Origin of the sequence: Sphingomonas sp. S1-29, from assembly GCF_026167545.1 — a bacterium.
In the GTDB taxonomy this organism is placed as follows: domain Bacteria; phylum Pseudomonadota; class Alphaproteobacteria; order Sphingomonadales; family Sphingomonadaceae; genus Sphingomonas.
The window spans coordinates 1,781,426-1,839,096 of record NZ_CP110678.1 but is presented as its reverse complement, the minus strand read 5'-3'; the positions used below and the strand labels follow the sequence as shown (position 1 = coordinate 1,839,096).

48 protein-coding genes (1 of these 48 cut by a window edge) are annotated in these 57,671 nt (G+C 67.4%); 26 read left to right on the top strand and 22 right to left on the bottom strand.

The genetic code is table 11. The features are described 5' to 3' along the window. Positions 1 to 81 precede the first annotated feature (81 nt). Positions 82 to 1,710 carry an alkaline phosphatase D family protein gene (locus tag OKW76_RS08625; protein WP_265548516.1) on the top strand — a complete coding sequence of 543 codons (1,629 nt, stop codon included), beginning with the start codon at positions 82 to 84 and terminating at the stop codon, positions 1,708 to 1,710. A 138-nt stretch (positions 1,711 to 1,848) separates the two neighbouring features. On the opposite strand, the gene pepN is transcribed toward OKW76_RS08625, so the two are convergent. Then, entirely contained in the window at positions 1,849 to 4,443 is a 2,595-nt protein-coding gene (pepN, locus tag OKW76_RS08620; protein WP_265548515.1) for an aminopeptidase N, read from the bottom strand. Positions 4,444 to 4,574: 131 nt separating this feature from the next. Between pepN and OKW76_RS08615 the strand changes: the two genes are divergently transcribed. The 3 genes from OKW76_RS08615 to OKW76_RS08605 all read left to right on the top strand — a co-directional run bounded on the left by OKW76_RS08615 (position 4,575) and on the right by OKW76_RS08605 (position 8,858). Then, complete coding sequence (locus OKW76_RS08615; protein WP_322740077.1) at positions 4,575 to 6,284, top strand: M28 family metallopeptidase; 1,710 nt, start codon at positions 4,575 to 4,577, stop codon at positions 6,282 to 6,284. Next, positions 6,281 to 7,876 (top strand): M20/M25/M40 family metallo-hydrolase, encoded by a 1,596-nt coding sequence (locus OKW76_RS08610; RefSeq protein ID WP_265548514.1) that lies wholly within the window; start codon positions 6,281 to 6,283, stop codon positions 7,874 to 7,876. Before OKW76_RS08615 ends, OKW76_RS08610 begins: the two co-directional genes overlap by 4 nt. Before the next feature lie 145 nt (positions 7,877 to 8,021). Then, positions 8,022 to 8,858: an NAD(P)-dependent oxidoreductase gene (locus OKW76_RS08605; RefSeq protein WP_265548513.1), complete on the top strand. Its 837-nt coding sequence runs from the start codon at positions 8,022 to 8,024 to the stop codon at positions 8,856 to 8,858. On the opposite strand, the gene OKW76_RS08600 is transcribed toward OKW76_RS08605, so the two are convergent. From OKW76_RS08600 to OKW76_RS08580, 5 genes are all read right to left on the bottom strand, one after another. Continuing rightward, positions 8,768 to 9,682, bottom strand: a complete 915-nt coding sequence (locus OKW76_RS08600) for a DMT family transporter (RefSeq protein WP_265548512.1) — start codon at positions 9,680 to 9,682, stop codon at positions 8,768 to 8,770. The genes OKW76_RS08605 and OKW76_RS08600 overlap by 91 nt on opposite strands. Then, on the bottom strand, positions 9,679 to 10,680 hold the full coding sequence (locus OKW76_RS08595; protein ID WP_265548511.1) for a threonine aldolase family protein: 1,002 nt from the start codon (positions 10,678 to 10,680) through the stop codon (positions 9,679 to 9,681). Before OKW76_RS08595 ends, OKW76_RS08600 begins: the two co-directional genes overlap by 4 nt. A 641-nt stretch (positions 10,681 to 11,321) precedes the next feature. Further along, positions 11,322 to 13,391 (bottom strand): transglycosylase domain-containing protein, encoded by a 2,070-nt coding sequence (locus OKW76_RS08590; RefSeq protein ID WP_265548510.1) that lies wholly within the window; start codon positions 13,389 to 13,391, stop codon positions 11,322 to 11,324. A 252-nt stretch (positions 13,392 to 13,643) separates the two neighbouring features. Then, positions 13,644 to 15,713 carry a S9 family peptidase gene (locus OKW76_RS08585; protein ID WP_265548509.1) on the bottom strand — a complete coding sequence of 690 codons (2,070 nt, stop codon included), beginning with the start codon at positions 15,711 to 15,713 and terminating at the stop codon, positions 13,644 to 13,646. 70 nt (positions 15,714 to 15,783) lie between these two features. Then, the gene (locus OKW76_RS08580) at positions 15,784 to 16,350 is read right to left on the bottom strand and encodes an HNH endonuclease (RefSeq protein WP_256505263.1); all 567 of its coding nucleotides are present in this window, start codon (positions 16,348 to 16,350) and stop codon (positions 15,784 to 15,786) included. Positions 16,351 to 16,475: 125 nt separating this feature from the next. Here OKW76_RS08580 and gluQRS point away from each other — a divergent pair, with 125 nt between their 5' ends. The 5 genes from gluQRS to egtD all read left to right on the top strand — a co-directional run bounded on the left by gluQRS (position 16,476) and on the right by egtD (position 20,435). Continuing rightward, positions 16,476 to 17,327: a tRNA glutamyl-Q(34) synthetase GluQRS gene (gluQRS, locus tag OKW76_RS08575; RefSeq protein ID WP_265548507.1), complete on the top strand. Its 852-nt coding sequence runs from the start codon at positions 16,476 to 16,478 to the stop codon at positions 17,325 to 17,327. Between the two features lie 9 nt (positions 17,328 to 17,336). Further along, positions 17,337 to 17,564, top strand: a complete 228-nt coding sequence (locus tag OKW76_RS08570; protein WP_256505261.1) for a twin transmembrane helix small protein — start codon at positions 17,337 to 17,339, stop codon at positions 17,562 to 17,564. Positions 17,565 to 17,568: 4 nt separating this feature from the next. Further along, positions 17,569 to 18,135 carry a cob(I)yrinic acid a,c-diamide adenosyltransferase gene (locus OKW76_RS08565; protein WP_265552856.1) on the top strand — a complete coding sequence of 189 codons (567 nt, stop codon included), beginning with the start codon at positions 17,569 to 17,571 and terminating at the stop codon, positions 18,133 to 18,135. Between the two features lie 61 nt (positions 18,136 to 18,196). Next, positions 18,197 to 19,456: an ergothioneine biosynthesis protein EgtB gene (gene egtB / locus OKW76_RS08560; protein WP_265548506.1), complete on the top strand. Its 1,260-nt coding sequence runs from the start codon at positions 18,197 to 18,199 to the stop codon at positions 19,454 to 19,456. 1 nt (position 19,457) lies between these two features. After that, complete coding sequence (gene egtD / locus OKW76_RS08555) at positions 19,458 to 20,435, top strand: L-histidine N(alpha)-methyltransferase (RefSeq protein ID WP_265548505.1); 978 nt, start codon at positions 19,458 to 19,460, stop codon at positions 20,433 to 20,435. 97 nt (positions 20,436 to 20,532) lie between these two features. On the opposite strand, the gene OKW76_RS08550 is transcribed toward egtD, so the two are convergent. After that, positions 20,533 to 21,624 (bottom strand): DUF1176 domain-containing protein, encoded by a 1,092-nt coding sequence (locus OKW76_RS08550; RefSeq protein WP_265548504.1) that lies wholly within the window; start codon positions 21,622 to 21,624, stop codon positions 20,533 to 20,535. 61 nt (positions 21,625 to 21,685) lie between these two features. On the opposite strand from OKW76_RS08550, the gene OKW76_RS08545 reads away from it, so the two are divergent. Continuing rightward, positions 21,686 to 22,555: a 3-hydroxybutyryl-CoA dehydrogenase gene (locus OKW76_RS08545; RefSeq protein WP_265548503.1), complete on the top strand. Its 870-nt coding sequence runs from the start codon at positions 21,686 to 21,688 to the stop codon at positions 22,553 to 22,555. Between the two features lie 495 nt (positions 22,556 to 23,050). On the opposite strand, the gene OKW76_RS08540 is transcribed toward OKW76_RS08545, so the two are convergent. The 5 genes from OKW76_RS08540 to lgt all read right to left on the bottom strand — a co-directional run bounded on the left by OKW76_RS08540 (position 23,051) and on the right by lgt (position 26,802). Continuing rightward, a complete protein-coding gene (locus OKW76_RS08540; protein ID WP_265548502.1) occupies positions 23,051 to 23,455 on the bottom strand; it encodes a DUF4126 domain-containing protein in 405 nt (134 codons plus the stop codon). A gap of 33 nt (positions 23,456 to 23,488) precedes the next feature. Then, positions 23,489 to 24,253 (bottom strand): peptidoglycan editing factor PgeF, encoded by a 765-nt coding sequence (pgeF, locus tag OKW76_RS08535; protein WP_265548501.1) that lies wholly within the window; start codon positions 24,251 to 24,253, stop codon positions 23,489 to 23,491. Continuing rightward, positions 24,250 to 24,771 (bottom strand): GNAT family N-acetyltransferase, encoded by a 522-nt coding sequence (locus OKW76_RS08530; protein WP_265548500.1) that lies wholly within the window; start codon positions 24,769 to 24,771, stop codon positions 24,250 to 24,252. The genes pgeF and OKW76_RS08530 overlap by 4 nt, the downstream gene beginning before the upstream one ends. Further along, positions 24,768 to 25,817, bottom strand: coding sequence for a class I SAM-dependent methyltransferase (locus tag OKW76_RS08525; RefSeq protein WP_416221798.1), 1,050 nt, complete (start codon positions 25,815 to 25,817; stop codon positions 24,768 to 24,770). Before OKW76_RS08525 ends, OKW76_RS08530 begins: the two co-directional genes overlap by 4 nt. A gap of 124 nt (positions 25,818 to 25,941) precedes the next feature. Next, entirely contained in the window at positions 25,942 to 26,802 is an 861-nt protein-coding gene (gene lgt / locus OKW76_RS08520; protein ID WP_265552853.1) for a prolipoprotein diacylglyceryl transferase, read from the bottom strand. A gap of 357 nt (positions 26,803 to 27,159) precedes the next feature. Between lgt and OKW76_RS08515 the strand changes: the two genes are divergently transcribed. From OKW76_RS08515 to phbB, 3 genes are read left to right on the top strand one after another with little or no spacing between them, the layout of a single operon-like run. Then, complete coding sequence (locus OKW76_RS08515) at positions 27,160 to 29,397, top strand: xanthine dehydrogenase family protein molybdopterin-binding subunit (protein ID WP_265548499.1); 2,238 nt, start codon at positions 27,160 to 27,162, stop codon at positions 29,395 to 29,397. Beyond that, complete coding sequence (gene hemH, locus OKW76_RS08510; protein ID WP_416221797.1) at positions 29,394 to 30,422, top strand: ferrochelatase; 1,029 nt, start codon at positions 29,394 to 29,396, stop codon at positions 30,420 to 30,422. The genes OKW76_RS08515 and hemH overlap by 4 nt, the downstream gene beginning before the upstream one ends. 42 nt (positions 30,423 to 30,464) lie before the next feature. Next, a complete protein-coding gene (gene phbB, locus OKW76_RS08505) occupies positions 30,465 to 31,187 on the top strand; it encodes an acetoacetyl-CoA reductase (protein WP_256505252.1) in 723 nt (240 codons plus the stop codon). Positions 31,188 to 31,716: 529 nt separating this feature from the next. Here phbB and OKW76_RS08500 read toward each other — a convergent pair. After that, positions 31,717 to 32,112 carry a glycine zipper 2TM domain-containing protein gene (locus tag OKW76_RS08500; protein WP_265548498.1) on the bottom strand — a complete coding sequence of 132 codons (396 nt, stop codon included), beginning with the start codon at positions 32,110 to 32,112 and terminating at the stop codon, positions 31,717 to 31,719. Positions 32,113 to 32,288: 176 nt separating this feature from the next. On the opposite strand from OKW76_RS08500, the gene OKW76_RS08495 reads away from it, so the two are divergent. After that, a complete protein-coding gene (locus OKW76_RS08495) occupies positions 32,289 to 33,263 on the top strand; it encodes an esterase-like activity of phytase family protein (RefSeq protein ID WP_265548497.1) in 975 nt (324 codons plus the stop codon). Between the two features lie 108 nt (positions 33,264 to 33,371). Here OKW76_RS08495 and rpmB read toward each other — a convergent pair whose 3' ends face one another. Next, on the bottom strand, positions 33,372 to 33,668 hold the full coding sequence (rpmB, locus tag OKW76_RS08490; protein ID WP_033920295.1) for a 50S ribosomal protein L28: 297 nt from the start codon (positions 33,666 to 33,668) through the stop codon (positions 33,372 to 33,374). A 152-nt stretch (positions 33,669 to 33,820) separates the two neighbouring features. On the opposite strand from rpmB, the gene OKW76_RS08485 reads away from it, so the two are divergent. Together OKW76_RS08485 and OKW76_RS08480 are read left to right on the top strand one after the other, a co-directional pair. Beyond that, the gene (locus OKW76_RS08485) at positions 33,821 to 34,057 is read left to right on the top strand and encodes a hypothetical protein (protein ID WP_265548496.1); all 237 of its coding nucleotides are present in this window, start codon (positions 33,821 to 33,823) and stop codon (positions 34,055 to 34,057) included. Between the two features lie 23 nt (positions 34,058 to 34,080). Further along, on the top strand, positions 34,081 to 34,509 hold the full coding sequence (locus OKW76_RS08480; protein ID WP_265548495.1) for a nucleoside deaminase: 429 nt from the start codon (positions 34,081 to 34,083) through the stop codon (positions 34,507 to 34,509). A 154-nt stretch (positions 34,510 to 34,663) separates the two neighbouring features. Here OKW76_RS08480 and OKW76_RS08475 read toward each other — a convergent pair whose 3' ends face one another. Beyond that, the gene (locus OKW76_RS08475) at positions 34,664 to 35,341 is read right to left on the bottom strand and encodes an OmpA family protein (RefSeq protein WP_265548494.1); all 678 of its coding nucleotides are present in this window, start codon (positions 35,339 to 35,341) and stop codon (positions 34,664 to 34,666) included. Positions 35,342 to 35,492: 151 nt separating this feature from the next. On the opposite strand from OKW76_RS08475, the gene OKW76_RS08470 reads away from it, so the two are divergent. Continuing rightward, entirely contained in the window at positions 35,493 to 36,791 is a 1,299-nt protein-coding gene (locus tag OKW76_RS08470) for a hemolysin family protein (RefSeq protein WP_265548493.1), read from the top strand. Between the two features lie 275 nt (positions 36,792 to 37,066). Here the strand turns inward: OKW76_RS08470 and OKW76_RS08465 are convergent, their stop codons facing one another. Both OKW76_RS08465 and purD read right to left on the bottom strand, forming a co-directional pair. After that, the gene (locus OKW76_RS08465; protein WP_265548492.1) at positions 37,067 to 37,747 is read right to left on the bottom strand and encodes a helix-hairpin-helix domain-containing protein; all 681 of its coding nucleotides are present in this window, start codon (positions 37,745 to 37,747) and stop codon (positions 37,067 to 37,069) included. Positions 37,748 to 37,809: 62 nt separating this feature from the next. Continuing rightward, a complete protein-coding gene (purD, locus tag OKW76_RS08460; RefSeq protein WP_265548491.1) occupies positions 37,810 to 39,075 on the bottom strand; it encodes a phosphoribosylamine--glycine ligase in 1,266 nt (421 codons plus the stop codon). Here purD and xseA point away from each other — a divergent pair. From xseA to OKW76_RS08445, 3 genes are read left to right on the top strand one after another with little or no spacing between them, the layout of a single operon-like run. After that, on the top strand, positions 39,074 to 40,462 hold the full coding sequence (gene xseA, locus OKW76_RS08455; protein ID WP_265548490.1) for an exodeoxyribonuclease VII large subunit: 1,389 nt from the start codon (positions 39,074 to 39,076) through the stop codon (positions 40,460 to 40,462). The genes purD and xseA overlap by 2 nt on opposite strands. 34 nt (positions 40,463 to 40,496) lie before the next feature. Continuing rightward, positions 40,497 to 40,691, top strand: a complete 195-nt coding sequence (locus tag OKW76_RS08450; protein ID WP_416221796.1) for a DUF2093 domain-containing protein — start codon at positions 40,497 to 40,499, stop codon at positions 40,689 to 40,691. Beyond that, positions 40,688 to 41,515: a M23 family metallopeptidase gene (locus tag OKW76_RS08445; RefSeq protein ID WP_265548488.1), complete on the top strand. Its 828-nt coding sequence runs from the start codon at positions 40,688 to 40,690 to the stop codon at positions 41,513 to 41,515. Before OKW76_RS08450 ends, OKW76_RS08445 begins: the two co-directional genes overlap by 4 nt. A 12-nt stretch (positions 41,516 to 41,527) precedes the next feature. On the opposite strand, the gene OKW76_RS08440 is transcribed toward OKW76_RS08445, so the two are convergent. After that, positions 41,528 to 42,058, bottom strand: coding sequence for a hypothetical protein (locus tag OKW76_RS08440; RefSeq protein WP_265548487.1), 531 nt, complete (start codon positions 42,056 to 42,058; stop codon positions 41,528 to 41,530). A 234-nt stretch (positions 42,059 to 42,292) separates the two neighbouring features. Between OKW76_RS08440 and OKW76_RS08435 the strand changes: the two genes are divergently transcribed. Then, positions 42,293 to 45,412 carry a TonB-dependent receptor domain-containing protein gene (locus OKW76_RS08435; protein WP_265548486.1) on the top strand — a complete coding sequence of 1,040 codons (3,120 nt, stop codon included), beginning with the start codon at positions 42,293 to 42,295 and terminating at the stop codon, positions 45,410 to 45,412. Between the two features lie 95 nt (positions 45,413 to 45,507). Here OKW76_RS08435 and OKW76_RS08430 read toward each other — a convergent pair whose 3' ends face one another. Further along, positions 45,508 to 46,467 (bottom strand): hypothetical protein, encoded by a 960-nt coding sequence (locus tag OKW76_RS08430; protein ID WP_265548485.1) that lies wholly within the window; start codon positions 46,465 to 46,467, stop codon positions 45,508 to 45,510. 177 nt (positions 46,468 to 46,644) lie between these two features. On the opposite strand from OKW76_RS08430, the gene OKW76_RS08425 reads away from it, so the two are divergent. From OKW76_RS08425 to OKW76_RS08410, 4 genes are all read left to right on the top strand, one after another. Beyond that, positions 46,645 to 46,896 (top strand): hypothetical protein, encoded by a 252-nt coding sequence (locus tag OKW76_RS08425; protein ID WP_265548484.1) that lies wholly within the window; start codon positions 46,645 to 46,647, stop codon positions 46,894 to 46,896. A 187-nt stretch (positions 46,897 to 47,083) separates the two neighbouring features. Beyond that, complete coding sequence (locus OKW76_RS08420) at positions 47,084 to 48,301, top strand: aspartyl/asparaginyl beta-hydroxylase domain-containing protein (protein WP_265548483.1); 1,218 nt, start codon at positions 47,084 to 47,086, stop codon at positions 48,299 to 48,301. 488 nt (positions 48,302 to 48,789) lie between these two features. Then, positions 48,790 to 51,903 carry a TonB-dependent receptor gene (locus OKW76_RS08415; RefSeq protein WP_265548482.1) on the top strand — a complete coding sequence of 1,038 codons (3,114 nt, stop codon included), beginning with the start codon at positions 48,790 to 48,792 and terminating at the stop codon, positions 51,901 to 51,903. Positions 51,904 to 51,972: 69 nt separating this feature from the next. Then, positions 51,973 to 53,406, top strand: coding sequence for a tetratricopeptide repeat-containing sulfotransferase family protein (locus OKW76_RS08410; RefSeq protein WP_265548481.1), 1,434 nt, complete (start codon positions 51,973 to 51,975; stop codon positions 53,404 to 53,406). On the opposite strand, the gene clpB is transcribed toward OKW76_RS08410, so the two are convergent. From clpB to panC, 3 genes are all read right to left on the bottom strand, one after another. Then, positions 53,403 to 55,982, bottom strand: a complete 2,580-nt coding sequence (gene clpB / locus OKW76_RS08405) for an ATP-dependent chaperone ClpB (RefSeq protein WP_265548480.1) — start codon at positions 55,980 to 55,982, stop codon at positions 53,403 to 53,405. The two genes, OKW76_RS08410 and clpB, sit on opposite strands and share 4 nt — an antisense overlap. A gap of 64 nt (positions 55,983 to 56,046) precedes the next feature. Next, a complete protein-coding gene (locus OKW76_RS08400; RefSeq protein ID WP_265548479.1) occupies positions 56,047 to 56,340 on the bottom strand; it encodes a hypothetical protein in 294 nt (97 codons plus the stop codon). A gap of 81 nt (positions 56,341 to 56,421) precedes the next feature. Continuing rightward, positions 56,422 to 57,270: a pantoate--beta-alanine ligase gene (gene panC, locus OKW76_RS08395; RefSeq protein WP_265548478.1), complete on the bottom strand. Its 849-nt coding sequence runs from the start codon at positions 57,268 to 57,270 to the stop codon at positions 56,422 to 56,424. An 88-nt stretch (positions 57,271 to 57,358) separates the two neighbouring features. Between panC and OKW76_RS08390 the strand changes: the two genes are divergently transcribed. Next, positions 57,359 to 57,671, top strand: the 5' portion of a protein-coding gene (locus OKW76_RS08390) for a division plane positioning ATPase MipZ (protein ID WP_265548477.1). The gene runs 512 nt beyond the window's last position; 313 of the gene's 825 nt are visible here — the first part of the coding sequence; the start codon lies at positions 57,359 to 57,361; the stop codon falls past the right edge of the window.

Sequence of the window (57,671 nt, the reverse complement as noted above, 5' to 3'; positions counted from 1 at the left end):
CCGCGCATATCGACGGCGCGCAGCGGTGTCACGATCCCGCAATCAGCCGGAGGCACAGAGGGTCGCAACAGGGAGCCCATCATGACCATTCGCATCGACCGTCGATCCTTCATGCTCACCGGTACGCTCGGCCTTGGCGCCTTCGCGCTGCCGGGGTTCGCGCAGGTCGCCAATGTGCTCGGTGGGCGCGGCTTCACCCATGCGGTGGCGTCGGGCGAGCCCGCGGCCGACGCGATGCTGTTCTGGACGCGCTACGTCCCCGCCGATGGCGGCGCGGCGAAGCTTCGCGTCGAGGTCGCCGAGAGCGCCGATTTCGCGCGCGTCGTCGGCGGCGGCGAGCTGGTGACCGGGCCGTGGCGCGATCATACCGCCAAGATCACCGTTACCGGCCTCAAGCCCTTCACCCGCTATCATTATCGCTTCGTCGCGCCCGACGGCAGCTTCTCTCCGATCGGGCGCGCCAAGACGCTGCCGCTGGGTGATACGCGCGCGTTCAAGGCGGCGATCTTCTCGTGCTCGAACCTGGGCTTCGGCTATTTCAACGCCTATGCGCACGCCGCGCCGCGCGACGATATCGACCTGACGATCCATCTCGGCGACTATGTCTACGAATACGCCCCCGACAATTATCCCGCGGCGGCGCAGGTGGTGGGTAACCGGATTCCGCAGCCGATGAAGGAAATGGTCGCGCTCGCCGATTATCGCCTGCGCTATGCCAGCTATCGTGCCGATCCCGATCTGCAGGCGCTGCACCAGAATCATGCGATGGTGGTGCAGTGGGACGATCATGAATCGGCCAATGATTCGTGGGAAGGCGGCGCGCAGAACCACCAGGCCGACGAAGGCGACTGGGCGACGCGGCGCGCGGCGGCGGTGCAGGCGTTTCGCGAATGGCTGCCGGTCAGCGACGAACCCTGGGGCAGCTATGCGGTCGGCAATCTGGCGACGCTGTTCCGCACCGAGACGCGGCTGTTCGGGCGCAGCAAGCCGCCCGAGCTCGCGCCGCTGTTCATGGCCGGGGGCGATCCGATCGCCGCGCTCACCGCGTTCCGCGATGGTGCGTGGCAGGATCCGTCGGTGACGATGATGGGATCGACGCAGGAGGCCTGGCTCGACGCGGCGATGGCGCGATCGGTGCGCGATCAGGTGCGCTGGCAGGTCGTCGGCTTCGGCACGATCATGGGCCAGACGCGCGCGCCCGAGGAAGCGCTCGGCTGGATCAAGGCCGATGCGCCCGCACGGGTAAAGGCCTATGTCCAGGGCGGCGTGGCGGCGAGCAAGCTGGGGCTGCCGAGCAATCTCGACAATTGGGGCGGCTATCCCGCCGCGCGCGCACGCTTCCTGAAATCAGCGCAGCGCCATGGCGGCAGCACGATCGTGATCGCGGGCGACAGCCACAATGCCTGGGCGTACGACCTGGCGCAGGACGGCAAGCCCGCCGCGGTCGAGTTTGCGGGGCAGGGGGTGACCTCGCCCGGCTATGAAAGCGCGATCGGCATCGATCCCAAGCGAGTCGCCGCGGCGCTGGTGGCGACCAACCCCGAGCTGAAATGGTGCGACACCTCGCGGCGCGGCTATATGGCGCTGAGCCTGACCCCCGACACCGCGACCAATGAATGGATCTTCGTCGACGGCGTGCGCCAGCGGTCGCCTGCGGCGAGCGTCGGGCATAAAGCGACGGTGCGGCGTGGTCGGAATGTGATGGGGTGAGGCGCATAAAGCCCTCTCCCCTCTGGGGAGAGGGTTGGGAGAGGGGCAGTGCGATGCGCTTCGTTACTGCCCCTCTCCCGCGCTTCCCCGGCTTGCGCCGGGTCGCTTGCCCTCTCCCCGGAGGGGAGAGGGCGAGGTTCAGTCCAAACTCTTCGCCACCTGCTCGAACATGTCCTTGCTCAGCCCAGGCGTCGCCAGGATCCGCTCGAGCTCCCCGCGCATCAGCGCAGCTCGCCCCTCGTCGAAGCGCTTCCAGCGGCCGAGCGGCGGGACCAGTTTCGCCGCGGTCTGCGGGTTCAATTTGTCGAGCGCGATCAGCTGGTCGGCGACGAAGCGATAGCCGCGGCCATCGGCGGCGTGGAAGGCGCGCTGGTTGACGCTGAACGCCCCCACCAGCGCGCGCGCGCGGTTGGGGTTGGCCAGCGTGAAGTCGCGGTGGCGCGCCAGTTCCTCGACCACCGCCAGCGTGTCGTCGCGCGACGACAGCGCCTGGGTCGAGAACCATTTGTCGAGCACCAGCGGATTGTCCGAATAGCGGTTGTAGAAAATGTCGAGTGCGGCGATCCGGCTGTCTGAGTGCGAGCTGACCAGCGTGGTCAGCGCGCCCTGCCGGTCGGTCATGTTGTCGGCATTTTCGAACTGGACGAACGCCAGCTCGGCGGCGTCGGCGGCGCCGCTCGCGGCGATATAGCCGAGCGACACGGTGCGCAGACGGCGCGCGCCCTTGGCGGCGGGGGAATATTCGAAGCGATTGGCGCGCGAGCGTTCATACGCCTCGCGCCAGTCGCGCTCGAGCGCGCGGCCAAGGTCGCGGCGAAGCGCATCGCGCGCCGCCGACACCGCGTCGGGATCGACGATCGCGAGCTGGTCACCGATGAAGCTGTCCGAGGGCAGCAGCACCGCCTCGGCGATGAACGCCGAATCGAGGCTTGCGTCGGTCAGCGTGTTGCGGACCGCGTCGATCACCGCGCGATGGTCGGCATGGCCGTGGGTCACCGCGGTCACCAGCGTGTCGAGCATCAATTGCTGCATCGCTTCGTAGCGCGCGAACGGATCGTCGTCGTGCGCGCTGAGGAAGGCTAGGTCGGCGGCGGTGCGGTTGGTCTCGACGATCACCGGCGCCGAAAAGCCGCGGTTGATCGACAGCACCGGGGTTTCGGTCACCGTCTCGAACGCGATCTCGGCGGCGGCGTCGCGCAGCAGGAACAGCCGTTCCTCGCCCAGCGGCTTGCCGGTGTCGGCGCCGAACAGCTTGATCCGCAGCGGCAGCACCATCGGCTGCTTGACCGGCTGGCCCGGCGTGGCGGGGACGTGCTGGCGCAAGCTGAGCATCGCACGGCCATCGCCGGCATGGTGGGTAAGCGTGGCGGTGACGCGCGGGGTGCCGGCCTGCGAATACCACAAGCGGAACTGCGTCAGGTCGATCTCGCCTGCGTCTTCCATCGCCAGCGCGAAATCCTCGACGGTGGCGGCGGTGCCGTCGTGCCGGTCGAAATACAGGTCCGAACCCGCGCGGAAGCGGTTCCGGCCGAGCATCGTCGCCATCATGCGGATGACTTCGGCGCCCTTGTTGTAGATCGTCGCGGTGTAGAAGTTCGAGATTTCCTGATATTCGTCGGGACGCACCGGATGCGCGAGCGGCCCCGAATCCTCGGGGAATTGCGCCGCGCGCAGCGTGCGGACGTCCTCGATCCGCTTGACCGCCGCCGATCCCTGGTCGGCGCTGAACTGCTGGTCGCGATAGACGGTGAAGCCTTCCTTCAGCGAAAGCTGGAACCAGTCGCGGCAGGTCACGCGATTGCCCGACCAATTGTGAAAATATTCGTGCGCGACGACGGCGGCGACCGCGTCGTAATCATAATCGGTTGCGGTGTCGGGATCGGCGAGGATGTAGCGGCTGTTGAAGATGTTCAGCCCCTTGTTTTCCATCGCGCCGAAGTTGAAATCGTCGACCGCAACGATGTTGAAGACGTCTAGGTCATATTCGCGGCCATAGACCTCCTCGTCCCAGCGCATCGAGGTGCTCAGTGCCTGGAGCGCATGGTCGGTCTTGGCGAGGTCGGGCGCACGCACCCAGATCGCCAGCGACACCTCGCGTCCCGACCGCGTGACGAAAGTCGTGCGATTGGCGACCAGATCGCCCGCGACCAAGGCGAACAGATAGCAGGGCTTGGGGAAGGGATCGTCCCAATCGGCATAATGCTTCCCATCGTCGAGGTCGCCGCTGCCGACCGGATCGCCATTGGCGAGCAGCACCGGGAAGCGCGCCTTGTCGGCGATCAGCCGCACCTTGTAGCGACTGAGTACGTCGGGGCGGTCGGGGAAGAAGGTGATGCGGCGAAACCCCTCGGCCTCGCACTGGGTGCACAGCAACCCGCCCGAGGCATAGAGCCCCATCAGCTGGGTGTTGCGCTCGGGCGCCAGCAGCACTTCGATCTCGACGATGTGATGGTCGCCGGTCAGCGGGATTTCGAGCAACCCGTTGCTGCGCGTCCAGGCATCGGCCTCGAGCCCGTCGATCCAGACGATCGAGGGTTCGATCATGTCGCCGTCGAGCCGCAGTGGGCGATCATGCGCGCCGTTGCGTGCGACCGACATCGTCGTGCGGACATGCGTCTGCGCGGGATCGAGATCGATCACCATCGCGATGTCGGGCACCAGCCAATCTGGCGCGGCATAATCGGCGCGGCGGGTGACGCGGGGCAGGGCGGGGGAGGCGTGTACATCGTGCATGGCAATGACCTAATCCAGCGCGCCGCGGCGCCCTAGTGAAAAGCGGCGCGCGCAAAAGCGTTGCCACCAATATTGGCGCTGGGCGGGCAGACTGCTACGCCTGCGCTTTCGTACCGATTGATACCAAGAGGATGCCCATGCTCCGAACCGCCGCGCTGTTGCTTGCCCTGCCCCTGAGCTCGATCGCCTTCGCCCAGACGGCGCCGGCGCCCGCACCTGCTCCAGCTGCCGCCGCGCCGACCGAGAGCGTCGCGACGATCAATACGCGGGTGAATGCGGCACTGCCTGCCGACCAGGCGGCGATGAAGGCGCATGTGATGTTCCTGTCGTCCGACGCGATGCAGGGCCGCGAGGCGGGGACCGAGAGCTACAATGTCGCCGCGCAATATGTCGCATCGCAATTCTATTCGGCGGGGCTGACCCCCGCGGGCACCGACGGCAGCTATCTGCAGACGGTGCCGCTGGTGAGCTACAAGCCCGCGAGCAAGGGCAGCTTCCGCTACACCCCGCGCGGCGGTAGCGCGGCGCCGCTGGCGTTCGGCGAGGAATATCTGCCCGCGCCCGATCCTTCGCGCGCCAAGACCGTCGTCGATGCGCCGGTGGTGTTCGTCGGCTACGGGATCGACGCACCGCGCTTCAAGCGCAACGACTATGCCGGGGTCGATGTGAAGGGCAAGATCGTCGCCTTCTTCGCGGGCGCACCGGCGAGCTTCCCCGGCGAGGAGCGCGCGCATTTCGGCAATGCCGCGAACAAGGCGGTGGCAGCGCAGGCCAAGGGCGCGGTCGGCTATCTGACGCTCGAATCGCCGACCAGCGCGAAGGTTCGTCCCTTCTCGCGCCTCGCCGAAAGCTATGACAGCGCGCGGATGACCTGGGCGCGGCCCGACGGGACCGGCTTCTTCGCCGCCCCCGATGCGCCCGCGCTCGGCTCGCTCAGCATGACCGGCGCAGAAAAGCTGTTCGCCGGCGCGCGCACCAGCTGGGCAAGCGTCGTCAAGACCGCCGAGACCCCCGCCGCGCGCTTCGAGGCGGTCGAACTCCCCGGCCGGCTCGCGATCGAGCTCGCCACGACGATCGCGCCGGTCACCAGCTACAATGTCGCGGGGATGCTCGAGGGCAGCGATCCGCAGCGCAAGAACGAAGTCGTCGTGCTGACCGCGCATCTCGACCATGTCGGCGTCGGCACCCCCAAGAACGGCGATGCGATCTACAATGGCGCGATGGACAATGCCGTCGGCATCGCGGCGATGATCGAGGAGGCCAAGCGCTTCAAGGCATCGGGCACGCCGCCCAAGCGCAGCATCCTGTTCCTGGCGGTCACTGCCGAGGAAAAGGGGCTGGTCGGTGCCGATTATTTCGCGCGCAATCCCTCGATCGCCAAGGAGCGGATGGTCGCCAACGTCAATCTCGACATGCCGATCATCACCTACAAGTTCGAGGACGTGATCGCCTTCGGGGCCGAGCGTTCGACGCTGGGCGGCTATGTGAAGGCCGCCGCCGCCAAGCTCGGCGTCACCTTCTCGCCCGATCCGATGCCCGACCAGGGGCTGTTCACGCGCAGCGACCATTATCGCTTCGTCCAGCAGGGCATCCCCTCGGTCTTCCTGTGGCCGGGCACCAAGGGGCCGGGCAAGGCGGCGGTCGATGAATTCTTCGCCAAGCATTACCACCAGCCGTCGGATTCGATGGGGCAGGTGCCCGCGATCGATTGGGAATCGGGCACGCGCTTCATCGAGGCGAACTACATGATCGCGCGCGAGATCGCCGACGCGCCCGAGCGCCCCGAATGGAACAAGGGTGATTTCTTCGGCACGCTGTACGAGGGGTATGGCGCCAAGTGATCCGCACCGGCTTCGCCGTCCTGGCGGCGGTCGCGCTCGGCGGTATTGCGCCGGCGCAAACGCTGCCCGCCGACCAGGCGGCGATGAAGGCGCATGTCGCGTTCCTCGCCGCCGATTCGCTCAAAGGGCGGCAGGCGGGCAGCCCCGAATATGACATCGCCGCCGATTATGTGATCGCGCAGATGGAGGCGGCGGGCCTGGCGCCCGCGGGCGAGCGCGGCGGCTGGCGCCAGCAGGTGCCGCTGGTGGCGTCGCGACCGCTAACCGCCAGCGCAACGCTGACGCGCGGCGGGCGCGAGACGGTGCTGACGCTCGGCACCGATTTCGTCGGGCGCGCGAGCCTGACCCAGGCCGAGCGCGTCGTCAGCGGCGAAATGGTGTTCGCTGGCTATGGCGTGGTCGATCCGACGCGCGGCATCGACGACTATCGCGGGCTCGACGTGCGCGGCAAGATCGTTGCGGTGATGTATGGCGGCCCGCCGGGGATGAACAGCGAAGTCGCGGCGCATTACGGCAACCGCGACGTGAAGGCCGACCTCGCTGGCAAGCGCGGCGCGGCGGGGATCGTCTTCATCGAATCGCGATCGACGCGGGCGAGCTACGACTTCGCGGCGATCGTCGAAAGCTGGTCGGGGCCATCGATGTCGTGGACCCCGCCCGCCGGCAGCGCGCAGGTGCAAAGCGCGCCGCAGCTCGCGGCGATCAGCGAGCGCGGGGCGGCGACGCTGTTCGCGGGATCGAAGCTCGCCTGGGCGAAGGTACGCGCCGCCGACGAGGCGAGCCGGCCGCTACCGACCGGGCCGCTCACCGGCACGATCGCGTTCCGCCAGACCAGCGAATTGCAGCAGACCGTCAGCGCCAATCTGGTCGGCCGGCTCGAAGGCAGCGACCCGGCGCTCAAGGCGCAGCATATCGTGCTGACCGCGCATCTCGACCATATCGGCGTCACCGATCCGGTGAACGGCGATTCGATCAACAATGGCGCGATGGACAATGCGATGGGCATCGCGGCGATGCTCGAGGTCGCCAAGTCGTTCCGTGCATCGGGCAAGCCGCCGAAGCGCAGCATATTGTTCGTGGCGGTGACGGCGGAGGAAGCCGGGCTGATCGGATCGGACTATTTCGCGCGCTATCCGACGGTGCCGCGCGCCAGCCTCGCCGCCAACGTCAATCTCGACATGCCGATCATGACCTACAAGTTCGAGGATATCGTCGCCTATGGCGCCGACCGGTCGAGCATCGGCCCGGCGCTCGGCCGCGTGGCAAAGGCGCAGGGGCTGACGCTGACCCCCGATCCGACGCCCGACGAAGCGTTCTTCGTGCGCACCGATCACTATAGCTTCGTCAAACAGGGGGTGCCTTCGGTCTCGATCGATGCGGGGCCGAAGGGGCCGGGCGCGGCGGCGACCGCTGCGTTCATCGAGCAGCATTACCACCAGCCATCGGACGACCTGAAGCTGCCCTTCGACTGGGACGCGGCGCGGCGCTTCGTGCGGCTGAACTACGATCTGACGCGCGCGCTGGCCGATGGGCCCAAGCCGGTGTGGAACAAGGGTGATTTCTTCGGGACGTTGTATGGCGGTGGGAAGTGAGGGGCGCTTCTTCCCCCCTCCCTGAAAGGGAGGGGCCGGGGGTGGGTCGAGGCCTGATGCTACGGAGCCGTGTGCGTTCCTGGTCGCCGTATCACCCGGACCAGACCCACCCCCAACCCCTCCCTTCCAGGGAGGGGAGTAAGACATGCGCCTATTGATCTTCGGCCAGGGCTACACCGCTGCGCGGCTGCGGACCCACCTCGAAGCCAAGGGCGCGCGCGTCGCCGGCACCACGCGCGACGGGCGCGAGGGCACGCTTGCCTTTGCCGATACCGATCGCGTGGGGTTCGAGATCGCCAACGCGACGCATATCCTGTCGTCGGTGCCGCCGGCCGAGGGTGTCGACCCCGTGCTCACCACTTACGGCGCGGCGCTGGCGGACAGCCGCGCGACGCTGGCCTATCTCTCCTCGACCGGTGTCTATGGCGACGCAGCCGGCGCCTGGGTCGACGAGACCACCCCCGCCGGCACTGGCCGCCGCCCCGCGCGCAACCAGGCCGATGCCGATTGGCTGGCGCTTGGCGCGCGCGTGTTTCGCCTGCCGGGCATTTACGGCCCAGGCCGTTCGCCGCTGACCCGCGTTGCTTCGGGCGAGGCGCATCGCGTCGATTTGCCCGGCCAGGTGTTCAGCCGCGTCCATGTCGGCGACATCGTCAGCGGAGTGACCTTGGGCTTCGACGCCCCCGCCGGCGCGTACAATTTGTCCGACGACTATCCCTGCGGCCAGAACGAAGTGATCGAACATGCGGCGCGGCTGCTTCACCTGCCGCCGCCGCCTTTCGTGCCGCTTGAAAGCCTGTCGCCGATGGGGCGCAGCTTCTATGCCGAGAACCGCCGCGTCGCCAATGGCAAGGCCAAGCGCGTGCTCGGCTGGCGGCTGGCCTATCCCGATTACCGATTCGGCCTGCGTGCCTTGAGCGCGATCACCAGCCCGGTCAGCGCCATCGCCGCGCCGCTCGCCGCCAGCCACGACCAGCGATAGCCCTCGAACGCGGTCGACAGCGCCATCGCGATCACCGGCACGATCACCCCCGAATAGGCCGCCTTGGCGGGGCCGATGATCCGAAGCACACCGAAATAGAGCGTGAACGCAACGGCGGAGGCGACGATACCCAGATACAGCACGCCGGCGATGTAGCTGGCCGACCAGTCGAACACCGGCGGGCCGGTGGTGATCCAGGCGAAGCTCGCGTCGATCGCCGCGCCGATCAGCATCGCGTGGCCAAGCATCGTCGCCATCGGATAGGCCTTGGCGGTGCGCGTTCCCTGCATGATGTTGGCGACCGAGGCCGAAAGGACGCCGCACAAGGTGATGACGATGCCGATCATCACCTCGCTGCCATTATTGGGATCGACCCGCGCTTCGTGGGTGAACAGCATCGCGATGCCGCCGATCGCGACCGCCGATCCGATCAGCAATTGCCGCCCGAGCATCTGCCCCAGGAAAATCCGCCCCAGGATCGCATTGGGCACCAGCAGCAGCGCGAACACCACCGCGACCAGCCCCGAGGTGATGTGCTGTTCGGCGCGATAGACGAAGTTGAAGTTCAGCACGAACTGCATGACCCCGAGCATCGCGGCAAAGCGCCAGCCGCGCGCATCGAGCGACAATTTCTCGCGCCGGAACGCCGCCCAGCCCAGGATCACGACGCCCGCGATCACGAAGCGATAGGCGACCGACCAGCTCGGCGGCACCTCGCCTAATTGGCCGCGAATGACGATCCAGGTCGATCCCCAGATCAAGGTGACCAGCGCGAAGGGGATCAGGACCGTCAGCCGGGTCGATTGCGGCTTGGCTCCGCTCAAAGCGCGGCGATCGCTTGCGCGAGCGGGGCGACGACGTCTGCGCCCTGGTCCCAGGCGGTGACCAGCCGCGCTTCACCCGCGCCCCAATCGTAGAAATCGAAGCCCTGCGCGCGAAGCCCAGCTGCTTCGTGGGCGGTGAGGCGCAGGAACACCTCGTTCGCCTCGACCGGCTGGACCAGCCGCTCGCCTGCCGCCTGCGCCAGCAATTGCGCGCCGGCATTGGCGGCGCGGGCATTGTCCAGCCATACATCGTTTTCGAGCATCGCCAGGATTTGCGCCGCCAGGAACCGCCCCTTCGACAGTAAATGCCCTGCGCGCTTGCGGCGATAGCGGGTGGCGGCGGCAAGCTCGGGTTTGAAGAACACGAGTGCCTCCGCCCCCATGCCGCCATTCTTGACGAAGCCGAAGCTCAGCGCATCGACGCCGGCGCGCCAGGTGACATCGGCGGGCGAACAGCCCAGATGCGCGACCGCATTGGCAAAGCGCGCGCCGTCCATGTGCAGCCCGAGCCCGCGCGGGCGGATCACTTCGGCGATCGCGGCGACTTCGGCGGGGGTATAGACGCGGCCATATTCGGTGGCGTTGGTGATCGACACCGCGTGCGGCTGGACCTGGTGGACATCGTCGCGGATGTTGCCCAGCGTTTCGGCGAGTGCCGCGGGGGTCAGCTTGGCCCCGTCACCCTCGACCAGCAGCAATTTGGCGCCATGCGTGAAGAATTCGGGCGCGCCGCATTCGTCGACCTGGATATGCGCCTCGGCATGGCAGATCGTCGCGCCGTGCGGCGGGACCATCGCGGCGAGCGCGAGCGCGTTGGCGGCGGTGCCGGTGGGCACCCACAGGCACGCGACCTGCGTTTCGAACAGATCGGACATCGCGCCGTCGAGCCGTTTGCTCCAGCGGTCGCCATCATAGGCGGTGTCGAGCGTGTTGGCCGCCAGCATCGCGTCGAGCACGGGTTGGCAAACGGGGGCGGCGTTGTCCGAGAAGAAGCGCATGGGGGAGCAATGGGGAAGGGCGTGAAGGGCGTCAATAATCCTTCTCCTGCCGGCGGGAGGAGGCCAGCCGCATCCTCCCCCGCCAGGAAGGTGTCAGCCAAAGGCTGACGGAGGGGGAGGTAAGCGATGCGCTTCGGTATGCGCCACCACGATTTCCTGATCCGCCCCCTCCGACGGGCGCCGAGGCGCCCGCCATCTCCCCCTGGCGGGGGAGGATTTGGGGTGGGCGGCATCCTGTGCGATTTGGGTCACGACCGACCCCAAGCTCGGCCGGCATGATCCTCCCCCGCCAGGGGGAGGTGTCAGCCAAAGGCTGACGGAGGGGGAGGTAAGCGATGCGCGTCGGTATGCGCCACCACGGTTCCCCCATCCGCCCCCTCCGACGGGCGCCGAGGCGCCCGCCACCTCCCCCTGGCGGGGGAGGATTTGGGGTGGGCGGCACCCCGGGCGGTTTGGGTTGCGACCGACGCGAAGCTTCGACCAGCATGGTCCTCCCCCGCCAGGGGGAGGTGTCAGCCAGCGGCTGACGGAGGGGGAGGTAAGCGATGCGCTTCGGTATGCGCCACCACGGTTTCCCTATCCGCCCCCTCTGACGGACGCTGGAGCGTCCGCCTCCCCCTGGCGGGGGAGGTGCGTTAGGTTCAGAACGCTTCCTCTTCGGGCGGCGGTTCCTCTTCGCGGCGCCTTTCCCCGGGGCCCATCTCGATCTCGCCATCGGGGCCGACGCGCAGGTTCAGCCCGAGCCCTTCGAACTCGCCCTGAAGGTCGATCGGTGGCACCTCGACGCCGAATTCGTCGCCGAGCATCTCAGCGACGTTCGCGGCTTCCTCGACGACTTCGATCGCCTCGGGCGGGCGGCCGCCCGCGCTCGCGCCGGTCGCGCGCATCATATAGTCGCGCCAGATCCGCGCAGGCACGCCGCCGCCCGACAGCCCGGCGTTCGGCGTATTGTCGTCATTGCCGACCCACACGCCGGTGACGATGCCGTCGGCATAGCCGATGAACAGCGCGTCGCGATTGTCCTGCGTCGTGCCGGTCTTGCCGAACGCCTCGACCGACAGCCGCGCCTGCCGCCCGGTGCCCTGCGCGATCGAACCGGCGAGCAGGCTTCGCATGTCTTCGAGCTGGCGAGCGGGGATGCGCTGCGTGTCGATCCCCAGCCGTTCGAGCCAGCTCCCCTCGGCCACTTGCGACAGCCCGCGCGCGCGCACCGGCGCTTCGCCCGCGGCGATCGCGGCATAGGCGGCGGTCAGCTCGATCAACGAGACCGAAGAGGTGCCGAGCGCGATCGTCGCCTCGTTGGGGATCGGGGTCGAGATGCCGAGGTCGCGCGCGGCCTTGATCACCGCTTTCGGCCCCAATTGTTGGGTCAGCCGCGCGGCGGCGACGTTGCTCGATCGCGCGAACGCCTGCGCCAGGCTGATGTCGCCAAGATAGCGCCCGTCCGAGTTTTTGGGGCTCCATTCGCCGATCGTCACCGGGCGGTCCTCGACCATGTCGTCGGGCTCCATCCCCGCGCGCAAGGCGGCGAGATAGACGAACAGCTTGAAGGTCGATCCCGGCTGGCGCCGCGCCTGCGTCGCGCGGTTGAACGGGCTCTTGGCGTAATCCTTGCCGCCGACCATCGCGACGATCCGCCCGTCGGGCCGCATCGAAACGATCGCCACCTGCGCCTCGCGCAGGCCCGCATTGCGCACCGCGCGTTCGGCGGCACGCTGCAGCCGCGTCTCGAGCGTGGTCTTGACCGTCTGGTCGGCGCCGATCGCGCCCGCCTGGTCGCGCGCCTGCGGCATCACCCAATCGGCGAAATAGGAGCCCGTCGGCAGCCTTTTGGTCTTGGCCATCTTGAGCCGCGCGGGCGACACGTCGTCGGCCTCGGCTTCGCTGATGAAGCCCGCATCGGCCATCGCCGCCACCACCAAGGCCTGGCGCGCGCGCGCACCTGACAGGTTCTTCGACGGCGCCAGCCGCGACGGCGCCTTGACCAGTCCTGCGAGCATCGCTGCCTGGCCGATGCTCAGATCCTCGGGGTCGCGGCTGAAATAATGGTTGGCGGCGGCGTCGAGGCCGTAGGCGTTGTCGCCGAAATAGACGTTCGACAGATAGCGCGACAGGATCTCGTCCTTGGTCAGCCACGCTTCGAGCCAGAAGGCGATCATCAGCTCCTGCGCCTTGCGGCCCAGCGTCCGGTCCGACGAGAGAAAGGCGTTCTTCGCCAATTGCTGGGTGATCGTGCTGCCGCCCTGCGACGAGCGGCTGGTGAACACGTTGTTGACGAAAGCGCGCGCGATGCCGCGCGGATCGACTCCCCAATGGCTGCGGAAGCGGCGGTCCTCGATCGCCAGGAACGCCGCCTTGACGTGCGCGGGCAGCTTGGTCGCGTCGACGCGCGTGCCGATGATCGCGCCGTGCCGCGCGATCGGGTCGCCCTCGGCCGACAGCAAGGTCACCGACGGCGGCACCGGCGGTTCGAGCGACTTCGACATCGGCGCGGTGATCGCCAGCCACGCGATGACGAGCACCAGCAGCACGATCAGCCCGGCCAGGCCGCGCGCGATCCAGCGCATCGGGCTCGGGCGCCATGATGGCGGCAGCGGGGGTTCGCCCGGCGGCGGGGCGGGGGGCGCGGGGTTGGGCGACGACAAAGCGGGGGCGAACGGATCACCGGGCGCGGGCGTCGGTCGCCATTGGTCGAGAGTGTCGATACGCATATGCCCGCTGCTGTATTATCGCGCTAATACGCTGCGCGCAAGGTGGCCAGCATATACCGCGGGTTTACCCTCGTCACGTCGGGAGTTGGGGGCGGGGCGGGGCCGTACCCCAAGCCGTCACCCCGGACTTAATCCGGGGTCCAGCGTGCAACAACCCGTGCCGGTGGTTGGGGAGAGGTGGACCCCGGATCAAGTCCGGGGTGACGGAAGGGGGATGGGGTGAGGTCGGTGCCTCACCGCATCCCCGCTTGCTTACTGCCCCCCGGCAGGCGCAGCCTTGGGCAAAGCCTCGGCCAGCCCCGGCACATATTGCGCGCCCTCGAGCACCTGCAGCGTCGATCCGGTGAAATCGTCGCCGATCGGTTCGGCCTTGCCGCCCAGGCACTGGCCCAGGAAGCCCTCGGCGACCGCATTGAAGCTCAGCCGGTTGGGCGGGCGCTGGAAGCCATGGCCCTCGTCGGGATAGTTGACATAGGTCACCGGCAGCTTCTTGGCGCGCATCGCCTCGACGATCTGGTCGCTCTCGGCCTTCACCACGCGCGGGTCGTTCTGCCCTTGCCCGATCAGCAGCGGCACCTTGATCGCATCGACCCGGCTGATCGGCGACTGCGCCATCATCCGCTTGACGTCGTCGGGCTTGGTCGGGTCGCCGATATGCTTGTAGAAGGTCCCCTCGAGCATCGGCCGCCAATAGGCCGGGAAGCTCTCCATCAGCGTCTTGAGGTTCGACGGGCCGACGATGTCGACCCCGCAGGCGAAGGTCTCGGGGGTGAAGGTAACCCCGACCAGCGTCGCATAGCCGCCGTACGAGCCGCCCATGATCGCCACCTTGTCAGGGGTCGCGACCCCCTGCTTCACAGCCCAATCGACCGAATCGAGTAGATCCTGGTGCATCTTGCCCGACCATTCGCCGATCGCTGCGTTGACGAAGCCCTTTCCGAACCCCGTCGAGCCGCGATAATTGACGCTCAGCACCGCATAGCCGCGATTGGCGAGCCATTGGTGGGTGCCGTTATAGCCATAGCCGTCGCGCGCCCATGGGCCGCCATGGACGAACAACACCATCGGCACCGGCTTGTCGGCCTTGCCGTCGCCATTGGCATCGGCGCCCGCGGGCAGCGTGAGGTAGCTCACCAGCGTCTTGCCGTCACCGGTGGGAATTTCGACCGGTTGCATCGGCTGGAGCCTGTAGTTCGCAAGCTCGGGGCGGACGTCGAACAGCTTGGTCAGCGTCTTGGCCTGGCGATCGTACAGATACGACGTCCCCGGTGCCTCGGCGGCGAAGGCCGCGACCGTCGCCAGCCGGCCATCGTCGGTGATCGAGGTGATCGCGATCTCGCCGGGCAGCTTGCCCTTCAGGAAGGCCAGGTCGGCCTTCGCTTCGGGGGTAAGCCCGGTCCAGTCGTTCTTGAGATAGTTCACCGAATAGGCGATCGGCTCGAAGGTCTTGGGGTCGGCGATGATGCCCTGGATGTCGGCGCGGTCGCTCTGCGCGATCATCGTCGACTTGAGCGTCGCGGGGTCCATCCGCATCAGCGCCGCCTTGTCGCGGCCGCGGCTGTCGACCCAGTAAAAGGCGCTGCCGTCCTTGTTGAAGCCCACCGGGTTGGTGGTGAAGGCGTCTTCGTTGGCGATCTGAAACACCGGCTTCCAGCTGCCATCGGCCTCGCGCCGTTCGACGCTCGATCCGCCGCCGGGCACCTGCTTCATCCCGAAGCGCGGCTTGAACTGGTTGTCGGTCAGGATCGAGCCATAGCCGGGGTTCTGCAGCACCAGCTTGCGCGTGCCCGCCTTGTAATCGATCTCGTACAGATCGAAGAATTGCGGGTCGCGATCGTTGAGCCCGACCAGCACGACCTCGGGGCGAAGGCTGCTCACCCCCTGCACCATCGCGCGGACCTTGCCGTCGACGGGGGTCAGGTCGCGCGGCGCGCCACCCGCTGCGGCGACCGCGAAGACGTGGAAATTTTCGTTTCCGCCGGCGTCTTGGACGTACATCACATGGCTCCCATCGGGTGCCCAGAAATATTGGGTGATGCCGCGGCCCTTGTCGGCAGTGATCGCTTTTCCTTGGGTCGGCGTGGCGATCGGCGCGACCCACAGGTTCATCACCCCGTCGACCGGCGCCAGCCACGAGACATGCTTGCCGTCGGGGCTCACCTGCGCGCCCGACCGGCTGGGATTGCCGAAGATCAGCTCGCGCGGGATCAACTGGCCGGCGGCGGGCGCCGGAGCGGTCTGCGCCGAAATCTGGAATGGCGCGAGCAACGCGGCACTAAGCGCTGCCAGCGATGCGGCACGCGCGAACGACGGATATTTCATGCTATTTCTCCCCAACCTTGCGGTGACTTAGGAGGCTATAGCACCGTCAGTATCGTTGCAATCGAAACCGTTACGCGTCGAGTTCGACATCCCAATACAGCCAGTCGTGCCAGGTCGCGTGCAGGTAATTCGGCGGAAAGCGCCGGCCATGTTCCTGCAACTGCCAGCTCGTCGGACGAATCGGCGTGACGTGGAGCGGCATATGCGCCTGCTTCGGGGTGCGCCCGCCTTTCTTGAGGTTGCACGGCGCACAGGCGGTGCAGACATTCTCCCAAGTCGTCCGCCCGCCTTGCGCGCGCGGGACGACGTGATCGAAGGTGAGGTCCCCCAGCGATCCGCAATATTGGCAGGTGAACTTGTCGCGCAGGAACAGGTTAAAGCGGGTGAACGCCGGAAACGCCGACGGGCGGACATATTGCTTGAGCGCGATGACCGAGGGCAATTTGATCCGCGCGCTGGGGCTGCGGATTTCGCGCTCGTAATTGGAAACGATGTTCACGCGATCGAGGAACACCGCCTTGATCGCGGTCTGCCATGGCCAGACGCTCAGCGGATAATAGCTGAGCGGGGTAAAGTCGGCGTTGAGCACCAGCGCGGGACAACCATCGGGGTGCCGGATCAGATCGGGATGGTACATGAGGCTCCCAACTCCCTCTACTCGCTTCCCTGTCGCGATTTACCGTGACGTGCGTATGACAGCACGCCGCGTGACTCACGGTCAAGGGGGCTGAATTGGGGCGAACCGAGCAAAGGAGGGAGCCGATGATCGTTTCGCGTTTCGCGCCGAGCCCCACCGGGCGGCTGCACGCCGGCCATGCAGTATCGGCGATCGCCGCGCATGATTTCGCGCGGGCACGCGGCGGCCGCTTTTTGCTGCGGATCGAGGATATCGACGGCACGCGCAGCCGGCCCGAGCATGTGGCGGGGATCCTCGAGGATCTGGCATGGCTTGGGCTGACCTGGGACGGGCCGGTGGTGTATCAATCGGCCCGGCTGGCGCGGTATCAGCAGGCGCTCGACCGATTGCGCGCGCGCGGATTGCTGTATCCGTGTTTCTGCACCCGCGCCGATATCGCCGCGAGTGGTTCGGCGCCGCACGGGCCGGGTGGCGCGGTGTATCCGGGGACCTGCCGGTCGCTGTCGCCCGAGACACGCACGGCGCGGATGGGGCAGCCGCACGCCTGGCGGATCGACATGGCGGCGGCGGTGGCGATTGTCGGCGCGCTCGACTGGCATGACGAGCGCGTAGGCACCGTCCACGCCGATCCGCTGGCGCAGGGCGACGTCGTGCTGGCGCGCAAGGATGCCCCCGCCAGCTATCACCTGGCGGTGACGATCGACGATGCCGCGCAAGGCGTGACCGACGTGGTGCGCGGAGTCGACCTGTTCGGCGCGACCGACATCCACCGGCTGCTCCAGGCGCTGCTCGATCTGCCCACCCCGCGCTATCATCACCACCCGCTGGTGCTCGGCGCCGATGGCGAGCGGCTCGCCAAGCGCAGCGGCGCGCCGAGCCTGGGGGCGATGCGCGCCGAGGGGATCGACGGCGCCGCCTTCGCTACCGCCCTAAGGACAGGGCAGCCATGGGTTGGATTTTCGAGCCCGAAGGCCTAAATCTTTCCCATGAACACCTTCCTCGTCATCCTGCTCGTCGCTGCGATGCTCGCCACCGTCGTGGCGTTGGTTCGCGGCATCGTCATCTTCCTGAAGACGACCGAAGCCGAACTCAAAGGCGAGGGGGTCAGCGCGCCGGCGCTGCGATCGAACAAGATGATGCAGGCGCGCATCTTCTTTCAAGCGATCGCGATCCTGATCGTGGTCGCGATCCTGTTCGTCGGCGGCCGGACCTGATCCGCTGGTAAAGCTCAACCGCATCTATACCCGCACTGGCGATGCCGGGACGTCGGGGCTGGTCGATGGCTCGCGCATCTCGAAGAGCGCGCCGCTGATGGCGGCGATCGGCGATGTCGACGAGGCCAATTCGGTGCTCGGCGTCGTGGTGGTCCAGATGGCCGCCGGAGCGCAGCGCGAGCTGCTGCTGCGCATCCAGAACGAACTGTTCGACCTTGGCGCCGACCTCGCGACGCCTTGGGGGCCAGAACCCGGCGCGCACGACCTCCGCGTCACCGAAGGCCAGGTCGAGCGGCTCGAGGAAGCGATCGACCGCGCCAATGACGATCTCGATCCGCTGACCAGCTTCGTGCTCCCCGGCGGCGATCCGGTCGCGGCGGCGCTGCATGTCGCGCGCGCGGTGGTGCGCCGTGCCGAGCGCAGCATGGTCGCGGCGAACGAGGCCGCGCCGCTCAACCCGGCGGCGTTGATGTACATCAACCGGCTGTCCGACCTGCTGTTTGTTTTGTCGCGGCATGTGAACAAAATGGCGACGGGCGACGTTTTGTGGGTTCCCGGAGCGTCACGCTAGGCGTCGCTCGCCGTCCGACCTCGCCCTGCGGCGTTCGTTGCTTGCCCCCGGAGTTTTCGCCATGCAGCCACGCCGCGATCGTGCCTTTGCCCCCGACGAACTGGTGCAGCGCTTCCAGGCGGTGCGCGGCCTGAGCGCGGCGCTCGTCGCACGGCTGAGCGATGCCGATGCGACGATCCAGTCGATGGACGATGCATCGCCAGCCAAATGGCATCTGGCGCATACGACCTGGTTCTTCGAAACCTTCGTGCTGCGCGATCATGTGCCCGGTTACACGCTCCGCGACGCGCGCTTTCCGTTCCTTTACAACAGCTATTACGAGGCCGAGGGCGCGCGCCACGCGCGCAACCGGCGCGGGATGATCACCCGCCCGACGCTCGACGAAGTGCTCGGCTATCGCCACGCGGTCGATAGCGCGCTGGTCGCAGCGATCGGCGACTTGCCCGGCGATGCGCTCGAGCTGATCGAACTCGGCTGCAACCACGAACAGCAGCACCAGGAATTGCTGCTCACCGACATCCTGCACCTGTTCGCGCAGAACCCGGTCGAGCCCGCGATCTGGCCCGCGCCGCGCAAGGTGCCGGTGCCGATGCCCGCGCCGATCGGCTGGACCGAGGGAGCGGCTGGGATCGCCGAGATCGGCCATGCCGGCACGGACTTCGCCTTCGATTGCGAGGGGCCGCGCCATGCCACGTTGCTCCACCCGCACGCCATTGCCGATCGCACCGTCACCAACGGCGAATGGGCGGCGTTCATCGCCGATGGCGGCTATGCCGAGCCGCGCCACTGGCTCGCCGACGGCTGGGCCTGGGTCCGCAGCGAGGGGATCGAGGCACCGCTCTATTGGCAGCGCGAGGGGGAGGGTTGGACTCGCTTCGGGCTCGACGGTCGCCGCGCGGTCGATCCCGCCGCGCCGGTGACGCATGTCAGCTTCTTCGAGGCCGATGCGTATGCCGCCTGGGCGGGCGTCCGTTTGCCGACCGAGGCTGAATGGGAAGCCGCCGCCGCGGCGCATGATCCGCAGGGTGGCAATCTGCTCGATACCGCCGGCCCGGTCGAACCGCGCCCGTCGACCGGCGGCCCCGCCTTTTTCGGCGATGTCTGGGAATGGACCGGCAGCGCCTATCGCCCCTATCCGGGGTTCCAGACTGCCGAGGGCGCGGTCGGCGAATATAATGGCAAGTTCATGAGCGGCCAGTTCGTGCTGCGCGGCGGCAGCTGCGCCACCCCGCGCGGGCATGTGCGCGCGAGCTACCGCAACTTCTTCTATCCGCACCAGCGCTGGCAGTTCACCGGCGTCCGGCTCGCCAAGGACCTCTGACATGCTGAAACCCGAATTCGAGGACGGTCAGGCGTCGCTAGCCGATCCGGCCTTTCGCGCCGATGTGCTGAATGGCCTGGCGGCGCGGCCGCGCGCGATTCCCGCGCGCTGGTTCTACGACCGGCGCGGATCGGAGCTGTTCGAGCGCATCACCGACCTGCCCGAATATTACCCCACCCGCACCGAAGTCGCGCTGCTCGACCAGGCGGCAGGGGCGCTGGCGGAGGCGGTGGGGCCGGGTCGTGCGGTGATCGAATTCGGGTCGGGGTCGTCGATGAAAACGCCCCGGCTGCTGCGCGCGGTCGCCCCCGCCGCCTATGTGCCGATCGATATCTCGGGCGAATTTCTCAGGGCCTCGGCCGCCGACCTCAGTCGCCAGTTCGCGGGCCTGGCGGTGCATCCGGTCGAGGCCGATTTCATGCACCCGGTACCGCTGCCCAGGGCGGTGGCCGAATTGCCCAAGCTCGGCTTCTTCCCCGGATCGACGATCGGTAACATGACGCCCGCCTCGGCAACCGACCTGCTGCGCGCGATGCGCCAGTCGCTCGGGCAGGGATCGTTGCTGCTGATCGGGATCGACCGGGTGAAGGACGAAGCCGTGCTGGTCCCCGCCTATGCCGATTCGGCCGGAGTCACCGCGGCGTTCAACCTGAACCTGCTCGAACGGATCAACCGCGAGCTCGGCGGGACGATTCCGATCGATTCGTTCGAGCATCGGGCGGTTTGGAACGACGATGCCTCGCGGATCGAAATGCACCTGCGCGCGACGCGCGACCTCGCCTTCACCGTCGACGGTCGCGATTTCGCCATCGCGGCGGGCGAGACGATCCACACCGAGAACAGCCACAAATATGGCGAACGCGGCGCGCGCGTGCTGCTGCGCGCGGGCGGCTGGACTCCGGTGGCCGAATGGACCGACCCGCAGGGGTGGTTCGCGCTGATCCTGGCCGAGGCGAAGCCGGCGGAGACTGCGCCCTGAGCTAAGCCCGGCCCAACCGTTCGTTTCGAGCGAAGTCGAGAAACGCTGATGGCCCGCTAACCCCGGTTTCTCGACTTCGCTCGAAACGAACGGCGGGTTAGCGCGCCACCTCGGCCCGCCAGATCGTGATGTAATCCATGCTGCCGCGGCATTCGGACATCGCCGCCATTTCGGTCATCCGCAACCGCTCACCGTCCCAAACGAACGACTGCGTCGTTCCGCAATCGCCCAGGCCCCGCCCCTTGGCATAGGTTGAGAGCACGCCATGGGCGAAGTCCGGGTTTACCACCGTCGGCACCGGCTGCGCCTCGGGACTCATGCCGGTGTCGGCATCGAGCTTGGCGGGCACCGGCTTGCCGTCGGCGCCGATCACGAACAGCGCGGCGATCGCGTTATACGCGCCGCGGTCGCACGGCAGCAGCACCAAAGTCGTGCCGCCGCCCAGCGCGTGCGTTTCGGCGCGCGGCACGTCGTCGACGAAATCGGCGATGCCGCATTCGGCGGTCTTGCGAAGCTCGGCCTCGACCGCCGGCGTCAGCGTCGCGGCGGTGCCCGCGGGCGCGATCGCACGGATCACCGGCGCGACCGGGGCGACGCTGCGATCGGGCGCGGCGCCCTTCGCCACCAGTGCGCCCGCGGTGTCGGCGCGCCCTTGCTGTGCGTCGATATAGCGCAGCGCCGCCGAGGCGCCGGTGAGTGAATTGATCGCGGTCTCGCCGCCTGCGCGCACCACCGCGCTACGCCCGCCGGCAATCGCGGTGGCGATCGCCAGCGCCTGCGGACCGGCAAAGCTTGGGCCTCCCTCGGCCACCGGCTTGCCGTCGATCGCGATCCGCACCGGCGCGGTCGCCTCGCTTTGCCCAGACAGCGTCACGCGGATCGCGCCCTCGGCACCGGCGTCGCGCTCGATCGACAGCAAAAAGGCGGGCCAGTCGCCGACCCCGTCCTCGGGGGCGAGCGCCACCGCCTGGCAGTTGCGCAGATTGTCGCAGCCTACCGTCCAGTCGCCGAAGGTCTTGAGCTCGCCCGGCGTCGTCGCGGCGGGCGGCGCGGTGGGAGCCGCAACCTGTGGCGCGGCCACGGCGGGCGGCTCGGCGACATTGCTCACCGCCACCTCGTTGGCGGGCGAGGGCGCGGAGCAGCCGACAAGCGCGGCGAGCGAAGTGGCGATCAGGAGCGTGCGGTGCATGGTGCCGGGAACATCTACCGGGTAATGGCGTCGCACAAGTACCGAAATCGGGAGGATTTGCATGCAAAGCGTTGGCGTGATCGGGGCGGGGCAGATGGGCGCGGGAATCGCGCAGGTATCGGCACAGGCGGGCTATGCCGTGCTGCTGTCGGACGTCGACAAGGCCCGCGCCGAGGCGGGCAAGGCGGGAATCGCCAAGGCGCTCGCCCGGTTGGTCGACAAGGAAAAGCTGACCGCGCAGGCGCGCGACGAAGCGCTGGCGAACATCGAATGCGTCGATGACGTGTCGGCGATGGCCCCCTGCGAACTGGTGATCGAAGCCGCGACCGAGCGCGAGGCGGTGAAGCGCCAGATCTTCGAGACGGTCGGGAAGGTATTGTCGCCGAACGCGATCCTCGCGAGCAACACCTCGTCGATCCCGATCACCCGGCTGGCGCAGGCATCGCATGATCCCGCGCGCTTCATGGGGGTGCATTTCTTCAATCCGGTGCCGGTGATGGGGCTGATCGAGCTGATCCGCGGGCTTGCCACCAGCGACGCCACCGTCGCTGCGGTCGAGAAATTCGGCCAGTCGCTGGGCAAGGAAATCGTCCACGCCAACGACGCGCCGGGCTTCATCGTCAATCGCGTGCTGATGCCGATGCTCAACGAGGCGTGCTTTGCGGTGGGCGAGGGGGTGGCGACGATCCCCGATGTCGATACCGCGTGCAAATTGGGGCTCAACCATCCGATGGGGCCGTTCACGCTGGCCGATTTCATCGGGCTCGACACCTGCCTGGAAATCACGCGCGTGCTGTTCGAAGGGACCGGCGACCCCAAATTCCGCCCTGCGCCGCTGCTGATCAAATATGTCGAAGCCGGCTGGTATGGCCGCAAGACCAAGCGCGGGTTCTACGACTATTCGGGCGAAACCCCGGTGCCGACGCGCTGACCCGATCCTGGGGACCGCCGCGCAGCGGTGGTGGAGGGGGCGGGCGCGGGCGGGGCGTTTGGGGCTACGCCCCCTCCGTCAGCCCTGCGGGCTGCCACCTCCCCCTGAAGGGGGAGGAGTGATGTCGGCTACACCGGCACCCTGAAAATCCTCCGCCGCCAGGGAGCATCGGGTCGGATCGTCCCCCGGACGATCCTTGACCATGCGGGGCATGGTCAACCCGATGCTGGGGACCGCCGCGCAGCGGTGGTGGAGGGGGCGGGCTCGGGCGGAGCGTTTGGGGCAAGGCCCCCTCCGTCAGCCCTGCGGGCTGCCACCTCCCCCTGAAGGGGGAGGAGTGATGTGTGCTACGCCGGCACCCTGAACATCCTCCCCCGCAGGGGGAGGGGGACCGCCGCGCAGCGGTGGTGGAGGGGGAGGACGCGAGCGATGCGCTTGCGGCGAGGCCCCCTCCGTCAGCCCTACGGGCTGCCACCTCCCCCTGAAGGGGGAGGATTAGGCCCGCCGCTGGGCCAGTGCTACCAGGCCGATCGCTAGCGCGTCTTCGGCGACCGCCACCGGCCAGTCTTTGCCCAACCGCTTTGCCAGCCGGGTGCGCAGCCGATGCCCCAATTGCGTCCCCACTACCGCACCCGCGGCGCCCGCGATCCCGCCGACGACCGACACCCGGCCGCCGCGCACGAACGCGCCCGCCAGCGCGCCGCTGACGATCCGCCCCGCCGCCGCGCCAGCATCGGTGCGATCGGGTGCGCGCGGATGCTTGTCGACCGCCAGTTCGCCCAGCGCTGCCACCGCGAGCACTGGCCCCGCGAAGCGCCGGTGTCGGCGAAGCGCGACCGCGGCGGGCGGGGTCATCGAGCGGAGGCCGGCGGCGATGCCGATCAGGAAGGGGGCTAGCATCTTCCCCCAATGCGCGGCCGCGCGATCGGTTGCTCAGCCCAGCGCGATGATCGCAATCTGGCGGCCATAATCGGGCTCGCCGGCATGCGTCGCGCGGCGATAGCTGAAGAAGCGCTGCGGATCGGCATAGGTGTCGAGCCCCATCGCCTCGATCCGCGCGATCCCTGCGGCGGCCAGCCGGTGCGCGACATAGCCTTCGAGGTCGAAGCGCGCATGGCCGGGCCGGGCATCGGCGAAGAAGCGCTCATTCTCGCGGTCGCCGGCCAGGAACCGGTCGCGGAAGCCGTCATCGACCTCGTAGCTCGCGCGCGCGATGCACGGGCCGATCGCCGCGACGATCCGCTCGCGCTTGGCGCCGATCGCTTCCATCGCCGCGATCGTCGTGTCGGTGACGCCGCCGAGCGCGCCCTTCCACCCGGCATGCGCCGCGCCGATGACGCCGGCGGCAGGATCGGCCAGCAGCACCGGCGCGCAATCGGCGGTCAGGATGCCGAGCGCGAGGTCGGGCCGATCGGTCACCAGCGCATCGGCGTGCGGGCGAAACTTCTCGTCGAACGGCTGGAGCACCGTCACCGCATCGGCCGAATGGACCTGGTACAGCGTCAGCAGCCGCGCCCCCGGCGCGACCGCTGCGCTCGCCAGCGCGCGATTCTCGGCGACCGTCGTGGCATCGTCGGCCGATCCCAGCCCGACGTTGAGCCCGGCATGGATTCCGCCCGAAAACCCGCCGCGCCGCCCCAGAAAGCCGTGGCGCACCCCGTCGAGCGCGGCGGCGCGGATGACTTCGACCTCGCTCACAGTGGCAACCGCATCAGTATATCCTCGTCGGCATGATCGCCCACCATGAAGGCATAGCTGCCCGCCTCGATAAAGCCGTAGCGCTGGTAGAAGCGCCGTGCGCGGTGATTGTCGATGAACACCGACAGGAAGATTTCGCTCGCGGCGCGCGCCCGCGCGGTGGCGATCACCCACGCCATCAGCGTGTCGGCATGGCCCTGACCGTGCCAGGGCTTGAGCAGATAGAATTGGCGCAGCTCGATCGCCGGCCCGCGTGGCTCGATCGGCAGCTTGGGCGGGGCGAGCTTGGCATAGGCAACGGCGCGCCCGTCCGCCTCGCCGATCCGCACCGCATAGGCCGGGTCGGCAAGCTCGGCGGTCCAACCCTCGTGCGTATGCCCGGCAAGGAACGCCGCCAGATCCTGCGGGCGATACAGATGCCCGAAGGTCTCGGTGAAGCTGTCGCGCGCCAGCGTCACCAGTGCGTCGGCATCTGTGGGGCCGGCATCTGTGGGGCCGGCATCGCGCCAGTCGATCACGCAAACCCCTCGGGCACTGGCCAGCCGGGGGCGGTGATCGCCATCACCTTGAACAATTTTCCCATCGCCTCGGCCCCGGTCAGCCGCTCGCGATCGACCGCGACCGCTTGTGCGCGCTCGGGCTGCGCGCGGGCCAGCGCCGCCGCGCGCGGCCCGATGCCGAGCGCCTCGAGGAACGCGCCCTGGCCCACGGGGCCGTGGATCACCGCTTCCTCGGCGGCGGCGGCTTCGGCGAGTGTGCCGAAATCGACATGCGCGGTCAGGTCCTGCTCGCCCGGATCCTCGAACGGATTGGCAAAGGCATGGCCGCGCACCGCCTGCAGCGTGTCGCCGATCGCGGGGCCGACATAGCCATAGTCGATCACGATCGCCGCGCCGCCCTGCGCGACGATGCGTTTGGCGAGCGCGCGCATCACTGCGACGCTGGCGGGCGAGGTTTCGAGGATCGCACCGGGTTCGGCGTCGCGAAACTGCGGCGGGATCACCGCGTCGAAGCCGTGATCGCCGACGATCGGCAGGAACAGCGTGTCCTGGCAGGCGACCAGCCGCTCGCGCCAGCCCATCGGCGTCTTGACCAATTGCCGGATCGGCAGCGCGTCGAAAAACTCGTTGGCGACCACCAGCAACGGGCCGTCGTCGGGCACCCCGACCAGATCGACATGCCATTCGGCATCGGGCACCGCCTTTGCCTGCGCCGCGCGCAGCACCGGGCTGGTCTCGATGAAATGTACCGGCGGCGCGAGGCCAACCGTCGCCATCGCCCGCAGCGCATCGGCGGCGAGCGTGCCGCGACCGGGGCCGAACTCGACATAGCGCGCGGCATCGGACTGGCCGGCGCGGTGCCACAGGTCGGTGAGCGCCAGGCCGATCAGCTCGCCGAACATCTGGCTGACTTCGGGCGCGGTGGTGAAATCGCCGCGCGCGCCCAGCGGATCGCGCGTCGCATAATAATGCGCGTTGGCCGCGCCCATGAACTGCGACAGCGCGATCGGCCCCGCGAGCGTGATCGCCCGCGCGATGCGTTCGGGAAGCGGGCCTTCGGTCACGCGGAGGCCCCCAGGGCGGGTTCAGCCGAGACCGTTCGTTTCGAGCGAAGTCGAGAAACCACCGCGCAGCACTCCATCAGCTTTCTCGACTACGCTCGAAACGAACGGAGGACGGCGCGGAAATTCACGCCACGCTCTCCTGCCCCGCGATGCTCTCCACCCGCTGGCGCCGGCCCTTGGCGGTCGCGATCAGATATGCGCCGCCCAAGATCATCGGCATGCACAGATATTGCCCCATGTTCAGCCCGGTCGCCTGTTGCAGCCACATCAACTGTTCGTCGGCCTCGCGGAAGAACTCGACGAAGAAGCGCGACGCGCCATAGCCCAGCAGGAAGATGCCGACGAGCTTGCCCGGCTGGTAGCGCGCCTGCGTCCGCCAGAAGAAGAACGCCAGCACCAGGAACAGCGCGATGCCCTCGAGCCCGGCCTCGTAGAGCTGGCTGGGGTGGCGCGGCACGTCCATCCCGGTGCGCGGGAAGACCACCGCCCAGGGGACGTCGGTCGCGCGGCCCCACAGCTCGCCGTTGACGAAATTCGCCAGCCGCCCGAAGAACAGCCCGAACGGCACCGCGCACGCGACATAGTCGTGCACCCGCAGCCAGTTGAGCCCATGTTTGCGCGCCAGCACGATGATCGCGATCATCACCCCGATCGCGCCGCCGTGGAACGACATGCCGCCGTCCCACAGCTTGAGCACCTGCAGCGGCTTCAGGAACAGATCGGGGCGGTAGAACAGGATATAGCCGAGCCGTCCGCCCAGGATGATGCCGAGCGTCGCGTAGAAAATCAGGTCGTCGGCATGCTGGCGCCCCATCGGCGCGCCGGGCCGCGCGAGCAGCTTGAGCAGATACCACCAGCCGAGCAGGATGCCGCCGATATAGGCGAGCGAATACCATTTCAGCGTGAAGAAGCCCAGGTCGAGCGCGACCGGATCGAGCCCCAGCTGCTCGAAATGGATATACTGGCCGGTGGCCTGGCTTAGCATGTCGAGCACGAGCGGGTCCTTGGGGCGTAGGAACGATCGGCAGCGTCGTAGCGTGCGATTCGGCCAAGGTCACGAGCTGTATTCTCCCCTTCCTGGAAGGGGGAGAAGGGCCGGTGTCCTGTGACAGCGTCGTGCTCGGAGGCCGCCGCCGGCTTGCACGGCCGACCGCCCTTTTTGCTCCCCTCCCTGAAAGGGAGGGGCTGGGGGTGGGTAGGCCGATTGGCTGGCGCGCCGTTCCCTTGCGAACCGACCCACCCCCGACCCCTCCCTTCCAGGGAGGGGAGAAGGAGGGGGAGGGGCGCCAACACGCCCGACAACCACTGGCGCGCCCGGCGTCGCCGCGATAAGTCGATCACGATGGCATCGGCGGCGCGACATGGGGGGATCAGCAGGCGCGGGCTGTTGATCGGCGGGGGCGCTGGGCTGGGGCTCGTCGTCGCCTGGGCGGTGTGGCCGCGCGACTATGTGCCCACCCTGGTGGCGGGTGACCGCGAAACCGCGTTCGGCGCGTTCCTCAAGATCGGCGAGGATGGCCGCGTGATCGTCGCGGTGCCGGTCACCGAGCACGGTCAGGGCGTCTACACCGTGCTGCCGCAGATCGTCGCCGACGAACTCGGCGCCGACTGGCGGACGATCGGCGTCGAGCCCGCGCCGCCTGGCCCCTTCTACGCCAACCCGCTCGCCGCGCGCGAATTGTTCGGCGACGCGATCGACCGCATTCCCGTTCCCGCCGCCGCGCAGGCTGGCCACGCGATGCGGCTGACGCTCACCGGCGGATCGAGCGCGGTGCGCCATTTCGAACCGATTCTTCGCCAGGCGGGCGCGGCGGCGCGGGTGTTGTTGTGCAAGGCGGCGGCGCGCAGCTGGGGCGTCGATTGGCAGGCCTGCACCACCGCCGAAGGCTTCGTCGTCCATGGCGAACAGCGGATGCGCTTCGCCGAGCTCGCTGCGCTGGCCGCCGACGAAGAACTCCCCGACGCGGTCGCGCTGCGCAACGACGATGTCGCGCGGCTGGCGGGCACCCCGGTCGCGCGGCTCGATTCGCCCGCCAAGGTCGATGGATCGGCCAATTTCGCGGGCGACATCCGCTTGCCCGGCATGGTCTTCGCCTCGATCCGCCAGGGGCCGCTCGGCGATACCCGGCTTGTCGGGCATGACGCCAAGGCCGCCGATAATCTGCCCGGCGTGCTCAAGATCGTCGCCAACGAAGCCTGGGTCGCTGGCATCGGCAGCGACTGGTGGGCGGCCAATCGCGCGGTCGAGGCGATCCGCCCGCGCTTCGAAACCCGCGGCGGCGCGCCTTCGACCGACAGTATCGAGGCGGCGTTGCTCGCCGCGATCGACGGGCCGGGCGACCGGATCGCCAAGGCGGGCGATGTCGGCGCGGCGTTCCGCGGCGCGCGCGTCTTTACCGCCGAATATCACGCCGCGATCGGGCTCCACGCCGCGATCGAGCCGACCACCGCCACCGCGACTTTCGAGGATGGCCGGCTGCGGCTCTGGCTGCCGACGCTCGCGCCGATGCTCGCGCGCGCCGCCGCCGCGCGGGTGCTCGGTATCGGCGAGGACCAGGTGACGGTGATCGTGATGCAGGCGGGGGGATCGTTCGGCGCGGGGCTCGAGACGCTCGCCGCCGAACAGGCCGCATTGCTTGCGCGCGAACTGGCGCGCCCGGTCCAGCTCAGCTGGTCGCGCGTCGAGGATATCGGCCGCGACCGCCCGCGCCCCGCCGCGATCGCGCGGATGGCGGGGCGGCTCGACCGCGACGGGCGGCTGAGCGGCTGGCTTGCCAAGATCGGCACCCCCGCGATCGGCACCGAAATGGCAAACCGTCTATTGTCGCGCGACGCCGCCACCGCCTGGTCGCTCGCCCTGCCCGGCCGCGGCGATGCGGTGGCGGTGTCGGGCGCGGTGCCGCCCTATGCGATCCCCAATCACGCGATCGATCACCACTCCGCCGATCTCGGCTTTCCCTGTGGCCATCTGCGCGGCGGGATCGATGCGCTGTCGTGTTTCTTCACCGAAAGCTTCATCGACGAGCTCGCGCAGGTCGCGCAGACCGATGCGAGCTATTTCCGAATCCAGATGCTCGGCCAGAATCTGCGGCTCGCCGCCTGCCTCAACACCGTCGCCTCGCTCGGCGGCTGGCAGGGCGGGGTCGCGGGCAGCGGGCAGGGGATCGCCTGCCACCAGTTTCGCGGCAGCAGCATCGCGGTGCTCGCCGAGGCACGGCTCGAAGCTGGGCAGGTCCGCGTCGATCGCCTCGTCGCCGCGGTCGATTGCGGGCGGATCGTGAATCCCGATATCGTGCTGCAACAGATCGAAGGCGGGCTGGTATTCGGCATGGCGCAGGCGATCGGCGCCTCGACCGGGCTAAAGGCAGGGGTTGCGGATGCGCGCCGGCTTGCCGATCTGCGGTTGCCAATGCTGGCCGACATGCCCGAAATCACCGTCGAGCTGATCCGCAGCCAGGCCGATCCCGGTGGGGTCGGCGAAATCGCTATTCCCCCGGTCGCTCCGGCGATCGCCAACGCCATCGTTGCGGCATCGGGCATCCGCCTGCGCCGCCTGCCACTGGACCCGTCACGCCCATGAACTTGCCCCCCGGTACCTTGTCCCACGCGCATCTGCCCCCCGAGCATCCGCCGGTCATGGCGCGCAAGATCGGCGTGTTGCTGATGAACCTCGGCACCCCCGATGGCCCCGACACCAAATCGGTGAAGCGCTATCTCGCCGAATTTCTCTCCGATCGCCGCGTGGTCGAGATTCCGCCGATCGCGTGGCAGCCGATCCTGCGCGGCATCATCCTCAACACCCGGCCCAAGAAATCGGCCGAGGCGTATGAACAGGTCTGGAGCGAGGACGGCTCGCCGCTCGCCGCGGTCACCAAGGCGCAGTCGGTCGCGCTGCAGGGGGCGTTCGGGCCGAACGTCATGGTCGATTGGGCGATGCGCTATGGCCGCCCGGCGATCGGCGATCGGCTCCAGGCGATGAAGGATGCCGGCTGCGAGCGGATCCTGCTCGCGCCGCTCTACCCACAATATTGCGCCGCGACGACCGCGACGGCCAACGACAAGGCCTTCGCGCAGCTCGCAACGCAGCGCTGGCAACCCGCGCTGCGCACGCTGCCGCCCTATCATGACGACCCGACCTATATCGCCGCGCTCAAGGCTTCGATCGAGGAGGGGCTGGCGGGGCTCGATTTTGAACCGCAGGCGCTGATCGCCAGCTTCCACGGCATGCCGCAGCGGACGCTGGACCTTGGCGATCCTTATCACTGCCACTGCCGCAAGACCGCGCGCCTGTTGGGGGAGGCGATGGGCCGCGAGATGACGGTGGCGTTCCAATCGCGCTTCGGCCCCGCCAAATGGCTCACCCCGGCAACCGACGAGACGCTCGAGGCGATGCCGCCCAAGGGGATCACCCGCGTCGCGATCTTCGCGCCGGGCTTTTCGGCCGATTGCCTCGAGACGCTCGAGGAACTGGCGATCCGCGGCCGCGAGAGCTTCGAGGAAGCCGGCGGCACCCATTTCGCCTATCTCCCCTGCCTTAACGCCAGCGAGGTCGGGGTGGCGATGCTCAAGACATTGCTGACGCGAGAGCTTGCCGGTTGGATATAGCCCGCCTAGCCTAGCCCGCGAAAAAACTAGGAGAGGTTAAGCATGGCACGGGTAGCAATCGTCACCGGCGGTACGCGCGGAATCGGCGAGGCGATCAGCCTCGCGCTCCAGGAAATGGGGATGACCGTCGCGGCGAATTATGGCGGCAACGATGAAAAGGCGCGCGCCTTCACCGAGCGTACCGGCATCGCCGCCTATCGCTGGGACGTCGGCGATTACGACGCCTGCCAGGAAGGCTGCGCCAAGGTCGCCGCCGAACTGGGGCCGGTCGACGTGGTGGTCAACAATGCCGGCGTCACCCGCGACGGCACGATCCTGAAAATGTCGAAGGACATGTGGGAAGACGTGATTCGCATTAATCTGGGCGGTTGCTTCAACATGGCCAAGGCGGTGTTCCCCGGCATGCGCGAGCGCAAATGGGGGCGGATCGTCAATATCGGCTCGATCAACGGCCAGGCGGGCCAGTATGGCCAGGTCAACTACGCCGCCGCCAAATCGGGCATCCACGGCTTCACCAAGGCGCTGGCACTGGAAGGCGCGCGCGCCGGGGTGACGGTCAACGCGATCGCACCGGGCTATATCGACACCGACATGGTCGCCGCGGTGCCGCCCGAGGTGCTCGAGAAGATCGTCGCCAAGATCCCTGTCGGCCGGCTGGGCCAGGCGAGCGAGATCGCGCGCGGGGTTGCGTTCCTGTGCTCGGAGGAGGGCGGGTTCGTGACCGGATCGACGCTGAGCATCAATGGCGGGCAGCATATGTACTGACGGGCGCAGGCGCGGCCACGCCCGCGCCGGTTCGCAAGGCGAAGCCGAGCGCAGCGCCCGGCACGGCCGGCGGGTCGGCAGCGCCGAACCCGACCGACGCGCCGGCTCCCCTTCCCTCTCCCCTCCGGGGCGTGTCAGGTCGGTCATGCCCCCGGCATGACCTGAACAGTGCGGGGCACTGTTCACCAGACACGGGTGGCCGAGCGCAGCGAGGTCGGGAGAGGGGCAGTGGGAAGCGCTGCATTACAGCACCTCTCCCGCGCTTCCCCCGGCTTACGCCGGGGTCGCTTGCCCTCTCCCCGGAGGGGAGAGGGTTTAGGTAGAAGCGCGCCGGCAAAGCCGCCGCCGTCGGACGGGTTCGGCGGTGCCGCCCCGCCGTCCGTTTTGCGCGATGCGCTTCGCGCACCGGCGCGGACGTAGCCGCACTTTCGCACAAAAGTTGAGGGCCGGCTCCTTTCGGAACCGGCCCTCACCCTCGATACGCTACGCGAGGGAACTCTCGATACGCAACACGAGAAACTGGAAAGCTTTAGCGGTTGCGTGCGCACCGGCGCGGCTGGCCCGAGCGGTCGATTTCGCGACCGGCTAGGGCGCCTGCGCCGCCACCGATGACCGTACCCAGCAACCGGTTGCCATTGCCGGCAACGGTGTTGCCGAGCAGGCCGCCTGCGACCGCACCGATCACGGTGCCCTCGGTGCTGCTGCACCGCTGCTGGCGACGGTTGTTGTTGCGGTTGCCGTAATAGCGGCGGTCGCGGTCACGATAGCGCTGATAGTCGGTCACGCCGGCATCAAAGCTCGCTGCGGTCATCGCGGTCGGTGCTGCGGCGATCGCGATCGGCGCTGCCGATGCGACGGTCGGTGCGACCAGCGAGGTTGCGCCCATGGCAATGGCGGCGGTAGCGATGCTGAGTTTCTTGAACATGGATGATCTCCTCGATCCCTTGAACCAAAATCTTTTCGTCGGCGCCGGATCGCTCGTTTGCCGTCGATGCAGTCCTTCTAGGTGAGTCGCATTGCACCAACCCTGAATGCCGCTGTTATTCTCGGTTCAGGAAAAGCCGGGTGGAGCGGCGCCCGAACAACGGCTAGGGCGCGCCGATGCGAATGACCTGGTCGGTGCTGCTGCTGCTCGTGTTCGTGCACGATTATTCGGGGCCGGCGCGGGTGCAGCTGCCGGGCAATGTGCGCGTCACCGCCACCGCGGTCGATATCGTACCCGGCGATCCCGCGCAAAAGCGCGTCGGCGGGCTCACCTATCTGGGCGGGGTCCATCTGCAGGAAACCGGGCAGGGGCGCGGCGGCTATTCGGCGCTGGCGGTCGCGGGCGATCGCTTCACGCTGATGGGCGATGGCGGCAATCTATTGTCGTTCCGGCTGCGCCTGCCCGCGACGCTGGACGAGGTTCGCGCCTGGGCGCTGCCCGACGGCCCCGGCAAGGGCTGGCAGAAGCGCGACCGCGACAGCGAATCGCTCGCCTTCGATCGCGCGAGCGGCACCGCCTGGGTGGGGTTCGAGCATCACAACCAGATCTGGCGCTATAGTCCCGACCTTCGCACCGCGACCGGCCATGCCGCACCGCGTGCGATGCGCGACTGGCCCGAGGCCGGCGGCGCCGAGACGATGGCGCGGCTCCCCGATGGCAGCGTCGTCGTCCTGTCCGAAAGCAGCCGCCCCAAGGGCAAGCGGGGGCTTCGCAATGCGATCCGCTTCGCGGGCGATCCGGTGGCGGCGCCCGAGGACGGCTATCGCTTCCTGTACCGGCCGCCCGCGGGTTTCAGCCCGGTCGATGCGGTACAGCTTCCTGACGGCCGGCTGCTGGTGCTCAACCGCGCCTTCGGGCTGCCCTATGGCTTTACCGCGAAGCTCACGCTGGTCGATGTCGCGGCGATCGCGCCCGGCGCTACGGTGCTGGGCCGCGAGATCGTGACGCTCGCACCGCCCACCTTGTTCGACAATTTCGAAGGCGTCACCGCGCTGCGTGAGCGCGATTCGACCGTCATCTGGGTGGTGTCCGACGACAACCAGCAATTCCCGCAGCGGACGCTGCTGCTGAAGTTCCGCCTCGACGCCTGACCGCGTTCACCCGACCACCAACGACGAAAGGACCCGGCCACCGCGCAAGCGGCGACCCGGTCCTTTTCGATCTCTCACCAGCCGCCGCGTGGATTGCGGCGGCAGCGATCAAGCGGCCTTGGCGCCGTCGAGCTTCTTGGCGACTTCGCGCTTGAGGCGACGGGCGCGAAGCGACAGGTCGGTCTCGCTGGTCTTGGCCAGCCAGTTGTCCAGCCCGCCGACATGCTCGACCGAGCGAAGCCCGTGCGTCGAAACGCGCAGGCGAACGCTGGTGCCCAGCGCGTCCGACATCAGCGTGACGTTCTGCAGATTCGGCAGAAACGTGCGCTTGGTCTTGTTATTGGCGTGGGATACGTTGTGGCCCACCTGCCGGCCCTTGCCGGTCAGCTCGCAAATGCGCGACATGCGTTTAATCCTGAGTTTCGGGGTTGCCCGGAAAGCAGGCGCCACTATCCGACATGTCGGCGTCAGTCAACCGATTCAGTCGCGCAGCCGTGCAACCGAGTCGCTGGAAGGCGCGTTATTACGGTCTCGTTTCGATTTGTGGAGGGCTGACTATGCGTGCCATTCTAGTGTTGCTCGGCCTTGCCGCGCTGGTGGTGATTGGATTGATGGCGACGGGGATGCTCAGCCTCGACCAGACCCAGCAGGCGCAACTGCCCTCGATCAAGATCGAAGGCGGGCAGGCGCCCGAATTCAAGGCCGATATGGGCACCGTCGATGTCGGTACGGTCAACAAGACCGTCGAGGTGCCCGCGGTATCGGTCGAAAAGGCCGACGGCGCGCCGCAATAAGCGTGTTCGCGATGCCGCCGCCGATGCGCGCCGCGCTCGATGCGGCGGCGGCGGCGGGTGTAGCGGGCGAAGTGCCGGTCGGCGCGGTCGTGGTCCATCGGGGCATGATCGTCGCCACCGGTGCCAATGCGCCGCGCGCTACGTGCGACCCCACCGCGCATGCCGAGATCGTCGCGATTCGCGCCGCGGCGGCGGCGCTGGGGCGCGACCGGCTCGAGGATTGCGATCTTTGGGTGACGCTCGAGCCCTGCGCGATGTGCGCGGGGGCGATCGCGCATGCGCGGATCGCCAGGCTCTATTATGCCGCGCCCGACCCCAAGGGCGGCGCGGTCGAGCACGGCCCGCGCTTCTTCGGCCAGCCCACCTGCCACCACCGCCCGGAGGTTTATCCTGGGATCGGCGAAGACGAGGCGGCGGCGCTGCTGCGGGCATTCTTCGCGGGGCGGCGCTGACGCAGCGATCGGCGGCGCTTCGCTACCCCTGCTCGTCACCCCGGACTTGATCCGGGGTCCAGGTGCCCCGTGCGCCACCAGCGTGAAGCTGGCGGGGCGGGGCTCGCCTGGATGCCGGGTCGAGCCCGGCATGACGATAGGGTAGAGTGCCGCCTTAGCGGACGTCGTTGTCGGTGATCGGCACCAGCTTCACTTCGACGCGGCGGTTCTCGGCGCGGCCTTCCTCGGTCTCGTTCGACGCGATCGGCTGCGATTCGCCATAGCCCCGGGTCGCCATCCGCGCCGATGCCACGCCGCGCTGCGCCAGATAATCGGCAACCGATACCGCGCGGCGCTCGGACAGGCCCTGGTTGTAGCTGTCCGACCCGGTCGAATCGGTGTGGCCGTACACATCGACATAGGTCTGCTCGTAGCGTGCGAGAACGTCGGCGACGCGATCGAGCGTGCCGCGATATTGCGGCTGCACCGTCGCGCTGTCGTAGGCGAAGGTGATCCCCGAGGGCATCTGCAGGATCAAATCGTCGCCCTGGCGGATGACGTCGATGTCGGTGCCCGCGGTGCTGGCGCGCAGGTCGCGCTCCTGGCGATCCATATACGCGCCGATGCCCGCGCCCGCGAGGCCGCCGATGCCCGCGCCCAGGATCTTTTCGGTACGGTCGCGGCGACCGCCGACCAGATCGCCCAGCAGATAGCCGCCGACGACGCCGCCGATGCCGCCGATCGCGGCCTTCGAAATGCTGCGCTCGCCGGTCACGGGATCGGTGACGCAGGCGCTGGTGATCCCCAGCGAGGCGATGGCGGCGGTAAGCATGAATTTGGACGCAATACGCATGATAGTTCCCCTGACGTATTTTCTAAACACTCGGGCGCAAAACCGCCCGACGCGCGACTTGTTCCGCATGCGCACTGACTGGAAGCTGTACGGCCTCGATCAGGCCGCTTGAACGTACCTGCCGATTGCGCGTAGGAATCGCGGGCCCCCGATGGACAACCTCTCCCCCTTTCCCTGGATCGACCTCGCCATCATCCTCGCGCTGATCGCGCTCAACGGTGTGTTCGCGATGTCCGAGCTGGCGCTGGTGTCGGCGCGTCCCGCGCGGCTCGAGGCGATGGCACGCGCCGGGGTGCGCGGCGCACGATCGGCGCTCGCGCTGTCGGACAGTCCAGGAAAGTTTCTTTCCACGGTGCAGATCGGCATCACGCTGATCGGGATTCTGGCGGGCGCTTATTCGGGGGCGAGCCTTGGCGGGCCGGTGGGCGCGCGAATCGCCCTGCTCGGCGTCGAGGCCGAGCTTGCCCAGACGATCGGCTTCGCCTCGGTGATCGCGGTGACGACCTATTTGTCGCTGATCATCGGCGAACTGGTGCCCAAACAATTCGCGCTTCGCGCGCCTGAGGCGATCGCGTCGTGGATCGCGGGGCCGATGGGCTGGATCTCGGCCGCGACCGCGCCGTTGGTTTGGTTGCTCGATTCGACCACCGGGCTGGTCTTCAAGATCCTGGGGCTCAGCCGCGAATCGGAAAACCGCGTGACCGCCGAGGAGCTCCATCTGATCGTGTCCGAGGCGACGAAGTCGGGGGTGCTCGAGGAGCATGAACGCTCGATCATCTCGGGCGTCGTCCGCCTCGCCGACCGACCGGTACGCGAGATCATGACCCCGCGAACCGAAGTCGACTGGATCGACGTGACCCTGCCGACCGAGACGATCCTCGAGCGGCTGCGCACCACCCCGCATACCCGGCTGCCGGTGGGTGAGGGATCGGTCGATGCGGTGATCGGCGTGATCCAGGCGCGCGACGTGGTGACCGCGCTCATCGAGGGGGTGACGCTCGATTTGCGCGCCTTGGTCCGCCCCGCGCCGGTGCTGCCCGATCAGGTCGATGCGATGGATGCGCTGGGGGCGCTGCGCCGCGCCGAAGTCGCGATGGGTTTCGTCCACGACGAATATGGCCATTTCGAAGGCATCGTGACGCCTGCGAACCTGCTCGCGGCGATCGCCGGTGACCATGATTCGGACTTCGACGAGGAGCACCGCGTCGTCGTGCGTGACAATGGGTCGCTGCTGGTGTCGGGGCAGATGGCCGCCGATTCGCTCGCCGACCGGATCGGCATCGATCTGCCCGAAGACCGCGATTACGCGACCGTCGCGGGCCTGGCGCTGTCGGTGCTCAAGCGCCTGCCGCACGAGGGCGAAAGCTTCGTCGAACAGGGCTGGCGCTTCGAGATCGTCGATATGGACGGGCGCAAGATCGACAAGTTGTTGGTCGAGGAACAGGGGTAGCGGGGAGAGGACCCGCGGACGCCTATTTCCCCCGTTCGCACTGAGCTTGTCGAAGTGCCGTTCTTTCTTCGCCGGCGGTGGAGACAGAAGAACGGTGCTTCGACAAGCTCAGCACGAACGGGGGTGGGGCGAGCATTACCCTGCGACCGTTCGTTTCGAGCGAAGTCGAGAAACGGGTCCAGCGATGCGCGGGTTTCTCGACTACGCTCGAAACGAACGGATTGGGCGTGGGGGCTTCGGACCCCACGTGAAAGCCAAGACCCGCTCGGCCCGCTTCAGCCCCCCAATTTGCCGAACTTGGCTTCGTACCCCGCACGGTCGCCCGCGATCAGCAATTGCGCCTGTTCGATCCAGCGATCGCGCCCCATCCGACCGGTAAAGGCACCCAGTTGCGCGTCGATTGCCTGCGCGCGGTCAGGCGACAATTCGGCGAGGTCGGCGACGGTGACGATCCCCAGCGCATTGAGCTGGCCCGCAACCTTCGGCCCCAGGCCCTTGAGCGTCGTCAGATCCTGAAGGTCGACGGCGGGCGCAGGCGTCGGCGCCGGCATCACCGGCGGCATGCCGGGCACTTCGGCCTCGACCAGCGGCGGCGGTGGCGGAGCGATCGGCGCCGGGGTAGCGATCACCACCGGCTCAGGCGCCGGCTCGGGCGGTGGCGGGGCGATGTCGACCGGCGGCGGGGCGATCGGCGCGGGCGCAGCCGGTTCGCGCGCGATCGGTGGCGGCGGGGGCACGCTCGGGCGCTCGGCCTCGGTGCGCGCGCGCTCCTCGATCTCGCGGCGTTCGGCATCGCGCCGCTGCTTCAATTGGCTGCCCCACCAGATCATCACGATCGTCGCGACGATCGCCAGCGCGATCAGCACCAGATGGGTGATCGTCAGCGGCATGAAGGCCTCGGCAGCGCCGGCGGGCGTTGCGGCGACGGGGTTGGCGGCGGTTGTCGTACTGGCCATGGGCTGTGTTCGCAGTTCTTTTTCGGGGCGTCCAAGGGTTTCCGGAACGCGGGAGAGACGTCTCAGTCGGCTTCGCGTTCCACTTCGCGCCAGCCGATGTCGCGGCGCGCGAAGCCGGTGGGGAAGGCGATCGCATCAACCGCGCGATAGGCTGCGGCTTGCGCCTGCGTCACCGTCGCGCCGCTGGCGGTGACCGCGAGCACGCGCCCGCCCGCCGCGACCAGCGTGTCGCCTTCGGCGCGCGTGCCCGCCTGGAACACCCGCGCACCCGTCGCCTCGGCGGCGGCGATACCCTCGATCGCGCCGCCGAGCTCGGGGGTGCCCGGATAGCCGTTGGCCGCCATCACCACCGTCAGCGCGGTCGCATCGGCGAAGCGCGGCGGCGGCAGATCGGCTAGCCGCCCCTGCGCGGTCGCCAGCAGCAATTCGAGCAGATCATCCTCGAATCGCAGCATCAGCACCTGGCATTCGGGATCGCCGAAGCGGCAATTATATTCGATCAGCTTGGGGCCGGTATTGGTGAGCATCAGCCCGGCATAGAGCACCCCCGAATAGGGCGTGCCCGCGCGCGCCAGCGCCTCGACCGTCGGGCGCACGATCCGGTCGATCGCGGCTTGCTCGAGCGCGGGGGTCAGCACTGGTGCTGGCGAATAGGCGCCCATGCCGCCGGTGTTCGGCCCGGTATCGCCGTCGCCGACGCGCTTGTGATCCTGCGCCGATCCGAACGGCGTCAGCGTGGTGCCGTCGGTCAGCACGAACAGGCTGGCTTCCTCGCCGGTCAGGAATTCCTCGATCACCGCTTCGGCGCCGGGATGGTCGAACAGCGCCACCAGCGCCGCCTCGGCTTCGTCGGGGTTCATCGCGATTGTCACGCCCTTGCCCGCCGCGAGCCCATCGGCCTTGAGCACCACCGGCCAGCCGAAATCGGCCAAAGCCGCACGCGCGCCGTCGAGCGAGGTGACGCGCGCATAGCCCGCGGTCGGAATATCCTCGCGCGCGCACAAATCCTTGGTGAAGCCCTTCGACCCTTCGAGCCGCGCGGCATCGCTACCGGGGCCGAACGCCGCGATCCCCATCGTCCGCAGATTGTCTGCGAGCCCCGCCACCAACGGCGCCTCGGGGCCGATCACCACCAGTCCGATCGAGTTGCGCAGGCAGAAATCGATCACCGCGCGCTGGTCGGTCGGCACCAGGTCGACGCATTCGGCATGCGCGGCGATCCCCGGATTGCCCGGTGCGGCGAATAGTTTCCCCAGGCGCGGCGATTGCGCCAGCCGCCATGCGAGCGCATGTTCACGCCCTCCCGATCCCAATAGCAGGACGTTCATGGCCGATCCCTTCTTCATGCCCAATAACGATGAACTGGGGCTGGTAGCCGAGAGCCGCGCAGGGGACAACGCAGCACCGCTCAGTGTCGGCGACCTGTCGATGAAGCTCAAGCGCATGGTCGAGGGCGAATTCAGCCATGTCCGGCTGAAGGGCGAGATTTCGGGGTATAAGCGCGCGACTTCGGGGCATGTCTATCTGTGCCTCAAGGACGACAAGGCGGTGATCGACGGCGTGATGTGGAAGGGGGCCGCCGCCGCCTTGCCCTTCGCCGCCGCCGACGGGATCGAAGTCGTCGCCACCGGGAAGCTGACCACCTATCCCGGCCGATCGAAATATCAGATCGTCATCGAGCGGATGGAATTGGCGGGCGAGGGCGCGCTGATGGCGTTGCTCGAACGCAACAAGGCGCGGTTCGAGGCCGAGGGGCTGTTCGCCAAGTCGAAGGCGCGGCGGCCCTTGCCCTTCATGCCGCGCACGATCGGCGTCGTCACCTCGCCCACCGGCGCGGTGATCCGCGACATCCTGCACCGCCTGGGCGAGCGCTGCCCCAGCCATGTCATCGTCTGGCCGGTCAAGGTGCAGGGGCAGGGCGCGGCCGAAGAGATCGCCGCCGCGGTGCGCGGGTTCGACGCGATGCCCGCCGATGGCCCGGTGCACCGGCCCGACCTGGTGATCGTCGCGCGGGGCGGCGGCTCGATCGAGGATTTATGGGCGTTCAACGAAGAAGTCGTGGTTCGCGCGGTGGCGGGGTGCTCGATCCCGATCATCTCGGCGGTGGGGCATGAAACCGATACCTCGCTGTGCGACCACGCCGCCGATCTGCGCGCGCCCACGCCAACCGCCGCCGCCGAGATCGCGGTCCCCGTTCGCGCCGAGCTCGCCGACACGATCGCGATGCTGGGGCTGCGCACCGAACGCTGCGTCCGGCGCTATCAGGAGCGCGGGCGTGAGCGGCTCGATGCGCTGGTGCGCGTGCTGCCGCGGCGCGACGCTCTGCTGGGGCCGCAACGGCAGAAGACCGACGATCTGGCGGCGCGCCTCTCGCGCGGGCTCGAACGCCGGCTCGATGCCGGACGGCGCCAGCTCGATCGCGCGGGCGCGGTGCTGCGTCCGGCGATGCTCGACCAGCGGCTGGCGGGCGCGCGCGCTGCGCTGGCGGCGATGGAGCGGCTGCATCTGTCGGTGAACCCCGACGCGCCGCTCGAACGCGGTTATGCCAGGGTAGAGGCCAAGGGATCGGGCAAGGTCGTCGCCGACACCGCCGCCGCGCGCGCGGCAGGCGCGCTCATCCTCCACTTCCGCGACGGCACGATCGACGCGCGGGTTGAGCGCGGCGGTGCCAAGGCATATGCTGCGCCGAGCCCCGAACAGCCCAGCCTGCTGTAACCGGCGCACCGTGTAAGGAACTATTTTCGTGTTGATGACCCAATCCGGCCGCGTGGCGAAGCTGCATTACATGGCCAATGGCTTTCGCGTGCTCGCCAATGGCGATCATGTGGTGTGCGCGGTGACCGGTGAGGCGATCGCGCTCGAGACGCTGCGCTATTGGAACGTCGCGCGGCAGGAAGCCTATGCCAGCGCCGACATCGCAACCCGGGCGATGACCGCCGCATGAATCGCCGCATGGCGATTGCCGCATTGCTGGGTGTCCTCGCGCCGATCAGCGTTGCCGCGCAAACCGCGCCCTTCGCGCTCGACGGCGACCTGATCCAGGGCGGCCGCGTCCTCGGTACCGCGCCCGCCGGCACCACCCAGTTGACGCTGAACGGGGAACCCGTCGAAGTCGCGCGCGACGGCCGCTTCGTCGTCGCCTTCGATCGCGACCAGCCGGCCAACGCGATCCTCGCCGCCACGCGGATCGATGGCGAGACGCTGCGCCAGACGCTCGCGATCCGCCCGCGCGCCTGGCGGATCGAGCGGCTCAACACGCTGGCACGTCAGTCGCGCCCCTCGGCCGAGTTCCTGAAGCTGCGCCGTCCCGAGCTCGCGCGCATCGCCGCAGCACGCGCCAAGGTCACGAGCGCGCAAGGCTGGCGCCAGTCGTTCGCCTGGCCGGTAACCGGCCGCATTTCGGGGCTGTTCGGAGCGCAGCGTGTCTATCGCGGCGAACCTGGTGCCTATCACTCGGGCGTCGACGTCGCGCGCCCCGGCGGGACCATCATCGTCGCCCCCGCCGACGGCGTCGTGATCCTGGCTGCGGCATCGCCCTTCACACTCGAGGGCAATCTGCTGATGCTCGACCACGGCATGGGGCTCAACAGCGCGTTCCTGCATCTGTCGCGCATCGACGTCCGCGAAGGCGCGAGCGTCCGCCGTGGCCAGCCGATCGGAGCGATCGGTGCCACCGGCCGCGCGACCGGCCCGCATCTCCACTGGAGCATGAAGTGGCACGACGCCCGCATCGACCCGCTGCTGGTGGCGGGGCCGATGCCGGGGTAGGGGGCGGCGGGTTCAGCGAATCCGCTTGACCTTGATCGCGCGCTTGCCGTCGACGCTGGCGCTGTAGCTGCCCAACAAGCCTGCTTCGATCTTCACCGGCTTGCCCGCCTTGGGAAAGAAGCCGGTGCGCGCCTCGGTAGTCTGCCACTGCGATTCATCGGCAAGCCCGAACACGTACATGCCGTTCCCCGCTTGGCGCACCGATGCCAGGACGCTGTCGATCTCGCGCACTTCGGGTTCGGCGCGATCGCTGCGGCCATCGCCGAACAGCTTGATCTTGGGCAGCGAGAAGCCAAACACCGCGCGCTTGGCGGTGCGCATCCCCTCGCGATCGACGAACACCAGATTGCCGGCTTCGCGCGCTGCCAGCAGCGCCGCGCTGGTGCGGTCGAAGCAGGCGAGCCGCTCGGCATCGGCGGCGATCGCGGGGCATTTCGCTAGCGCGTCCGCAAGCACCGAGGCGCGTTCGCCCTCGTTCTGATCCTGCGCCGCGCAAGGTGTTGCTGCGAGCATCGCGACCGTCGTCCACAAGCCGATTTTCATGTCCGTCCCCAATTGTTTGCCCACGCTACCGGTCTTCGCAACATTTCTTAGCGAAATCGATCGTGCGACAGAACTGTGACGATAATATCACCATCTGTTTCGAAAAATCGCTGCACCGCGAAAGAGGATTGCGTGGAACCGCATCGAAACCGTACCAAACGACCATTGTCGGTTCAGGGACCGGCAGCGAACCAGCGCGGTGCAAACACCGCCGTTCAGAGGGAACGAACACCAATGAAGAAGCTAACCCGCCAGCGGTTGCTCGCCTCGACGCTGATGATCGGCGCGACCGTCGTCGCCGCACCTGCGTTCGCGCAGGTTGCGCCGCAGTCGACCGAGACCGTCACCGAGCAGCCCAACACCGGCAGCCCGACCGAGAACGTCCAGGACGAAGCCGCAATTACCGGCCAGGATATCGTCGTCACCGGCTCGCTGATCCGCAATCCCAACCTCATCGCGTCGAACCCGGTCAGCGTCATCGGCGCCGATGAAATCGATCTGCAGCAAGCCAACGTCGCTGAAGAGCTGCTGCGCGAACTGCCGGGTGTTGTCCCGTCGATCGGTTCGGCGGTGAACAACGGCAATGGCGGCGCATCGTTCGTCAACCTTCGCGGCCTCGGCTCGAACCGCAACCTGGTGCTACTCGACGGCGTCCGCCTCGTTCCCGGCACCTTGCAGGGCCAGTTCGATTTGAACAACGTGCCGCTGGCACTCGTCCAGCGCGTCGACGTGCTGACGGGCGGCGCATCTACCACCTACGGTGCCGACGCCATCTCGGGCGTGGTCAACTTCATCACGCGCACCGATTTTGCCGGTATCGACCTCAACCTGTCGAACCAGATCTCCGAGCAGGGCGACGGCGCGATCTTCCGCGCCGATCTGACCGTCGGTGCCAACTTCGATGACGGCCGCGGCAACGCGGTGCTCAGCATCGGCTATCAGCAGGCCGACCCCGTGTTCCAGGGCGATCGGGCGATCTCGCGCTTCCAGGTCGATTCGTTCACCGGCGGCATCGGCGGCTCGGGCACCTCGGTCCCTTCGCGCTTCACGGGCGTAAACCCCACCGGCGCCGATTCGATCACGTCGGGCTGCGGTGCTGCGGGCCAGATCGCGTGCAACGCGGTCCAGGGCAACCGCCAGGTGAACGCAGCAGGTAACGCCTTCCGGCCGACCGCAGCGTTCACGCCGTTCAATTTCAACCCTGACAACATCTTCCAGACGCCGTTCGAACGCTACAACATCTATGCAGCGGCGAACTACCAGATCTCGGACAATGTCGAGGTCTATAACCGCGCGATCTTCTCGAAGAACACCGTCAGCACGATCATCGCTCCGTCGGGCGCGTTCGCGGTTCCTGTCACGGTGGGCTTGAACAACCCGTTCCTGAGCGGTGCGCAGCGCAGCGCCTTCTGCGGTTTCGATACCAATGCGGGCGTTGGCTATACGCCGCGCTTCACCGCGGCTGAATGCACCGCGGCGGCGACCGCTACCGGCCGGACCGACCCCAATTATCGCGAAGTGACCGGCGTGCAGTTGTCGCGCCGTGCGACTGAAGTTGGGCCGCGCGTGTCGGACTACACCACGACCTTCTTCGATTATCGTGCAGGCGTTCGTGGGGATATCACCTCGAACATCGGTTACGATCTGTTCGGGTCGTATGGCGAGAGCGAGAACTTCCAGCTCATCCAGGGCTACACGCTCAACTCGCGCGTACAGCAATCGCTGCTGGTCAATCGCGATCCGGCAACGGGCACGGTCACTTGCCAGAACGATGCCAATGGCTGCGTTCCGGTCAATTTCTTCGGCGCCGAAGGCTCGATCACGCCCGACACGATCGACTTCCTGACCGGGAACAGCTCGGTGCTGGTTCGCACCACGCAGGCGCAAGCACGGGGTACGATCAACGGCGACTTCGGCTTCGCGTCACCGCTGGCAACCGAAAACATCAGCTTCGCGGTTGGTGGTGAATATCGCAAGTACACCGCCAGCCAGGAGTCGGATTCGCTTTCGCAGGGCGGCGACCTGGGCGGCGCCGGTGGCGCAGCTCCGAACATTCAGGGCGGCTATGACGTCTATGAAGCTATCGGCGAACTGATCGTTCCGCTGGTTGCTGATCGTCCCTTCTTCAACCTGCTGCAGGTCGAGGGCGGCGTTCGCTATTCGAGCTACACCGTCGATGCGGCTGGCGATCCCAGCTACAACACGACGACCTGGAAGGTCGGCGGTCAGTGGGAGCCGTTCGACGGGATCAAGTTCCGCGGCAACTACAGCCGCGCGGTGCGTGCGCCCAACATCGGCGAATTGTTCAGCCCGGTGAATACCACGCTGACCAACCTTGCCGACGATCCCTGCGCCAACCTGACCGACGAAGGTCTGCCGATCGGCGGCCGTCCGACCCCGACTGGCGTACTTCGCGACGTCTGCATCGCGCAGGGTGCACCCGCTTCGTCGATCGGCCAGATTGCCGTTCCGACGTCGGGCCAGGCGCAGTCGACTGGCGGCGGCAACGTCAACCTGCTTCCCGAGGATTCGGACAGCTGGTCGGCGGGCGCAGTGTTTACGCCTAGCTTCCTGCCCGGCTTCTCGGCATCGATCGATTATTACCACATCACCGTCGACGGTGCGGTGTCGTCGCCGACCCCTGACGACGTCGTCAGCGCCTGCTTCGACTCGCTCAGCGTGACCAACCCGGCGTGCCTTGCGATCCGTCGCAATCCGATCGACGGTTCGCTCTCGGGTGATCCCTCGACCACCCTCGGCCTGCCGATCACGCTGTCGAACCTTGGCTTCATCAAGACCGATGGCGTCGATCTGACCGCCAACTACACCCGCGATTTCGGCATTTTCGGCTTGTCGCTGGGCTTCACCGGCAACTGGACCAACCGCAGCCAGTTCAACGCGAACGCATCGTCGGAAGACAGCATCCTGCGCGAATGCGTCGGCCTGTATTCGGCCAACTGTGCATCGATCCAGCCCGAGTTCAGCTGGTCGCAGCGCACTACGCTGTCGTTCGACGACGTCGACGTGTCGCTGCTGTGGCGCCATATCGACCGGGTCGATTACGAGTTCGCCGACATTGCAGAAGATGCCGCTTTTGCCGGCACGATCGACGAGCCAGCGGGTACGTACGACTTCAACACGATCGAGCCGTACGACTATTTCGATCTGACGGTGCGCTACGCCGTAACCGAGAACTTCACCTTCTCGATCGCCGCAATGAACATGTTCGACAAGCAGCCACCGCTGGTCGGCAACACCATCGGTTCGACCGCGTACAACAGCGGCAACACCTATCCGTCGACCTACGACGCGGTCGGTCGTCGCTTCTCGGCAAGCGCGCGCATCCGCTTCTAATCTTCGGATCGACGCTAATGCAAAGAAGGGCGGTCCCGATGGGGCCGCCCTTTTTGCGTTTTGATTGGCGCTGGCGGCGGGATAGGCGTGGGGCGTCAGAACAACGCTGCTGGTAGCTCCAGCGCGATGCCGTTGCTGTCGGCGACTGCCCTGGTCCACGCGACCACCTTCTCGATCTCGTCACGATTGGCGTCGATTGCGCCGGCATGCAGCGCCTCGCGCTCGCGCACGCCAAACGCCTCGCCCGATTTGGCGTTGCGCGAAAACGCCTTGCCGCCGGCGATCGCCGCCAAGGCTGCGTCGTCGAGCCCAAGCGCGAAGAAGTCGGCCACCGCCGTGACGGTCCGCGGCGGGTCGGCGAGCAGCGCGGCGCTATCGAGCGTCGCCACCCGCCCAGGGAAGCGCGCCACCATCCCCGCGAACAACCGATGCTGCGCCAGCCACCCCATTGCCGCGATCTGCAAGTCGGTCTGCTTCATCGCATCGCCCGGCTCGAAGCCGAGCGCACACATCCCATCGGCGTCGAGCTTGGCCCACAAATCGCGCACCCATAGCCGCCCCCACATCCCTTTCGATGCGATCGACGCGACGAAGGTCGGCAGCGGCGCATGCAGCAGCAGCGCGCGCGACCCCGCCCGCAGCGCCAGCATCGCGGGTGCCAGCGCGTTCACGACGTTCGACGGTTTGATCAGCAATGCCTCACCCGCAGGCACGTTCGCCCCCAGCGCCAGCAGCGCATGGTCGAGCCGCTCGGCCAAGTCGCGTGGGGGCGCCCCGCGCCGGCGCCAGCCGATCAGGTCGTTGAGCACTACCGGCTCCTTCAGCGTCATTGCGGTGCCCGGCAGCTCGAACGCATTGGCGAGCAAGGTCGAGCAGCAAAACGCCGAATGAAACAAAAAGCCCGCACGCGGTGAGGACGAGGCTGCTGCCGCGACGACGGTCGTTCGACCGACCGGCTTTGGCTGCCCGGCACCGGGAAGATATTCGTCGATGAGGAAGACCGCGCGCGCGCGTTCAGTCCGCGGAGCGCGAATGAAATGGAACGCGTCGCTCACCGGGTCATAACGATGGGCAAACCAGTCCGGATTGCCGACGATGGCAGCTGTATCGTTGGGGTCCATGGATCGGGGTTGCCACAGGCGCGTCCGCGCCCGCAAGCGACCCGGCGACTGCGTCCTTTGCAAATCTTTCAACCTGTGGTTTCTTGCTGTCCGGGCGAAGCCACAGGGAACATGATGATGTCGGTGTATTTGGCGATTGCTATGGTTGTATTTTCACCCGCGCAGGCGAGCGACCCCGCGCCTGCGCCGACCGCGGCCAGCGAAAAGCGTATCTGCAAAAAGACGGCGGAGACAGGATCGTTGGTCAGTCGCCGCAAGGAATGCCGCACGCGCGCCGAATGGGATCGGATCGCCAGCGCTGCGCGGGAAAACGGGCAGGACATCGTCGGTCGCAATGGCGGGTTGCCGGCGCTTGGCAATTGACGCCGATTGCGCCGAGCTTAAGTCCACGAGACCGCCACCTTTGTAGCTGGCGATGATCCGGTCGGCGTGACCAAGACGTTTTCCTCTAACTGACAAAGTGCGGCCATTGAACCAAGCGTCTCCGACGATCGAGGAACAATTGCGGGCGGCACAAGCGATGCTTTCGAGGCGCGACGCTGCGGGAGCTATGGCGATGTTCCGCCAGGTGCTCGATCGTGCTGCCCTACACCCGATCGCCAACAACGCGCTGGGGATGTTCGCGCTCGATACCGACCAATTGGACATTGCCGAGCGCCACTTCATCGCGGCGACGCAGGGCGATCCCTCGGCGCCCGAACTATGGATGAACGTCGCCACCGCGCGTCGGCGCAAGGGCGACCCCGGCGGCGAGCGCGACGCGCTGCACCGTGTGCTCGACCTCGACCAGCGGCATATCGGCGGTATCGTCCGGCTCGCCGAACTTCACGAGCGCCGCGGTGAGTATGCGCTGGCCACCTTCCGCTGGTCGGCGTTGCTGCAACTGGCACAGGGCATCGCCGACCCCGCCCCGCAATTCGCCGCGGTGCTCGATCATGCGCGCTCCTATGTCGAAGCCAATGCCCAGCGCTTCGCCGATCTGGTCGAAGGCGGCCTGACCGACATCCGCGCGACCGCCGGTCGCCGGGAACTGCGCCGGTTCGATGCCTGTGTCGACAAGATGCTCGGCCGCCGCCGCATCTACGCCAATGAATGCCATGGGCTGCATTTCCCCTTCCTCCCCGCCGACGAATTTTTCGACCGCGAGCATTTCGATTGGCTGCCCGCGATCGAGGCGGCGTTCGACGACATCCGCCGCGAGGCGCTCTCGCTGCTCGACCAGGGTGCAGAGGGCATCGTCCCCTATGTCTCGATGGGCGCGGGCGCGCCGACCACCAAATGGACCCCGCTCGACCGCTCGCTCGACTGGAGCGTGTTCTATCTTTGGCGCTTCGGCCGGCGCGATGACGACGCCTGCCGACGCTGTCCCGATACCGCGCGCGCGCTCGAGAAGCTGCCGATGGCAGACATGCCGCGCCGGGCGCCGACCGCCTTCTTCTCGATCCTCAAGCCACGCACCCGGCTGCCGGCGCATAGCGGGGTCAGCAACGCGCGCGCGATCGTCCATCTGCCGCTGATCGTGCCCGAGGGCTGCGGCTTTCGCGTCGGCGGCGAGACACGGCAATGGCGGGAGGGCGAAGCGTTCGTGTTCGATGACACGATCGAGCACGAGGCATGGAACGATAGCGACCAACCGCGCGTGGTGCTGATCTTCGACGTCTGGAACCCCTATATCACCACCCAAGAGCGCGCGCTGCTGAGACGCTATTTCGAGGTAGCCGATGCCAGCGGCTTCGATCCGGGAATGCTGGGCGCGGTGCACGACTGACCGCGCAAGGCCGGCGGCATCGATACGCCGTAACGGGCGCGTGCCCTAGCCAGTCCGAACCATTCCAGAGGGCATTAGATCGAGTGCCGCTGCAGCGCTTTTTGCGAGCTAGATCGAGTCTCAAGCATAAGTCCACAGTCCGGATTGGCTGGATGGGGGTTCCGCTGCTTTCGAAGGCGCCGCGTGCTCCATATTCGAAACAATCACTCAACGCCTATGTTGACGCAACATGATTTCGCGCGCTTTACCATCATAAGTCACTGGTGTTGCAACGAAGTTACAGCGCCGGCTGCAAAATGTCTTACATTTGCCTTGGTCGCTTTACACGCCGCGCCCCACCCCCCAGCACCCGGCGATGCCGCACGCACCCGACGATGCGCGGGCGGATCCACTCTCATCGGCGGCGTCGCTGCCGAAGTCTCAGGGGACTTTGAAACATGATGAAATCTTTCTCCGCCTCGCGGAATCGGTTTAGGGGCGGTGCGGCATTGCAGGCGCTTGCGCTGATTGGCGCTGGCATTTCGGCTTCGGCGATGTTCGCTGCGCCGGCTGCCGCACAGGATTTCAACAACGTCGCCGCAACCGGCCGCGTCACCACCGCGGCGGGCGCGCCGGTACAGGGTGCGACGGTCACCGTGACGTCGGACGACCAGGGCTTTTCGCGCACCGCGACGACCGCGGCCGATGGCGCCTATCGCATCCCCAGCCTGCCGATCGGCACCTACACGTTCGAGATTACTGCGCCCAATTACGCGACCTATCGTGAGGCGGGCGTCCGGCTGACGCAGAACCAGTCGGGCAACACCTTCCAACTGGTCGATGCGGGCGCGGCTGAAACGACCGCGACGGCCGACGCGGGCGGCGAGATCGTCGTCACCGGCAGCCGCGTGCAGGTAGCCGACTTCGACCGCACCACGGTCGGCGCTGTCATCAATGTCGGCGAGCTCGCGACCCGCGTTCCGGTGGGACGTGACTTGAACTCGATCATCCAACTCGCCCCCGGGACCACCGTCGGCGACACGACCTTCGGCAGCCAGTCGTCGATTGCCGGGTCGTCGGTTTCGGAAAATGCCTTCTTCCTGAACGGCCTTAACATCACCGAATTCCGCCAGGGCCTTGGGTCGGTGCCGGTGCCGTTCGATTTTTACGAAACCATCGAGACCAAGGTCGGTGGTCAGGCAGCCGAATATGGCCGCGCGACCGGCGGTTTCGTCAACGCGACCACGAAGTCGGGTTCGAACGAATTTCACGGTAGCGTGACCTTCAACTGGGAGCCCGACGACCTGCGTTCGGACTCGCCCAACACCGTCACCGCCGACAATGATGCCGACCGGTTTGAGCGGCGTGATACGATCTTCCAGCTGTCGGGGCCGATCATCAAGGACCGCCTGTTCTTCTACGGTCTGTACAATGCGCGTTCGGTCGATCAGTTCGCGGCAGGAACGGCGCCGATTTTCAACACCCAGACTGGCGACCTGCAGCAGATCAACGGCACGATCGCGCAGCGGACCACCACCAACTCGCCTTTCTATGGCGGTAAGATCGACGGCATCATCACCGACGGTCATCGCGTCGAGTTCACCTATTTCAACACCACCCAGACCGAACGGGTCGTGACGTTCGGCAACGCCGGCTCGGATCCTTACGATCCAGTGAACAACATCGTGCCCGGCTTTGACGATTCGATCGATCAGTTCACCGGCGGTGAGAACTTCATTGGTCGCTATACCGGGCAGTTCACCGATTGGCTGACGGTGTCGGGCGCCTATGGCAAGTATCGCAACCAGAACACGACCCAGTCTTCGCGCCCCGACTATCCTGGCATCTTCGATGCGCGCAGCGGAACGTCGATCAGCATCGGTAACCCCAACCAGTTCATCGAAGCGAACAAGGACGAGCGCGAATTCTATCGCGGCGACGTCGATGTGTATGTCAGCCTGCTGGGCGACCATCACTTCCGTGCGGGCTATGATCGCGAGAACCTGACCAGCAATGCCAGCTCGAGCTACACCGGCAATGTCGCCTATACCTATCTGACGGCACAGCCGAACGATCCGCTGGGCGTAGCCCCGGGGACGCAATATGTCGAAGCGCGGACGTTCGTCGGCGGCGGCATCTTCAACAGCACGAACGAGGCGTTCTACATTCAGGATAGCTGGCAGCTGTTCTCGAACCGGCTGACGCTCAACCTGGGCCTGCGCAACGATCGCTTCACCAACGAAAATCTCGATGGCGACGAGTTCTACAATTCGGGCGACAATTGGCAGCCGCGGCTGGGCTTCACCGCCGATCCGTTCGGCGATGGCCGCACCAAGGTGTACGGTACGTTCAGCCGCTACTATCTGCCGATCGCGGTCAACACCAACATCCGGCTGGGCGGCGCGGAGCTCGATTATGACTCGTACTTCCTGCTGAACAGCGTCAATCCTGACGGGACGCCGAACCTCGGCGCGGCGATCCAGTTCCCGGGTGGCGTGGCTTGCCCCGATGGCGGCGGGTTGAGCTGCCAGTTCCGCAACGACGGTACGGTGTCGCCCACCGATTCGATCGTCGCGCAGAACCTGGAAAACCAGTCGGTTGATGAGTATGTCGTGGGCATCGAGCGTCGCGTGGGCCGTCGCCTTCGCGTCGGCGTCTTTGGCGTGTATCGCTCGCTCAACGCATCGCTCGAGGACGCCGCGATCGACGCGGGCATCAACGCCTATTGCGCAGAGCAGGGCATCTCGGGCTGCCAGGACATCTGGTACGGTGCGCACCAGTACGCACTGTTCAACCCGGGCAACGATGTCACCATCCGCCTGACCGATCCGCTGCCGGGTCGTACCGACCGCGAGACGATCACCCTGACCCCTGACCAGCTGGGCTATCCGAAGGCCGAGCGCACCTACAAGGCGGTAACCTTCGAATTCGAGCGCGAGTTCGACGGCGTGTGGAGCCTGCAGGGTTCGTACACCTATTCGCAGAACGAGGGGAACATCGAGGGCGGCGTGAAGTCCGACAATGGCCAGACCGATTCGGGCCTGACCACCGACTTCGACTTCCCCAGCCTTGCATTGGGGGCCAACGGCCCGTTGCCGAACGATCGTAACCACTCGTTCAAGCTGTTCGGCAGCTACCAGGTGTTTGATTGGCTGAACATCGGCGGCAATTTCGTGGCGACCTCGCCGCGCAAGTTCGGCTGCAATGGTCGTACCGCCAACAGCGTGTCGTCGCCTGCCCTCATCAATGCCGGCGTCAATTCCGACTATGGCTACGCCTATGGCGATGCGGCGCGGTTCTGCTATCTCAACGCCGAGGGCGGGGTGATCACGGGCACCAACGATATCGCGCCTGGCCAGGATCGCGAACTGGTCCCGCGTGGTTCGCAGTTCAACTCGGACTGGCTGACCAACACCAATATCGACGTGTCGGTCATTCTGCCCGACAGCCTGGCGAACGCTACGCTTCGCATGTCGGTGTTCAACCTGTTCAACGAAACCGCAAAGCTCGACTTCAACGAGAACGGCACGCTGACCAACGGCAACCCGAACCCCTCGTACGGTCAGGTCGTACAGTATCAGGCACCGCGTTCGGTGCGCTTCCAGCTCGCCGTCGGCTTCTAAGTCGCCGATCGACTGACTAAGGGAGGGGGCGGAGCGATCCGCCCCCTTTTTTGTGATTGAACGACGATTGTGAGCATCGAAGACTTCAAGACAGCGATCGTCCGATCGGACCGCGAGGGCGTCAACCGCGCCGCCGCGGCTTTGTTGGCGCAGAGCGCACGGCTGGGCGGCCTCTGGTCGGGAATCGTGCGGGCGCTGACGTTCAACGGCGAGCTGGCGCTTGCCGAGCGGGCTGCGCGCGCCGGGGTGAGCCAACGCGGCGATCCTGCCGACATTATGGCACTTGCCACCACGCTGCTCGAAGCTGGGCAACCGCACCGGGCGCTGCAGGCCATCGGACCGCTGGCAGGCGCAGGCTTTGGCCCCGCGATCGAGCATTTTGCCGGCGTATGCGCGCTGCAACTCGGCGATTTCGAAACTGCGCGCGCCAGATTTTCCGCCGCGGTCGCGCTCGAGCCGCGGGCGGGTCCTTCGTGGTTTTCGCTCGCCGCATTGCCGCCGTCGGACGATCGCCACCTGCTCGAGCAGCTGCGCCGGGTGATCGAGCGAACCCCGCTGGCCCCCGCCGAACAGGCGCCGCTCCATTATGCCTGCGGCACCTTGCTCGAGCGGCTCGGCGACCACGACGCAGCCTTTGCCGCGATCGACCAGGGCGCTTCGCTGGCGCGCCCCGGGCGCCCCTATGACCGCCAGGGTGACGCCGACGAAGCCGCAGCGCTGATGGCGATGGATGCAGGCCAGCTGGCATCGCTGCGCTCGGCATCATCGAGCGGCATCCGGCCGATCTTCGTCAGCGGCGCACCGCGTTCGGGGACGACGCTGGTCGAACAGATTCTCGCCAGCCATTCGGCGGTGTCGGGCGGCGGCGAAACGAGCTTCGGGCGGATCGTCACCAGCGAAATCGGTGGGCGCGACGGGCGTGCGCTTGCGGCATATCGCGACCGCAAGGGGGGGCTGGCCGATGTCGAGCGGTTGTACCAACGACTCGCCGAACAGCGGTTCGGCGGGCCATGTCTCGTCGACAAGTCGCTCAACCTGGGGCGGATGGCGGGGGTCTATGCCGCGATCTTCCCCGACGCACCGATGATCTGGCTCGACCGCGACCCGCTCGACGTCGCGTGGTCGAACTATCGTACATGGTTCGCACGCGGCGCCGATTGGAGCTTCGCGCTCGAGGATATGGCGCATCACCTCGCGCTCGAACATCGCCTTGCCGATCATTGGCAGGCGGTGCTGGGCGATCGGTTCCTGCGTGTGTCCTACGCCGCCCTGGTCGCCGAGCCCGCCGCGACGATCGCACGGATCGCCGCGCATTGCGCGCTGCCGTTCGAGCCGGCGATGCTTACCCCGCACCAGACGCGCCGCGCGGTCACCAGCGCGAGCTTCTTCCAGGTGCGCCAGCCGATCAACCGCACCGGCATCGGTAGTGCGCAGCACGTTGCACGCCAGCTCGCACCCTTCGCCCAAGCCTATGCCGAGACGGGCGGGGCGCCCGGCGGCTAGCCCACCGTCAGCACCAACCCGCCATCACCCTCGTCGACCGCGACCGTCGCGCCCTCGCGCACGTCGCCGCGCAGGATCAGGTCGGCGAGCGGGTCCTGCAGGTAGCGCTGCACCGCGCGCTTGAGCGGCCGTGCGCCGTACACCGGGTCATAGCCCACCCGGCCCAGCCACGCGCGCGCGGCATCGGTGAGCGTGATCGTGATCTTACGGTCGGCCAGCAGCTTGCCGACGCGCGCGACCTGGATGTCTACGATCGGCTGCATATGCTCGGCGCCGAGGCGGTGGAACAGGATGATTTCATCGAGCCGGTTGAGGAATTCGGGCCGGAAATGGCCGCGGACCACCTCCATCACCTGTGGTTCGACATCCTCGACCGACTGGCCGTCGGCCAGATTGGTGAGATACTGGCTGCCGAGGTTCGATGTCAGGATGATGATCGTGTTCGAGAAATCGACGGTGCGCCCCTGGCCGTCGGTCAGCCGGCCATCGTCCAATACCTGCAACAGGATGTTGAAGACGTCGCCATGCGCCTTCTCGACCTCGTCGAACAGGATTACCTGATAGGGCCTGCGCCGCACCGCTTCGGTGAGCACGCCGCCTTCATCATAGCCGACATAGCCCGGCGGCGCGCCGATCAGCCGCGCGACCGAATGCTTCTCCATGAATTCGCTCATGTCGATCCGCACCATCGCGTTCGAATCGTCGAACAGGAATTCGGCAAGCGTCTTGGTCAGCTCGGTCTTGCCGACGCCGGTCGGCCCGAGGAACAGGAAGCTGCCCAGCGGCCGGTTGGGATCCTGCAACCCCGCACGGCTGCGGCGGACCGCGGTTGCCACCGCGCGCACCGCCTGCGGTTGGCCGATCACGCGCTTGGCCAGCGCCTCCTCCATGTTGAGCAGTTTCGCGCGTTCGCCCTCGAGCATCCGGTCGACCGGGATGCCGGTCCAGCGGCTGACGATTCCGGCGATGTCGTCGGCGGTCACTTCCTCGCGCAGCATCGCGCCTTCGGTCGCGCCCTGTGCCGCCGTCACCTGCTTTTCGAGCGTCGGGATGGTGCCATAGGTCAGCTCGGACATGCGCGCGAGATCGCCCTCGCGCTGCGCCTGTTCGAGCAGCGTCCGCGCGGCGTCGAGCTGTTCCTTCAGCTTGGCTTCGGACTGGATCTTCACCTTCTCGGCCTGCCAGCGTTCGGTGAGCGCCGCCGATTGCGCCTCGAGCCCGCCCAGCTCGGCGCTCAGCCGCTCGAGCCGGTCGCGCGATCCTGCATCGGTTTCCTTCTTGAGCGCTTCGGCCTCGATCTTGAGCTGGATGATCCGGCGGTCGAGCGCCTCGATCTCCTCGGGCTTGCTCTCGACTTCCATCCGCAGCCGACTCGCGGCCTCGTCCATCAGGTCGATCGCCTTGTCGGGCAGGAAGCGGTCGGTGATGTAGCGGTTCGACAGCGTGGCGGCGGCGACGATCGCAGCGTCGGTGATCCGAACGCCGTGATGCAGCTCGTAGCGGTCCTTGAGCCCGCGCAGGATCGACACCGAATCCTCGACCGTGGGCTCGCCGACGAACACCGGCTGGAAGCGGCGTTGCAGCGCGGGGTCCTTCTCGACATGCTTGCGATATTCATCGAGCGTGGTGGCGCCGATGCAGTGGAGTTCGCCGCGCGCCAATGCGGGCTTGAGCAGGTTCGACGCATCCATCGCGCCTTCGGATTTGCCCGCGCCGATCAGCGTGTGCATCTCGTCGATGAACAGCACGACTTCGCCCTCGGCGTCCTTCACCTCGTCGAGCACGCCCTTCAGTCGCTCCTCGAACTCGCCGCGATATTTCGCGCCGGCGATCAGGCTGCCCATGTCGAGCGCCATCAGCCGGCGATCCTTGAGCGTATCGGGCACGTCGCCATTGGCGATCCGCAGCGCGAGCCCCTCGGCGATCGCGGTCTTGCCGACGCCGGGTTCGCCGATCAGGACGGGATTGTTCTTGGTGCGGCGCGCGAGGATCTGCACGGTGCGGCGGATTTCCTCGTCGCGGCCGATCACCGGATCGAGCTTGCCGTCGCGCGCCGCCTGGGTGAGGTCGCGCGCGAATTTCTTGAGCGCGTCATAGCGGCCTTCGGCGCCCGCGGTATCGGCGGCGCGCCCGCCGCGCAGTTGGTTGATCGCGGCGTTGAGCGCCTCGGCCTTCACCCCCGCAGCGGCGAGCGCCTTGCCGGCGGCGGTGGTCGGCGACAGCACCAATGCCAATAGCAGCCGCTCGACGGTGACGAAGCTGTCGCCCGCCTTGGTCGCGACCTGTTCGGCCTGGTCGAGCACGCGCACCGCATCGTTATCGAGCCCCGGGGTCGATTGCGCCCCCGATCCCGATACCGCGGGCAGCTTGGCGATCGCCGCGTCGGTCTCGGTCAGCGCGCGCTTGGCGTCGCCGCCCGCTGCGCCGATCAGCCCGGCGGCCATGCCTTGGCTGTCATCGAGCAAGCTCTTGAGCAGATGCTCAGGCGTGATCCGCTGATGGTTAAGCCGGATCGCAATCGTCTGCGCCGCCTGCAAAAAGCCCTTGGCGCGGTCGGTGAATTTCTCGAGGTTCATGTTCGCCACCCAATGTTGATGAAGCGAACATAGTGTTGCCCGATTGCAACACAAGCACCCTCGATCAGGCGGCTTGCGCCATCGTTCCTGCCCGCCATGCACGCGCCGCCTTTTGCGCGGTGGCGATCTCGCGCGCGGTCATCTCGCCGGCGATTTCGGCGCGGCACATTTGTGCTTCCTCGCTCCCCGACTGCGCCGCCAGGTTGAACCATTTATGCGCCTCGATCAGGTCGACCGCCGCGCCCTGTGCGCCGCTGGCGTAGATGACCCCCAGTTCGTAGCAGGCGTCGATGTCGCCGCGCGCGGCCTCGACCAGCCGGCGTTCTACGATGAAGCGTGCATTCTTCTGGCTGCCCATGTCCCCAAACCCCCGTTTGTCGTGCCGCATCGGGCACGACGGGAGATTTGCCCAAAGGTTTTCAACAATTGGTTAACGCGGTTAACCTTGTCCGACCGGCGCTACCGCGATGTTGTCGATCAGCCGCGTGGTGCCGAGCGTCGCCGCGCCGAGCAGCCGCATCGGCCGGGCAGGCGAAGGCGCGCCCAATGTCTCGGCATCGACCAACTCGACATAGTCGATCGCGAAGCCCGCATTGGTGAGCGTGGTCCGTGCCTGTACGAGCGCCGCGGCAACCTCGCCGCCGCGTTCGATCGCCGCCGCCGCCACCCCCAGCGCGCGCGGGAGCGCCACCGCCGCCTGCCGCTCTTCGGGAGCGAGGTAGATGTTGCGCGACGACAGCGCCAAGCCGTCGTCGTCGCGCTGGGTGCCGACGCCGACGATCTCGATGTCCATATTGAGGTCGATCGCCATCCGCCGGATCACCGCAAGCTGCTGGAAATCCTTCTCGCCGAACAGCGCGACATCGGGGCCGACCTGGTGGAACAGCTTGGCGACCACCGTCGCCACCCCGTCGAAATGCCCCGGCCGCGCCGCGCCGTCGAGCCCCTCGCTCACCCCCGATACCGTAATCGTCGTCGCGAAGCCCGCCGGGTACATCGTCTCGACATCGGGCAGCCACAGCGCATCGACCCCTGCTGCGGTGAGCATCCGCGTGTCGGCGGCCTCGCGCCGGGGATAGCGCGCCAGATCCTCGCCCGCACCGAACTGCATCGGGTTGACGAAGATCGACGCCACCACCCGCGCCGCCTGCCGCCGCGCCGTCTCGACCAGCGCCATATGCCCGTCATGCAGCGCGCCCATCGTCGGCACCAACGCGATTCGCTCGCCCGCGGCGCGCCATCCGCGGACCGTGTCGCGCAGCATGCTTAATTCTCTGATGGTTTGCACGGGGGACGCCTTGCGATAGAGACCGGTGGAAGAGAGCGCAGCGTCCTATGGAAGCGCGCAGGGGCAATCAACATGGGAATATTGCGTCTTGGGTAGTGGTGCCAACGGGCTGCACGTCATCGTCTTCGCCAACGAAAAGGGCGGGACGGGCAAATCGACGACCGCGGTGCATACCGCGATCGCGCTGGCGGCGCGCGGCGCGCGGGTGACCGCGCTCGACCTCGACCATCGCCAGCGCACGCTGGGGCGCTATCTCGACAATCGCGCCGCGACGATGAAGCGTACCGGGCGCACGCTGCCGATGCCGCGCCACGAGACGCATGACGGCACCTCGCTCGCCAATTTCGAACGCGCGCTCGAACGGCTGAGCGAGGACAGCGACTATCTGGTGATCGACACGC

Coding starts and splice junctions, on each gene's coding strand:
- clpB (WP_265548480.1), bottom strand. CDS start 55,982: ATGAACCTCGAGAAATTCACCGACCGCGCCAAGGGCTTTTTGCAGGCG.
- OKW76_RS08420 (WP_265548483.1), top strand. CDS start 47,084: ATGGCGATGTTCCGCCAGGTGCTCGATCGTGCTGCCCTACACCCGATC.
- OKW76_RS08425 (WP_265548484.1), top strand. CDS start 46,645: ATGATGATGTCGGTGTATTTGGCGATTGCTATGGTTGTATTTTCACCC.
- OKW76_RS08580 (WP_256505263.1), bottom strand. CDS start 16,350: ATGTACCATCCCGATCTGATCCGGCACCCCGATGGTTGTCCCGCGCTG.
- OKW76_RS08590 (WP_265548510.1), bottom strand. CDS start 13,391: ATGCGTATCGACACTCTCGACCAATGGCGACCGACGCCCGCGCCCGGT.
- OKW76_RS08545 (WP_265548503.1), top strand. CDS start 21,686: ATGCAAAGCGTTGGCGTGATCGGGGCGGGGCAGATGGGCGCGGGAATC.
- OKW76_RS08480 (WP_265548495.1), top strand. CDS start 34,081: ATGCGCGCCGCGCTCGATGCGGCGGCGGCGGCGGGTGTAGCGGGCGAA.
- OKW76_RS08615 (WP_322740077.1), top strand. CDS start 4,575: ATGCCCATGCTCCGAACCGCCGCGCTGTTGCTTGCCCTGCCCCTGAGC.
- OKW76_RS08485 (WP_265548496.1), top strand. CDS start 33,821: ATGCGTGCCATTCTAGTGTTGCTCGGCCTTGCCGCGCTGGTGGTGATT.
- OKW76_RS08400 (WP_265548479.1), bottom strand. CDS start 56,340: ATGGGCAGCCAGAAGAATGCACGCTTCATCGTAGAACGCCGGCTGGTC.
- OKW76_RS08475 (WP_265548494.1), bottom strand. CDS start 35,341: ATGCGTATTGCGTCCAAATTCATGCTTACCGCCGCCATCGCCTCGCTG.
- OKW76_RS08495 (WP_265548497.1), top strand. CDS start 32,289: ATGCGAATGACCTGGTCGGTGCTGCTGCTGCTCGTGTTCGTGCACGAT.
- OKW76_RS08435 (WP_265548486.1), top strand. CDS start 42,293: ATGAAGAAGCTAACCCGCCAGCGGTTGCTCGCCTCGACGCTGATGATC.
- OKW76_RS08445 (WP_265548488.1), top strand. CDS start 40,688: ATGAATCGCCGCATGGCGATTGCCGCATTGCTGGGTGTCCTCGCGCCG.
- OKW76_RS08625 (WP_265548516.1), top strand. CDS start 82: ATGACCATTCGCATCGACCGTCGATCCTTCATGCTCACCGGTACGCTC.
- OKW76_RS08515 (WP_265548499.1), top strand. CDS start 27,160: ATGGCATCGGCGGCGCGACATGGGGGGATCAGCAGGCGCGGGCTGTTG.
- OKW76_RS08470 (WP_265548493.1), top strand. CDS start 35,493: ATGGACAACCTCTCCCCCTTTCCCTGGATCGACCTCGCCATCATCCTC.
- phbB (WP_256505252.1), top strand. CDS start 30,465: ATGGCACGGGTAGCAATCGTCACCGGCGGTACGCGCGGAATCGGCGAG.
- lgt (WP_265552853.1), bottom strand. CDS start 26,802: ATGCTAAGCCAGGCCACCGGCCAGTATATCCATTTCGAGCAGCTGGGG.
- xseA (WP_265548490.1), top strand. CDS start 39,074: ATGGCCGATCCCTTCTTCATGCCCAATAACGATGAACTGGGGCTGGTA.
- OKW76_RS08570 (WP_256505261.1), top strand. CDS start 17,337: ATGAACACCTTCCTCGTCATCCTGCTCGTCGCTGCGATGCTCGCCACC.
- OKW76_RS08605 (WP_265548513.1), top strand. CDS start 8,022: ATGCGCCTATTGATCTTCGGCCAGGGCTACACCGCTGCGCGGCTGCGG.
- OKW76_RS08595 (WP_265548511.1), bottom strand. CDS start 10,680: ATGCGCTTCTTCTCGGACAACGCCGCCCCCGTTTGCCAACCCGTGCTC.
- gluQRS (WP_265548507.1), top strand. CDS start 16,476: ATGATCGTTTCGCGTTTCGCGCCGAGCCCCACCGGGCGGCTGCACGCC.
- OKW76_RS08450 (WP_416221796.1), top strand. CDS start 40,497: ATGACCCAATCCGGCCGCGTGGCGAAGCTGCATTACATGGCCAATGGC.
- OKW76_RS08465 (WP_265548492.1), bottom strand. CDS start 37,747: ATGGCCAGTACGACAACCGCCGCCAACCCCGTCGCCGCAACGCCCGCC.
- OKW76_RS08540 (WP_265548502.1), bottom strand. CDS start 23,455: ATGCTAGCCCCCTTCCTGATCGGCATCGCCGCCGGCCTCCGCTCGATG.
- hemH (WP_416221797.1), top strand. CDS start 29,394: ATGAACTTGCCCCCCGGTACCTTGTCCCACGCGCATCTGCCCCCCGAG.
- OKW76_RS08500 (WP_265548498.1), bottom strand. CDS start 32,112: ATGTTCAAGAAACTCAGCATCGCTACCGCCGCCATTGCCATGGGCGCA.
- OKW76_RS08585 (WP_265548509.1), bottom strand. CDS start 15,713: ATGAAATATCCGTCGTTCGCGCGTGCCGCATCGCTGGCAGCGCTTAGT.
- OKW76_RS08440 (WP_265548487.1), bottom strand. CDS start 42,058: ATGAAAATCGGCTTGTGGACGACGGTCGCGATGCTCGCAGCAACACCT.
- pepN (WP_265548515.1), bottom strand. CDS start 4,443: ATGCACGATGTACACGCCTCCCCCGCCCTGCCCCGCGTCACCCGCCGC.
- egtB (WP_265548506.1), top strand. CDS start 18,197: ATGCAGCCACGCCGCGATCGTGCCTTTGCCCCCGACGAACTGGTGCAG.
- OKW76_RS08550 (WP_265548504.1), bottom strand. CDS start 21,624: ATGCACCGCACGCTCCTGATCGCCACTTCGCTCGCCGCGCTTGTCGGC.
- purD (WP_265548491.1), bottom strand. CDS start 39,075: ATGAACGTCCTGCTATTGGGATCGGGAGGGCGTGAACATGCGCTCGCA.
- egtD (WP_265548505.1), top strand. CDS start 19,458: ATGCTGAAACCCGAATTCGAGGACGGTCAGGCGTCGCTAGCCGATCCG.
- rpmB (WP_033920295.1), bottom strand. CDS start 33,668: ATGTCGCGCATTTGCGAGCTGACCGGCAAGGGCCGGCAGGTGGGCCAC.